At 62.3% G+C, this 45,093-nt stretch carries 38 protein-coding genes, 1 tRNA gene and 2 pseudogenes (1 of these 41 cut by a window edge); 14 read left to right on the top strand and 27 right to left on the bottom strand.

Translation table 11 applies throughout. The annotated features are described in order from the left end of the window. Nucleotides 1-77, bottom strand: a pseudogene (locus tag HUI96_RS12215) (GTP-binding protein); the annotation flags it as partial. A gap of 157 nt (nucleotides 78-234) precedes the next feature. Further along, on the bottom strand, nucleotides 235-660 hold the full coding sequence (locus tag HUI96_RS12210; RefSeq protein WP_188254920.1) for a TerB family tellurite resistance protein: 426 nt from the start codon (nucleotides 658-660) through the stop codon (nucleotides 235-237). A gap of 109 nt (nucleotides 661-769) precedes the next feature. Here HUI96_RS12210 and HUI96_RS12205 point away from each other — a divergent pair, with 109 nt between their 5' ends. From HUI96_RS12205 to HUI96_RS12195, 3 genes are all read left to right on the top strand, one after another. Then, the gene (locus tag HUI96_RS12205) at nucleotides 770-1,555 is read left to right on the top strand and encodes a TSUP family transporter (protein ID WP_188254945.1); all 786 of its coding nucleotides are present in this window, start codon (nucleotides 770-772) and stop codon (nucleotides 1,553-1,555) included. A gap of 63 nt (nucleotides 1,556-1,618) precedes the next feature. Then, complete coding sequence (locus HUI96_RS12200) at nucleotides 1,619-2,452, top strand: helix-turn-helix domain-containing protein (protein WP_237684091.1); 834 nt, start codon at nucleotides 1,619-1,621, stop codon at nucleotides 2,450-2,452. A 74-nt stretch (nucleotides 2,453-2,526) separates the two neighbouring features. Further along, a complete protein-coding gene (locus tag HUI96_RS12195) occupies nucleotides 2,527-2,952 on the top strand; it encodes a VOC family protein (protein WP_188254919.1) in 426 nt (141 codons plus the stop codon). 39 nt (nucleotides 2,953-2,991) lie between these two features. Here the strand turns inward: HUI96_RS12195 and mgtE are convergent, their stop codons facing one another. From mgtE to HUI96_RS12180, 3 genes are all read right to left on the bottom strand, one after another. Continuing rightward, complete coding sequence (gene mgtE, locus HUI96_RS12190; RefSeq protein WP_188254918.1) at nucleotides 2,992-4,410, bottom strand: magnesium transporter; 1,419 nt, start codon at nucleotides 4,408-4,410, stop codon at nucleotides 2,992-2,994. 305 nt (nucleotides 4,411-4,715) lie between these two features. Beyond that, nucleotides 4,716-6,185 carry a cobyric acid synthase gene (locus HUI96_RS12185; protein ID WP_188254917.1) on the bottom strand — a complete coding sequence of 490 codons (1,470 nt, stop codon included), beginning with the start codon at nucleotides 6,183-6,185 and terminating at the stop codon, nucleotides 4,716-4,718. Beyond that, a complete protein-coding gene (locus HUI96_RS12180) occupies nucleotides 6,185-6,796 on the bottom strand; it encodes a dimethylsulfonioproprionate lyase family protein (protein WP_337918265.1) in 612 nt (203 codons plus the stop codon). The genes HUI96_RS12185 and HUI96_RS12180 overlap by 1 nt, the downstream gene beginning before the upstream one ends. Nucleotides 6,797-6,912: 116 nt before the next feature. On the opposite strand from HUI96_RS12180, the gene HUI96_RS12175 reads away from it, so the two are divergent. Together HUI96_RS12175 and mmsB are read left to right on the top strand one after the other, a co-directional pair. Further along, complete coding sequence (locus HUI96_RS12175; protein WP_188254916.1) at nucleotides 6,913-8,085, top strand: isobutyryl-CoA dehydrogenase; 1,173 nt, start codon at nucleotides 6,913-6,915, stop codon at nucleotides 8,083-8,085. A 118-nt stretch (nucleotides 8,086-8,203) separates the two neighbouring features. After that, nucleotides 8,204-9,088 (top strand): 3-hydroxyisobutyrate dehydrogenase, encoded by an 885-nt coding sequence (gene mmsB, locus HUI96_RS12170; RefSeq protein WP_188254915.1) that lies wholly within the window; start codon nucleotides 8,204-8,206, stop codon nucleotides 9,086-9,088. Nucleotides 9,089-9,357: 269 nt separating this feature from the next. On the opposite strand, the gene HUI96_RS12165 is transcribed toward mmsB, so the two are convergent. The 4 genes from HUI96_RS12165 to HUI96_RS12150 form a co-directional block, all read right to left on the bottom strand. Next, entirely contained in the window at nucleotides 9,358-9,717 is a 360-nt protein-coding gene (locus HUI96_RS12165; protein ID WP_188254914.1) for a hypothetical protein, read from the bottom strand. Between the two features lie 67 nt (nucleotides 9,718-9,784). After that, complete coding sequence (locus HUI96_RS12160) at nucleotides 9,785-10,192, bottom strand: carboxymuconolactone decarboxylase family protein (RefSeq protein WP_188254913.1); 408 nt, start codon at nucleotides 10,190-10,192, stop codon at nucleotides 9,785-9,787. Nucleotides 10,193-10,242: 50 nt separating this feature from the next. After that, complete coding sequence (locus HUI96_RS12155) at nucleotides 10,243-11,625, bottom strand: aspartate aminotransferase family protein (RefSeq protein ID WP_188254912.1); 1,383 nt, start codon at nucleotides 11,623-11,625, stop codon at nucleotides 10,243-10,245. A 239-nt stretch (nucleotides 11,626-11,864) separates the two neighbouring features. Next, a complete protein-coding gene (locus HUI96_RS12150) occupies nucleotides 11,865-12,170 on the bottom strand; it encodes a hypothetical protein (RefSeq protein WP_188254942.1) in 306 nt (101 codons plus the stop codon). 185 nt (nucleotides 12,171-12,355) lie between these two features. On the opposite strand from HUI96_RS12150, the gene HUI96_RS12145 reads away from it, so the two are divergent. After that, nucleotides 12,356-12,430 (top strand) — tRNA-Asn (locus tag HUI96_RS12145). 121 nt (nucleotides 12,431-12,551) lie between these two features. Here HUI96_RS12145 and HUI96_RS30260 read toward each other — a convergent pair. The 8 genes and pseudogenes from HUI96_RS30260 to HUI96_RS12105 form a co-directional block, all read right to left on the bottom strand. Continuing rightward, nucleotides 12,552-12,689: an AlpA family phage regulatory protein gene (locus tag HUI96_RS30260; protein WP_188254911.1), complete on the bottom strand. Its 138-nt coding sequence runs from the start codon at nucleotides 12,687-12,689 to the stop codon at nucleotides 12,552-12,554. 190 nt (nucleotides 12,690-12,879) lie between these two features. Beyond that, nucleotides 12,880-14,372, bottom strand: a pseudogene (locus HUI96_RS30255) (AMP-binding protein). A 61-nt stretch (nucleotides 14,373-14,433) separates the two neighbouring features. Next, the gene (locus tag HUI96_RS12130) at nucleotides 14,434-15,846 is read right to left on the bottom strand and encodes an FAD-binding oxidoreductase (protein WP_188254910.1); all 1,413 of its coding nucleotides are present in this window, start codon (nucleotides 15,844-15,846) and stop codon (nucleotides 14,434-14,436) included. Between the two features lie 7 nt (nucleotides 15,847-15,853). Next, nucleotides 15,854-17,005: an ABC transporter ATP-binding protein gene (locus tag HUI96_RS12125; protein ID WP_188254909.1), complete on the bottom strand. Its 1,152-nt coding sequence runs from the start codon at nucleotides 17,003-17,005 to the stop codon at nucleotides 15,854-15,856. 1 nt (nucleotide 17,006) lies between these two features. Continuing rightward, entirely contained in the window at nucleotides 17,007-18,728 is a 1,722-nt protein-coding gene (locus HUI96_RS12120; protein ID WP_188254908.1) for an ABC transporter permease, read from the bottom strand. Nucleotides 18,729-18,774: 46 nt separating this feature from the next. Next, the gene (locus HUI96_RS12115) at nucleotides 18,775-19,809 is read right to left on the bottom strand and encodes an ABC transporter substrate-binding protein (RefSeq protein ID WP_188254907.1); all 1,035 of its coding nucleotides are present in this window, start codon (nucleotides 19,807-19,809) and stop codon (nucleotides 18,775-18,777) included. 94 nt (nucleotides 19,810-19,903) lie between these two features. Further along, nucleotides 19,904-21,157: a CaiB/BaiF CoA transferase family protein gene (locus HUI96_RS12110; protein ID WP_188254906.1), complete on the bottom strand. Its 1,254-nt coding sequence runs from the start codon at nucleotides 21,155-21,157 to the stop codon at nucleotides 19,904-19,906. Nucleotides 21,158-21,159: 2 nt separating this feature from the next. Beyond that, on the bottom strand, nucleotides 21,160-21,939 hold the full coding sequence (locus HUI96_RS12105; protein WP_188254905.1) for an enoyl-CoA hydratase/isomerase family protein: 780 nt from the start codon (nucleotides 21,937-21,939) through the stop codon (nucleotides 21,160-21,162). Between the two features lie 142 nt (nucleotides 21,940-22,081). Here HUI96_RS12105 and HUI96_RS12100 point away from each other — a divergent pair, with 142 nt between their 5' ends. Continuing rightward, nucleotides 22,082-22,810, top strand: a complete 729-nt coding sequence (locus HUI96_RS12100; protein WP_273033171.1) for a GntR family transcriptional regulator — start codon at nucleotides 22,082-22,084, stop codon at nucleotides 22,808-22,810. A 187-nt stretch (nucleotides 22,811-22,997) separates the two neighbouring features. Here the strand turns inward: HUI96_RS12100 and HUI96_RS12095 are convergent, their stop codons facing one another. Then, on the bottom strand, nucleotides 22,998-23,927 hold the full coding sequence (locus HUI96_RS12095) for a LysR substrate-binding domain-containing protein (protein WP_188254903.1): 930 nt from the start codon (nucleotides 23,925-23,927) through the stop codon (nucleotides 22,998-23,000). Nucleotides 23,928-24,071: 144 nt separating this feature from the next. On the opposite strand from HUI96_RS12095, the gene lysA reads away from it, so the two are divergent. From lysA to HUI96_RS12060, 7 genes are all read left to right on the top strand, one after another. Next, nucleotides 24,072-25,364, top strand: coding sequence for a diaminopimelate decarboxylase (lysA, locus tag HUI96_RS12090; protein ID WP_210320130.1), 1,293 nt, complete (start codon nucleotides 24,072-24,074; stop codon nucleotides 25,362-25,364). Continuing rightward, complete coding sequence (gene dapF / locus HUI96_RS12085; RefSeq protein ID WP_188254902.1) at nucleotides 25,364-26,299, top strand: diaminopimelate epimerase; 936 nt, start codon at nucleotides 25,364-25,366, stop codon at nucleotides 26,297-26,299. The genes lysA and dapF overlap by 1 nt, the downstream gene beginning before the upstream one ends. Nucleotides 26,300-26,404: 105 nt before the next feature. After that, entirely contained in the window at nucleotides 26,405-27,970 is a 1,566-nt protein-coding gene (locus HUI96_RS12080; protein WP_188254901.1) for an ABC transporter substrate-binding protein, read from the top strand. A gap of 77 nt (nucleotides 27,971-28,047) precedes the next feature. Beyond that, nucleotides 28,048-29,064, top strand: coding sequence for an ABC transporter permease (locus HUI96_RS12075; RefSeq protein ID WP_188254900.1), 1,017 nt, complete (start codon nucleotides 28,048-28,050; stop codon nucleotides 29,062-29,064). Between the two features lie 11 nt (nucleotides 29,065-29,075). Next, complete coding sequence (gene ddpC / locus HUI96_RS12070; RefSeq protein WP_210320129.1) at nucleotides 29,076-29,933, top strand: D,D-dipeptide ABC transporter permease; 858 nt, start codon at nucleotides 29,076-29,078, stop codon at nucleotides 29,931-29,933. 5 nt (nucleotides 29,934-29,938) lie between these two features. Beyond that, entirely contained in the window at nucleotides 29,939-31,978 is a 2,040-nt protein-coding gene (locus tag HUI96_RS12065; protein ID WP_188254898.1) for an ABC transporter ATP-binding protein, read from the top strand. Beyond that, nucleotides 31,975-33,474: a M81 family metallopeptidase gene (locus HUI96_RS12060; RefSeq protein WP_188254897.1), complete on the top strand. Its 1,500-nt coding sequence runs from the start codon at nucleotides 31,975-31,977 to the stop codon at nucleotides 33,472-33,474. The genes HUI96_RS12065 and HUI96_RS12060 overlap by 4 nt, the downstream gene beginning before the upstream one ends. Here the strand turns inward: HUI96_RS12060 and HUI96_RS12055 are convergent. From HUI96_RS12055 to uidA, 9 genes are all read right to left on the bottom strand, one after another. After that, nucleotides 33,458-33,682, bottom strand: coding sequence for a SulP family inorganic anion transporter (locus HUI96_RS12055; protein ID WP_188254896.1), 225 nt, complete (start codon nucleotides 33,680-33,682; stop codon nucleotides 33,458-33,460). The two genes, HUI96_RS12060 and HUI96_RS12055, sit on opposite strands and share 17 nt — an antisense overlap. 56 nt (nucleotides 33,683-33,738) lie before the next feature. Continuing rightward, on the bottom strand, nucleotides 33,739-35,520 hold the full coding sequence (locus tag HUI96_RS12050) for a SulP family inorganic anion transporter (RefSeq protein ID WP_188254895.1): 1,782 nt from the start codon (nucleotides 35,518-35,520) through the stop codon (nucleotides 33,739-33,741). 61 nt (nucleotides 35,521-35,581) lie between these two features. Next, nucleotides 35,582-36,178 (bottom strand): YetF domain-containing protein, encoded by a 597-nt coding sequence (locus tag HUI96_RS29875; protein WP_188254894.1) that lies wholly within the window; start codon nucleotides 36,176-36,178, stop codon nucleotides 35,582-35,584. 120 nt (nucleotides 36,179-36,298) lie between these two features. Continuing rightward, nucleotides 36,299-37,972, bottom strand: coding sequence for a sulfatase-like hydrolase/transferase (locus HUI96_RS12040; RefSeq protein ID WP_188254893.1), 1,674 nt, complete (start codon nucleotides 37,970-37,972; stop codon nucleotides 36,299-36,301). Between the two features lie 14 nt (nucleotides 37,973-37,986). Next, nucleotides 37,987-38,919, bottom strand: a complete 933-nt coding sequence (locus tag HUI96_RS12035; RefSeq protein WP_188254892.1) for a bile acid:sodium symporter family protein — start codon at nucleotides 38,917-38,919, stop codon at nucleotides 37,987-37,989. A gap of 155 nt (nucleotides 38,920-39,074) precedes the next feature. Continuing rightward, a complete protein-coding gene (locus HUI96_RS12030) occupies nucleotides 39,075-39,872 on the bottom strand; it encodes a DUF1269 domain-containing protein (RefSeq protein ID WP_188254891.1) in 798 nt (265 codons plus the stop codon). Nucleotides 39,873-40,180: 308 nt separating this feature from the next. Then, complete coding sequence (locus tag HUI96_RS12025; protein ID WP_188254890.1) at nucleotides 40,181-40,633, bottom strand: DUF1269 domain-containing protein; 453 nt, start codon at nucleotides 40,631-40,633, stop codon at nucleotides 40,181-40,183. Between the two features lie 93 nt (nucleotides 40,634-40,726). Beyond that, entirely contained in the window at nucleotides 40,727-43,393 is a 2,667-nt protein-coding gene (locus tag HUI96_RS12020; RefSeq protein ID WP_188254889.1) for a glycoside hydrolase family 2 TIM barrel-domain containing protein, read from the bottom strand. 424 nt (nucleotides 43,394-43,817) lie between these two features. Next, nucleotides 43,818-45,093, bottom strand: the 3' portion of a protein-coding gene (uidA, locus tag HUI96_RS12015) for a beta-glucuronidase (protein WP_210320128.1). 587 nt of this gene lie beyond the right edge of the window; 1,276 of the gene's 1,863 nt are visible here — the last part of the coding sequence; its start codon lies beyond the right edge, outside the window; its stop codon occupies nucleotides 43,818-43,820.

The raw sequence follows: 45,093 nt of genomic DNA, 5'->3' as shown, positions 1-45,093 counted from the left end.
GTCTTGCCATGGTCGACATGGCCGATCGTACCAATGTTCACATGCGGCTTCGTACGCTCGAATTTGCTCTTGGCCATTATGCTCCGTCCTTGGCGTCAGCTTATGGGTGCGTCTAGATGCGGGGCCGATTAGCGACAACGCGGCAAAAAGACAAGGGGTTTCGGCTCGCGAGCAGGCTCAAATCCCGCCGTGACGCTCACTTTTGGCGGCGCAGGCGAGCAATCGACGCATCGCCTAGGTGTGCGGCCCAGCGACATCCGACGGCGCGAGGTGCAGCAGGTCGAGCGTGCGCCGGAGCAACCGCATTTCCTTCTCGGCGAGATGGCGGTCTGCCTTGGCGATCTCGGCCATGTGGCGGGCCAGCAGCTTGCGACGCTCGAGGTCGGCATCGCGGAAGATGGAAAGTGCCTGCGCGCCGCTCGTCTCGTAGCCGAAGTCGTTCAGGAACTCGATAACCTCATCGAGGCTGTCCTTGCTGATCCCGAACGCGTCCACGCAGATGCGCCGAAAAGTGTCGAGCTCGCTTGCGCTTACCTCCCCATCCGCTAGGATCATTCGGAAAAGCAGCAGCAGTTCGGCCGACAGCGCAGGGTCCCCGGCGACCTTGCGCACCCCTGGATCGCCTTCGAACAGGGATACCACCCGCGCAAGAAGCCCCATATCGAAATCCCTCCGCTGCACACCTTTGCCTTTCGTAGCTTGAAATCGGCCTTGCGCAAACGGATTCCATGTGGTCGAAACCCGCGCCAACAACGCTGAACCGCCTTCCGTGTTCGAACTCTCACTAGAAATCGTCCTGCTCCTGACTGCGGCGGCCTTCCTGGCCGGCTTTGTCGATTCCATTGCCGGGGGCGGCGGCCTGATCACCGTGCCGGCGCTGCTGATTGCGGGGTTTCCCCCAGTCGAGGCGCTCGGGACCAACAAGCTGCAGGGCCTGTTCGGGTCGGGCTCGGCAACGATCGCCTATGCCAGAGGGGGCCAGGTCGACCTCGCCGCGCAGTTCCCTATTGCCGCGCTGTCGCTCGCCGGCGGGGCTGCCGGAGCGCTGCTGGCCAGCGTGCTTCCGGGCGAGTGGCTGCGCATCGCCCTGCCCTTCGTGCTGGTCGCGATCGCGCTCTACTTCGCGCTGAAGCCCAACATGGACGATGTCGACCGCGCGCGGCGGATGCCGCCCCTGGTTTTCGCGCTGACGATCGTGCCGCTCATCGGCTTCTATGACGGCGTGTTCGGCCCAGGTACGGGGTCGCTCTTCATGCTCGCCTTCGTCAGCCTGGCCGGCTACGGCCTGCTCAAGGCGACGGCGCATACAAAGCTGCTGAACTTCGCCTCCAACGTCGGCGGCTTTGCCGCCTTCTCGCTGGTCGGTGCCGTGTCCTGGAAGATCGGACTGCTGATGGGTGTCGCGCAGTTCGTCGGCGCCCGCGTCGGAGCGGGACTAGCCATCCGCAATGGTGCGAGGATCATAAGGCCGCTTCTGGTCATCACCTGTGTTGCGCTCGCCGCCCGGCTACTCGCCGATCCGACGAATTCGATCAGGACCCATCTCGGCTTTTGAGGCCGCCATCGCGTTTTGACCTCGTCACCACGGCTTGGTAGCTTCGGCCGGTTGGAGAGGCCCATGACAACCTCACTCCCTCTGCCGGCGCCACTTTCGCCCGGCAGCTTCGAAATGTTCGAGTATCATCCGGGTGGCGCCTTGACCGGCGTCGTCAGCCGCATGACCGGCTATCGCGAAAGCTTTCACGGCCACGCTCGGCAAAGGGAGGGCGCTTCCCTCACCATCCCTCTCGTCATCAGCTTCGGCGAGCCGTTCCGGATCGGGCTGGGACGGCACCCGACGATCGAAGACCGGGTAGGCAGCTTCGCCGCCGGGCTGTTCGCCGGGCCGGTGGTGATCGACTCCTTCGGCCAGTCGGATTGCCTTCAGATCGACTTCACGCCGCAGGGCGCGCGGCGCTTCTTCCGCTTTCCCATGCACGAGCTCGCGGGCCGCATGGCGGACCTCGGCGACGTCCTCGGGCCAGAGGGCGCGTCGCTCCGCGAGCGCCTGGCCAACACGGCCAGTTGGAGGAAGCGGTTCGCAATCGCCGAGCACCATGTGGCGCAGCGCATCGCCGAGCCCCTGCCGTCGGGCCTTCGCATTCGCGCCGCCTACGAGCGGATCGAAGGTTCAGGTGGCCGGATTGCCGTGTCGCGCCTAGCCGAGTTCGCTGACTGCAGCCGGAAGCACCTGAACAATGCCTTCCGGGAAGAGATCGGTCTCAGCCCGAAGTCCCTCGCCCGTATCGTCCGATTCCAGCGAACGATGCGGGTCGCAAGATCCACCGATCTCGGCTGGGCGGAGATTGCGGCGGAATGCGGCTATGCCGACCAGGCGCATATGGCCCGCGAATTCCAGGCGCTATCCGACTCGACGCCGTCCGCGTGGCGGAGCAGCTTCAACCTGACGTGAGGTTACATTCCTTCAAGACCGCTCGGATCGCACCTGCCATCCTGCCTCGCATGGAAACCCTGAAGGAGGAACTCATGACACGTCTCGAAAACACCGAAGCACCGCGCATTTTCCCCACCTTCCGTTATCAGGACGCGGCGCGGATGATCGACTGGCTGGTCCAGGCATTCGGGTTCGAGGTCAGGGCCAAGTATATGGACGGCAACAGAGTAGGGCACGCGGAACTCGCCCTCGGTTCGTCGATGATCATGCTCGGTAGCGTACGGGATGATGGCTACGGCCAAATGGTCGGCGAGCCGGGCGCGAATGGCGGCAAGAGCGTCTACATCGCGGTGGACGATGCGGACGTGCTGTGCGAGCGGGCGAGAGCGGCAGGCGCAAGGATCATCGAGGAGCCGGTCGACCGCGACTATGGCAGCCGCGACTTCATCTGCGCAGATCCGGAAGGAAACATCTGGTGCTTCGGTACGTACTGGCCGAAAGCTGGAGAAAGCGCGTAGCTGCGGGTTAAGCGCTCCGGCGGCTGACTGCGGCAGGGCTCAGCCCAGCTTGAGCCACCATGCGGCGAGGCCGAGGAAGGCAAGAAAACCGATCACGTCCGTGATCATCGTCGTGAAAATCGACGATGAGATCGCGGGATCCGCACCAAGCTTGTCAAGCAGCAGCGGGATCAGGATGCCGCCCAGCGCAGCCGCCAGCATGTTGATGATCATGGCCATCGCGATCACGATGCCAAGGTCGAGATTGTGGAACCACACGCCGGCGATCACCCCTATGATCGCGGCGATGACCGCGCCGTTCATCACGCCGACCATGACTTCGCGCCGGATCACGCGGCCGGCATTGTAGATGTCGAGATCGCGCGTCGCGAGCGCGCGGACCGTCACCGTCATGGTCTGCGTGCCGGCATTGCCGCCCAGCGAGGCGACAACCGGCATCAGCGCGGCAAGCGCCACCATCTGCTCGATCGTCGCCCCGAACATGCTGATGATCGAAGCGGAAATGAAGGCAGTGGCGAGGTTGACCAAAAGCCACGGCACGCGCGAGCGCGAGATCGAGGCGACCGTGTCGGAGAGTTCTTCGTCGCCGACGCCGCCCATGCGCAGAAGATCCTCTTCGGCTTCCTCCTGGATGACGTCCACCACGTCGTCGATGGTCAGTACGCCGACAAGGCGGTCGTTTTCGTCGACGACCGCGGCCGACAAGAGGTCGTATTGCTCGAACTCGCGCGCCGCCTCCTCCTGGTCCATCGTGGCGGGGATGGCGTGGCGCGTCTCGTGCATGATGTCTTCGATCTTGACCCCGCGCTTGGTGCGCAGAATCTGGTCGAGGTACACGCTCCCGAGCAGCCTGAAGCTCGGGTCGATGACGAAGATCTGGCTGAACCGGTCAGGCAGGTTCTGGTCTTCACGCATGTAGTCGATGGTCTGTCCGACCGTCCAGAACGGCGGGACCGCGACGAATTCCGTCTGCATGCGCCGCCCGGCCGTCTCTTCCGGGTAGTCCAGCGAACGCCGCAGCCGGATGCGCTCCGTGAACGGCAACTGCGAAAGAATCTCGTCCTGGTCCTCCTGGTCGAGGTCTTCCAGGATGTAGACGGCATCGTCGGAATCGAGTTCCTGCACCGCCTTGGCGATCTCGGCATTGGGCAGGCTCTGGACGATGTCTAGGCGGATTGCCTCATCGACCTCTGTCAACGACGAAAAATCGAAATCCTCGCCGAGCAGCGAGACCAGCAGGCGCCGCTGTTCGGGCAGCAGCGCTTCCAAGAGGTCACCGAGCTCGGACTGGTGGAGGTCGCCGACCTCGCGTCGTAGGGTAAGGACGTCGCGATCGGCGATCGCGGCGGCGACCTGCGCGATGTAGCTCGGGCGAATGACCCCGTCCTCGCCGTAGATGTCGGCCTTGTCGGGCTCATGGCCGGCGCCTTCGGGCGACCTTTTCTCCTGGCCTTCCAATATCCCGCCCTGCGATGTTCGGATTGATCGTGCTGCCCGTTTACGTGCAAGGCACCGGCATTTCAAACGAAATGCTGATGCATGGATGTGGTGCGTCACGCGCCAGCGGCGCGGGGCGATCGCGTTCGGATGCTGTGACGAGCTTGCGTGGCCTGTACCCCCACCCCTCAAGAGAGGGGGACGACTTAACCGCCGTTGCTACCAAAATCGTCAAAGGTTGGCTCAGGCAGCCGTGCCGGCGCGTCCCCTCCTCCTTGAGGGCTTAGGGTGGGGTAATGGCAATTGCGATCTCTGATCCAGTCCCACTAGCGCGCGAGATCGAAGATGGCGTCGCAGTCGAGGTGTTTCTCGAACTGTTCGGCGATCTCGTCCAGTGCGGCCTCGACGTCGGCGCGGTAATTCACCCCGGATCCCTCAATACCCATCGTTTCAAGAAATCTCGCCCGAAAAGCATCCGAACCGAACAGTCCGTGCAGATAGGTCCCAAAAACCTTTCCGTCGGTAGACGTTGCGCCGTCCTCCACCCCGTTGATCATGGCGGCGGGCCGCGCGCAGTCTGGTCCGGTCGTGCGCCCGAGGTGGATTTCATAGCCTGACAGCGGCAGATCGAAGTGCAGCGACCGGGCGTTGACATTGCGCACGGTCTTTTCCGGCGCCATCGTCGTCTCGACTTCGAGAAGCCCCAGCCCTTCGATCTCGCGGACGCTGCCCTCGATCCCATCGGGGTCGCGGATCGTCCGGCCGAGCATCTGGTAGCCGCCGCAGATGCCGACAACGTGCCCTCCCCGCCGGCGATGATCCGCGAGGTCGCGATCCCAGCCGTTCTGGCGCAGCGCGATCAGGTCGCCGATGGTCGACTTCGAACCCGGGATGACGACCAGCCCTGAGTCGGAAGGAATCTTCTCGCCCGGCGGCACGAACACCAGTTCGACCTGAGGCTCGGCCCGGAAGGGGTCGAGGTCGTCGAAATTGGCAATGCGCGGAAGGACCGGCACCGCCACCTTCAGCCGTCCGCCCCGCGCTGCGCTCAGCCGCTCCAGAACGACAGAATCCTCGGCGGGCAGCCTCGCCGCGCCCTTAAGCCAGGGCACCACGCCGAAGCAGCGCCAGCCGGTGAAACGGTTGACGGCCCGGATCCCCTCATCGAAGAGCGTCGCGTCGCCGCGGAACTTGTTGATCAGGAAGCCGGCGATCATGGCGCGGTCCTCATCCGGCAAGATGAGATGCGTGCCGGCGAGCGAGGCGATCACCCCGCCCCTGTCGATGTCGCCCACGAGGATCACCGGCACGTCGGCGCGGGTCGCGAACCCCATATTGGCGATGTCGCGCGGCCTGAGGTTGATCTCGGCCGGCGAGCCCGCGCCTTCGACGATGACGAGATCGGCGTCCTCACCGATCCGCTGCCAGGAGTCGAGAACCGCATCCATCAGTTTCGGTTTCAGCGTCTGATAGTCGCGCGCCTTGGCCTGGCCGTAGAGCCTGCCCTGGACGATGATTTGCGACCCCGTCTCGCTCTGGGGTTTCAGCAGCACCGGGTTCATGTGGACCGACGGCGGCACCCCGCAGGCCAGCGCCTGCAGCCATTGCGCGCGGCCGATCTCCCCGCCGCCCGTCTCGCCTAGCAGGTCCGCCACGGCGGCGTTGTTCGACATGTTCTGCGGCTTGAAGGGGCGTACCTTCATGCCGCGCCGCCGGGCCACCCGGCAGAGGCCTGCGACCAGCACGGTCTTACCAACGTCGGACCCGGTCCCCTGGAGCATCACCGCCCGCGCCATCAGAAGGCCTCCGTCTCTGCCGGTGCGATCACCGAGCGCTGCGCCAACGGTCCGCCGCGCCACAGATAAAGCGCAAGCAGCGGCTCCGAGCCGGTTCGCATGGCGTGGCTGACATTGGAAGGATGATGGATCACCTCACCCGGCTGCCAGCGCAGGAAGGAGCCGTTCCCCTTGCGCCATTCGGCCTCACCGGCGAGCGGGACATAGATCTCCTCCGCGGCATGGTGGTGATCCGGATAGTGGACGCCTGGGCCGAGGATCAGGAAGCCGGCTGCGATCTCTTCGCTTTCGAAGTGGCCGCGCGTCCCGATCAGTTCCAGCCAGCCGTAATTGTCGATGAAATGCTGGCCGAAATCCGCTGCAGTGTAGGTCTGGCCCCACACCAACTGGTCGCGGTGGTCGGCCAGCAGGCGGATCAGGCCGTGCGATTCCGGCGGCGCCGACGCGGCAATCCGGTCGAGATGCGCCAGGCAGTCAAGCGTACGCAGCGCGAGGTCGCGCGCCTGCATAGGCTCGCCGAGCCCTTCGAGGAACCGGCTGGGAACCGGCTCGGAAAGCGCGCCAAGATATTGGCGGAACGCCTGAAGCAGTCTTTCAGGGGCTGTGGTCACTCGGTCCTCTCGCCGATTCTCCCTGCCGCCGGTCGCGGCAAGGCTCGGGTTGCGCGGCGGCATCATTGGTCTAGATTGCCTTCCAAGGCATAGCCAAAAACGTCAGGGAGAACGACATGGACGCCGCAGTCGATCCGGCCGCGACCCAGTTCGACCTCACCGAAGAACAGCGCGCCATCAAGGAGGTCGCGGAGGCTTTCGCGGCCGACCGCGTCGCGCCGCACGCTCTGGAATGGGACCGGACCCGGCATTTCCCGGTGAACGTGATCCGCGAGACCGGGCCTCTCGGCTTCGGCGGCATCTGTGTGCGCGACGATTTCGGCGGCTCCGCATTGAGCCGGCTCGACGCGGTGCTCGTGTTCGAGGCGCTGGCCGGGGCCTGCCCAGGCTTCTCCGCCTTCGTCTCCATCCACAACATGGCGGCATCGATGATCGACCGCTTCGGCAGCGAGGAGCAGCGCCGCCGGTACCTGCCGAATCTCACCTCCATGGAGTGGCTGGCGAGCTACTGCCTCACCGAGCCGGGCTCCGGCTCCGACGCCGCCGCGTTGAAGACGCGGGCCGTGCGCGACGGCGACCATTACGTCGTCAACGGCACAAAACAGTTCATCTCGGGCGCCGGGACCAGCGACCTCTATGTCGTCATGGTGCGCACCGGCGCGGAGGGAGCGAAGGGCATTTCCGCGCTCGTCGTCGAGAAGGACACGCCCGGCCTCTCCTTCGGCGCGCTGGAGGAGAAAATGGGCTGGCACATGCAGCCGACCCGGCAGGTCGTCTTCTCCGACTGCCGCGTGCCTGTCGCGAACCGGCTGGCGGACGAAGGCGCGGGCTTCTCAATCGCCATGGCGGGGCTGGACGGCGGGCGTCTGAACATCGCCGCCTGTTCGCTCGGCGGCGCGCAGGCCGCGCTCGACAAAGCGCTCGGCTACGCCGGCGAGCGGAAGGCGTTCGGCAAGGCCATCCGCGAGTTCCAGGCGCTGCAGTTCAAGTTTGCCGACATGGAGACAGAACTCCAGGCTGCGCGCACCTTCCTCTATGCCGCCGCCGCAAAGCTCGATGCACGCAGCCCGGACGCCGGAAAATGGTCAGCCATGGCGAAGCGCTTCGTCACCGACGTCGGCTTCAACGTCGCCAACGAGGCGCTGCAGATTCATGGCGGCTACGGCTATTTGCACGACTACGGCATCGAGAAGCTGGTGCGGGATCTCAGGGTTCATCAGATCCTCGAGGGCACAAACGAGATCATGCGGCTGATCGTGGCGCGAAGTTTGATAGGCAGTGGGCAGTAGGCAATCGGCAGTCGGGAAGCTTTGGCGTTGCCGCTTCAACAGGGAAACGTCTCCGCCCACCGCATGCCGCTCCCGGAATACCCCTACTGCCTACTGCCGACCCAGGGAGGACCTCACCATGACCACCATCGCATTCATCGGCCTCGGCAACATGGGTAACCCGATGGCCGCGAACCTCGTGAAGGCAGGGCATAGTGTCCATGGCTTCGATCTCCTGCCGGAGAATCTCGCCAAGGCGCGAGACAACGGCGTCACGGTGATGGCCGATGCGGCCGCCGCCGTGCAGGACGCCGAGGTGGTCATCACCATGCTGCCGGCCGGCAAGCATGTGATCTCGGTCTATGAGGATATCGCCCCGAAGGTCGCGCCCGGCGCGCTGATGATCGACAGTTCCACGGTGGACATCGAATCGGCGCGGCGCGCCCATGCGGTCGCCTCGCAACACGGTCTCCCGTCGATCGACGCGCCGGTCTCAGGCGGAACTGCGGGCGCCGCGGCCGGCACGCTGACATTCATGGCCGGCGGCACAAAGGAGGCGTTCGACAGGGCCGAGCCGATCCTGCAGCCCATGGCGGGCCGCATCGTCCATTGCGGCGATGCCGGGGCAGGCCAGGCGGCCAAGATCTGCAACAACATGATCCTCGGCATCTCGATGATCGGTGTCGCCGAAGCGTTCGTGCTCGCGGAAAAGATCGGCCTCTCCCATCAGGCCCTGTTCGACGTCGCCTCCACCTCGTCCGGCCAGTGCTGGTCGCTGACTAGCTACTGCCCGGTTCCGGGGCCGGTCACCGCCTCCCCCGCGAATCGCAACTACAGTCCCGGCTTCGCGGCGGCGCTGATGCTGAAGGATCTCAAGCTGGCGCAGGAGGCGGCGCAAGGATCGGGCGCTTCGACGCCGATGGGGGCGCAGGCCGCGCAGCTCTATTCGCTGTTCGCCGGTCTCGGCCACGCCGGCGACGACTTTTCCGCGATCATCCGCATGCTGCGCGGCGACGTAGGCTGAAGCCCGGAAATCCTCGCGCATTAAGCTTTGGTTAGCCACTCAATAACCGCGCAGTAACAATGTGCAGCTACAAAGGAGCCAGATCGGTCGTCGTAAGCCGCTCTCACGCTCCGGATCAGGTACTTGCGTACCGGAGCAGTCATCTTCGCAGTGTATCGCGTAAGCGAAGTGCCATGCGTATCTTGGCAAGACCGCGTTCCTTCGCGCGAGCGGAGGACGCGGCTTTTGCATTTGCCTGCACGGCTTAAGAACTTGGATGAATTTACCGGCTATTTCGCCCGCAGCCTTCGATAGTTCGCCTTGACCGTGCGGCGGGCCGGCCTCAGCGCCTCATGCATCGCCTTCTCGACAGCAGCACCGCTGAGCAGCGACGGGGTGCGACCCGAAAGCAGTTCGGGCCAGAACATCATGGCCGCGCTGACCATCGATACCTGGGCCGCAAAAACGCCGTCGGCCATCGCCGCGGCTTTCTCGGTAACTGCACGCATTGTCTCCACGCCGAGCGTGCCGTTGCCACTCTGCGCCTCGGCGGCAAGAAGCGGCATGCGCATCCCGATCACCGCCGGAGCCAGCATCAGGTCCGCCGCAACACCTACAGCCCTGCGTGTGCTTTTGCGTGTGCGCGCCATCGGCCCACCCCTCTCCTGCTTCGACTTGCCCAACTAGTGGAGGGTCGCTTCCCTGAAAGCCCGGCCGCTATCGCGGCTCGAACTGCGGATCGACGGGCGGCCGCAACCCATTGGCCAGCCGGTTGGTCTCATTCGCCATGCCGACAACTGCCATCAGTTCCATGAACTGCGCGTCGCTCATGCCCTTGGCCCGTGCCGAGGCCGTATGGGAATAAGTGCAATACTCGCAGCCGTTGGTCGCCGAGACGGCGATGTAGATGAGCTCCTTGGTGAGAGGATCGAGCGCGCCGGGCGCCATCACCTCCCTCACCGATTCCCAGGTGCGCTTGAGCAGGACCGGATCGTGCGCCAGCACCTTCCAGAAATTGTTGATCCAGTCGGTCTTCCGGGTCGCCATGATGTCGTCGTAGACGGCCCGGACTTCGGCGCCTGCGGCTTCGTACTCGACCGGCTCGACCAAAGCTTTGCCTGACATCACGGTCTCCTTGGCAGAATGGGCGGGGCGCAGGGCCCCGCCCCAAAACCTCAGCTTGGCTTGCGCAACTGCGCCTCGGCAAGATCCAGCGCCTTGGCGATCCGCTCGCCGGCGAGATCGATCGTCTCGCGCGTCCACATCAGCGGCGGCGAAAGGATCATCGTGTCGCCGGTGGCGCGCATCATCAGCCCGTTGGCGATCGCATGGTCGCGCACGATCACTGCAGCGCTCCCCGAAGGCAGGAAGCGCTCGCGCGTCTCTCTGTCCTTGACGATCTCGATCGCGCCCATCAGCCCGACGCTGCGGACCTCGCCGACCAGCGGATGGCCGGCAGCCCGCTCGCGCAGCATCTGCGCGAAATAGGGGCCCGTATCCTCGCGCACGCGTTCGACCAGCCCCTCCTTCTCGATGATCTCGAGATTCTTCAGCCCGACCGCGCAGCACACCGGATGTCCCGAATAGGTATAGCCGTGGTGGAACTCGCCACCCTTCTCCTCGAGCGTCTTGGCGATGCGGTCGCTCACCAGCAGGGCCGAGAGCGGCAGGTAGCCCGAGGTCAGCGCCTTGGCGGTCGTAATCGTGTCCGGCTCGATCCCAAAAGTCTCGGCGGCGAACCAGTTGCCGGTACGGCCGTAGCCGGTGATGACCTCGTCCAGCATGAGGAGCACGTCGTACTTGCGGCAGATGCGCTGTACCTCCGGCCAGTAGCTCGCCGGCGGGATTTTTACCCCACCCGCCCCCATCACCGGCTCGCCGATGAAGGCCGCGATCTTGTCCGGGCCAGCTTCGAGGATTGCGTCCTCGACCGCCTTGGCGGCTCTGAGACCGAACTCATGGTCGCTCTCACCCGGCAGCGCCAGTTCGTAGGCATAGGGCATCATCACATGCACGATGTTCGGCACCGCCCCGTGCAACTGGCCGTGCATCGGCTCCATACCGCCCAGCGAGGTGCCGGCGATGGTCGAGCCATGATAGGCGTTCTGGCGCGAGATGATCCGGTTCTTCTCCGGCTTGCCCTCCAGCGCCCAGTAATGCCGAACCAGCCGCAGCGCCGTGTCGTTCGATTCCGAGCCCGACGACCCGAAGAATACCTGGTTGAGGTGCTTTGGAGCGAGCTGCGCGATTTTTTGGGCGAGCAGCCCGGCAGCGGGAGGCGCGCAGCGGAAGAAGGAGTTGTAGTAGGGCAACTCCTTCATCTGCTCGTAGGCGACCTCGGCGAGTTCATTGCGGCCGTAGCCGATGTTCACGCACCAGAGCCCGGCCATACCGTCGAGGATCTGATGGCCCTCGGCGTCGTAGATAAACGGCCCGTCGGCGCGCACGATCATGCGGCTTCCCGCACCGCGAAGGTCCTTGTGGTCTGTGAACGGATGCAGGTGATGTTGCGCATCGATCTGCTGCAACTGCTTCAGCGAATAGTTGTGATAGGTCATGGCTATCCCTCAAAGATCATGGATCGGCCGGCGTGATGGCCGGATACGACTCTGTTCAATGAGGGAGCGTGGGCGGGGAAAAGCCAATGCGTGCGCACAGCCTGAGCATCTCCGTGTGCCGGCTGCGGGGCGACGGCGTCACGGCATGCCAACCATTGGCTGAAGGCATAACACGCATCGTTATTGGATAGCTTAAGCCAGGGAGGGCTTCAACTGCGGCGCCTTAGCGCCTTCAGTCGCTACCGCATCCCCTTCCCGGTCAGGCCGCTCGCCTTCGAACGGCTCCGCCTTCGCCCCCACCAGACGGAGCCGCGCCGCCGCCACCGCCTCATGCGCGAAAACTCATATGAGAGCACGAGCAGGCCGAGAGGAATCATCCAGAAGCCCAGGATCGGCAGGAAGCCAAGCATTCCGCCAATCACCAGCAGGACTCCGATGGTGATGCGCAGACCGCGCGATTCGGGCAGATGGAAGTGCCGCCCCCCCACCCTCACCTTGCGTCGCGGCCTCGGCACCTCGCCCTGCGGCCCTGCCGCTTCCGCCATCGGCAGCTCCGCTGCGAGCGGCTGGGAATGCGGCACGCCCGGGCCGTTTACATGCTTCATTCGTCGATCCGTTTCCATTGCGCCGCACATAGGCATTGGACAGAAGCAAAAAAATGTCTGGCGGCGCTTTGCAAAGCCAAAAGGTGTTTGCTATAGGCAGCCGCGACGCTGATCCGAGCTTCTGTTCCCCGGTAGCTCAGCGGTAGAGCAACCGGCTGTTAACCGGTTGGTCGCTGGTTCGAATCCGGCCCGGGGAGCCACTCTATTTTTCCAAGCTTAGCCAAAGACTTACGATCCTCTCCGGAGATGGCCCCGCGTCGGCGCGCGGGGTCTGGGCAATATCGGGCACGGCTCGCGGATCGGGGCGCATGGCCATTATTCTCAGGCTCCTTGCCTCCGCGCCCGCCTTTCATCCCATGCCCGAATCTTTTCCTCGATCCACGCTTCGATTTCATCCTCGACGAAGGCGACGCGGTTGCCGCCCAGTTTGACGGTCAAGGGGAACTTGCCGACTCTCATTCGTCAGCGAACTCGCTGAGATGGACTCTGCGCGCCCAGTTGAAGATCGACCGTGAGCGCGAAATCAGCGTTCTTGGCGAGCGCGATCGCGCGACTCTCATGCCGGAAAGCTCCATCGACCAGAGATTAACCGGCTGCGGGCTGAGCCCACCCGTCGGTGTGGCGATCCGGGCCACCCTTGCCCACGACTTCAAAAAGCGGAACAGGGCGAATCGCCGGTGCGGCGCTCTTCAGCGACAAATAGATGCGCGAAGCGTGCCGCAAGCGCGGCTTTCTGAATCTTGCCAATCGTGTTTCGCGGCAATTCATCGATGAAGATGACGCGCTTGGGCGTTTTGAATTTTGCGAGTCGAAGCGCAAGACGTGCGATGAGGTCGGATTCGGAGGGCCTGCTTTTTAGCTCGCTCGCGACCACAACTGCCACAACGGCCTCGCCGAAATCCGGGTGTGGAACGCCGATCACCGCGGCTTCCGAGACACTGGGCAGAGCGTTGATCTCGGTCTCGATCTCCTTGGGATAGACATTCAGCCCGCCGGAGATGATCAAATCCTTGCCGCGACCGATGATCGCTACCCGGCCCTCATCGTCCATCGTGGCAAGATCGCCGGTGATGAAGAAGCCATCCTTGCGAAATTCCTCTGCCGTCTTTTCGGGTAGGCGCCAGTAGCCCTTAAACGCGTTCGGCCCACACACTTCGATCGTGCCGATTTCGCCAGAATTTAGCGTTGCGCCCGTCTTGTCAGCGATGCGGAGCGCAACACCCGGCAGGGAGAAGCCCACCGTGCAAGGCACGCGTTCCCGCATCATAAGGGTTGGAGGTGATCATACCGCATTCGGTCATGCCGTAACGCTCGAGGATCTTATGTCCGGCGCCTCCTCGAATTGCACGTGGGTCTGCGGCAGGAGCGGCGCGGAACCTGAAATGAAGACACGGGTGCCGCGGCATAGCTCCGGTGTCAGCAGTCCGGTATCCAGAAGCCGCGTAAAGTATGTCGGGAACCCATCATAACAGTCACGTCGGGGAAGCGCGGCGATCACGTCACCGGCGTTGAAGTTCTCATGCCAAAGGATGCGCGCGGAGGTCAGAAAGGCTGTATTCAGGGCGACGAACAGCCCGTGGGTATGAAAGATGGGAAGAGCGTGCAGCAGAACGTCGCCGTCGTGCATACGCCAGATATCACAAAGGGCGAGTGCATTGGAGCCGAGATTTCGGTGTGTGATCATCGCTCCTTTCGACCGACCTGTTGTGCCCGAGGTGTAAAGAAGGGCGGCGACATCGTCCGGGCCTTGAGCGCAATCTCGCGCAGCGGGGGAGAGCTTGCCGCCATTGCACTCAGCGAGCCGACGCCCTCGGCGTCGAGAGTAGCGACGCTCGCGACGCCGTTCCGGGCGGCAATCGCCTCCGCTATTCCTTGCACCGCAGGATCGGCGACGATCAGCGCCGGCTCCGCATCGGATACGAAGAACTCCAGTTCAGCCGGAGTGTATGCCGTGTTGAGTGGCTGATAGACGACACCCAGTTTCAGGGCACCAAGATAGAGGGCGACATTGGCCAGTGACTTGCTGACCTGGACGGTCACACGGTCGCCTGTGCGTACACCCAAGCCTGCGAGCGCACCGGCATATGCAGAAGAAAGCTCTGCGATTTCTCCATAGCTGACTGTGCTTCCGTCCCCCAATATAAAGGCCGTACGATCGAGCCGAAGCGGGTCTCCAACAGTTTATAGAAATTGTTGTTCTCACTCATTGCGCTACCCGACCTTCGAGTGTGACAGGCCCGGTCACGTCGATAACCTTGCCAGGGTTGAGGATATTCGCGGGGTCAAGCGTCGTCTTCAGCCGCCGCATGAGGGCGAGTTCCTCGGGGCTTCTCGAGTGACGCAGAAACCGCTTCTTGGTAATGCCGATCCCATGTTCAGCTGAAATGGCGCCTCCATGGGCGGCGATCAGCCCATAGACGAGTTCATCGATCAGCGGCTTCATCTCAGGGTCCGGGACGCCTGTTGTCAGATGGAGGTTGCCGTCGCCGAGATGACCCATGATGTGGAGACCGCGATTCTGAGGCGCTTTCGCCTGAAGCTCGCGGCGAACCGCCTCCGCAAAGGACTCCATTGCATCAATAGGTAACGACAGATCGTAATCCACCAGCGTCCCAAAGAGCCGGATCTCTGCGTCAAAGTTCTCCCGGATATTCCAGATTTCCCGCCGCTCCCGTTCCGATTGGGCGACGACCGCATCCCGTGCACCGCCCCTTTCAAATGCGCTCGCGATCAGCGTCTCAAAGCGCTGCCTGTCGAAGGAAGGATCGAATCCCTCCGCTTCGCAGATGACGTAATAGGCGTGACCTCGCGCGAGTGGCGCGGTGCCGACGCCCTGCTCCCCGGTGTTGAAGTCGAAAAACTCCCCCCACATGATCTCGAAGGACGACAGGGTTCCGGCGAGTTGGGCGCGCAGCGCGCCGAGGAGCGCGGCCGCCGCGCCAAAATCATCGAAGGCGAGGAGCGCCGTGTCGGCTCCGGCCGGAAGAGGATGGAGGTGCAGCACGGCTCTCGTGATGACGCCGAGCGTTCCTTCCGAGCCGATGAAGAACTGCTTCAGATCGTAGCCGGTGTTGTCCTTCGTAAAGGGCGTGAGGTGACTGACAACAGTCCCATCAGAGAGCACCGCCTCCAGCCCTGCGACCTGGCTACGCGCCGTCCCGTAGCGGAGAGCCTGCAGGCCCCCAGCGTTCATGGCGAGTGCCCCGCCAAGGCTGGCGCTGCCGCGCGCCCCGAAATCCAGCCCGAAGCGAAGTCCGGCCACTTCCGCGCGCTCCTGTATGCGCTGGATCGTGGCTCCGGCTTCCGCCATCACCGTTGCGGATCTTGCATCTGGATCGGCAATGCCGTTCAGCCGCTCCAGCGAGAGCAGGATCTCGTCGCCGGCGGCCTGGGTGCCCTGGACGAGATTGGTGCGGCCGCCCTCTGGGATCACCTTCTGGCCGCGCGCGTTGCAGAGCGCCAGAACGCGGGAGACCTCGGCGACGTTTCCCGGGCGGACAAGAGCGCGTGCCCGCGTCGGCTCCTTTGTCCAGAAGTCGCGCGGCCTACCTGCGAGTTCGTCTCGCGACAGGACATGCGCGCCGCCGATCAACCCGGCGATCTCCTCGAGCACCATGGCGTTCTTATTCCACCGCCGCCATCTGACGCGGATCGATCCGCAGCCATACAGGAACTCCCACCTCAAGCATCTGCGCAGGGGGCGCACTGATCCGGAGCGCGGCGTCGCCCCCCGCGGGTTGCACCAGATAGTCCCAGGAATCGCCGAGATATGTGCGCTGTATGAGGGCGCCCGTAACGCTCACCTGCCCGTCGGAGGAGTTTGGCGGTGTCGACCTGATCTCGATGCTCTGCGGTCGCAGCGAGAAGGTGATGGTTCCGTTCGTGTTTGTGAGGCGGCCTGCGCCAAAGAGGGCCTTCCTGATCGCGAAGCCGTTGAAGACGATTTCATCCGGTGCAACCGTTCCGGTGATCAGATTGGTGCGGCCGATGAATTCCGCCACGAACCGGGTCTTGGGCTCATTGTAGATCGAATAGGGTCGGTCGATCTGCTCGATCCTGCCGTTCTTCATGACAGCGATCCGGTCTGAGGTGACCATCGCCTCGCTCTGGTCGTGCGTGACATAGACTGTGGTGAAGCGGAAAGCGTCGTGCAGCCGTCTGATCTCGAAGCGCATCTCCTCCCGTAGAGCCGCGTCGAGGTTGGACAGCGGCTCGTCAAGGAGGAGGACGCGCGGCTGGATGACCATGGCGCGCGCGAGGGCGACGCGCTGCTGCTGACCGCCGGAAAGTTCGCCCGGATAGCGGTCGGCGAGTTCGGCGAGCTTGACCAGTTCCAGCATGTCCCGGACCTTCTTGGCGATCGTGGCCCGGGACATGCTCCTGAGCTTCAGGCCAAAGGCCACGTTCTCGGCGACGGTCATATTCGGCCAGACCGCATAACTCTGGAAAATCATCGACATCTGCCGCCGCTCCGGGGGCACCGTCATGCCGGGCGACGAGATCGTCTGGCCGTCCATCTCGATCCGCCCGGCTGTCGGTGGGAGAAAGCCGGCCAGCATGCGCAGCATCGTCGTCTTTCCGCACCCCGATGGGCCAAGGAGCGACACGAGTTCTCCCGGCTGGATGTCAAGAGAGACGCCGTCTACGGCCATCATAGCGCCGAAGCCGCGTCGCACATCGATGAGACGCAACGTGGAGGCGATCGGCCGCTGCGACGAGACATCGTCCCCTGACGCCTCCTGGTTCGTATCGGCTCGGAATGGTCTCGCCGGCATTTCAGGACCTCTTCAGGATGATGTCGCGGCCAAGTAGCCTGTAGCTGATCGCCACGATAAGGACGGTCGTCACGAGCAGAATCACGCCGAGCGCCGCCATTGCCTCGAAATTCCCGTCCTCGCTCAGATCGAGAAGCATGACGGGGAGGACACGCGTATTGGGAGAGACGAGGAAGATCGCCGTGCTTAACTCGCGCATCGCCGGAATAAGCACCAGGATCCAGGATCCCGCGAGGCTTTTCTTGAGCAGTGGCCCCAGCACCTTTGTCAGCGCGGTCACGCGACTGCCCCCGAGGATCCGGACCGCTTCCTCCATTTCCGGGTTGATGCTACGCAGCGCCGCGACCGAGTTGGCGAAGGCGACGGGCAGAAAGCGCGCCGTATAGGCGAGGACGAGGATGGCCGCGGTCCCGTAGAGCGACAGAGGCGGGCTCGTATAGGCGATATAGAAGCCGACCGCGAGGACAATGCCGGGGATGACGAACGGCGTCATGGCGAGCATCGCAAGCGCACCGCCGAAGGGGACAAGCTTCCGGTTCAGGATGTAAGCGATCGTCAGGCCCAGAGCGACGGCGAGCGTGGCTGCCGAGGCGGCGTAGAAGAAGGTGTTCGCTATCGTCTGCGCCGAGCTTGGGTGCTCGAACAGCACATAGGCGAAGTTGTGGAGGGTGAAATTCGTCCAGGACAATCCCTTGCCCCAAGCCGTGCTGAAGGCGGCCTGGCTGAGCGCCGCGAAGGGAAGGAACACAGCAAGCGAGCAGATCAGCAGGCAATAGCCGAGCAGCGCCCATCGCCAGCGCCCGGTTACAATGAGACGACGCTGGCTGGTCTTGCCGGTGAGAGCCACATAGCCGCGGCGTCCAAGGACAAGGCGCTGCAGTCCGAAGAGCAAGCAGGTGATGGCGATCAGCGGGATAGAGTAGGCGGCAGCGGCCTCGACGCGCACCGGAAACTCGAAGAACTGCCAGAGTTGCAGCGTCATCACGTTGATTCGCGCCGGCAGTGCGATGATGGCCGGCGTACCGAAAAGCGCGATCGTATCGAGGAACGTGATGATGGCGCCTGCGGAGATGGCGGGCAAGATCAGTGGCAGGGTCACTTTCAGCGAGGTCCGCAGTGTTCCCGCGCCGAGGATGTTGGCTGCGTCCTCCATCTCTGAGGAGAGGAGGTCGAGCGAGTCGGACGCAAAGACGAAGATGTAGGGAAAGCTGTAGAGCGTGGTGACAAAGACCAGGCCGGAAAAGCTGAAGATGTTGATTATGCCGGAGGAACTGCCGGTCAGGCCCATCCACACCTGGTTCAGCCAGCCGGCGTTCGGCCCGGCGAGGAGTATCCAGCCGACAGCGCCGAGATAGGATGGCGTTATGAAGGCCCCGAGCACGACGCCGCGCACGAGTCCCTTGCACGGCATGTCGGTCCGCGAAACTGCCCAGGCCATCGGCAAGGCGACGATGATCGCAAGAGCGGTGACGCCAACCCCGTAGAGAATGGAGTTGGCGAAGGCGCGCAGGCTTCGAACCGAGCCGAAGGCGATTGCGTAGTTCTCCAGGACAAGGCTGCCGTCCGCTGGATCCTGGAAGCTCGTGATGACGATCCGCAGAATCGGATTCGCCACCAGGAACAGGAGCAGCGCGACAGTGAGAACGGCGAGGGCCTTCCACAACAGGGATCCGCGCAGCCACGCAGCAGTCGAGACCGGACGGATATCATGCGCAGGCATCATGCTGGTTCGGCCCCCAGGTGCAATTCAGGCGAGGTGACGGTCCGACCTACATGCCGAAGGTATCGCGCCACTTTTCCCGATTGCCGGCGACCTTCGCCGCAACGTCTCCCGGCGTCGGCGCGATCACACTGAGGTCATCAAGCGCTTTCGCTCCCGAAGACGGCGGCACGTCGGGCCGGATCGAAGGCAGGAAGCCTTCCACGGCGATTTTCATAACGTCCTCGCTGAGCAGGAACTCCATGAACAGCTTCGCCGCGTTTGGGCTTTTCGCGTTCTTCAGGACGGCGGAGGGAAACTTCACGGCCACGGCGCCGTCGGAAGGATAGATGACGCCGACGGGGTTGCCCTTCGCGGCGCTCTGCAAGGCCGTGCTCGGATCGCCAATCCCGACGAGGCGTTCACCGGAATTCAGAAGCGTCACCGCGTCATCGATTGAGCGTCCGATCTGCGGATCCGTCTTGGCCAGTTTCTCGAAGAAATCCCAGCCGTATTTGTCGGCCATTGCAACGGTCCAGACTCCCATCATGCCGCTATAATTCGGGTCGCCATAGGCACCCTTGCCGGCCCATTCTGCATTCGTCAGGTCGGTCCAGTTCTTCGGCGCATCCGCTTCACCGATCTTGTCGGTGTTGTAGACAATGCCAATCAGGCTCACCAGCGTTGTGGTGTAGTAGCCTTCCGGATCGAGGTTGCGATATTCGGCAACGATCTCGCTCTCGTTCGCCGGCGTGTAGGCTTCGAGAGCTCCCATTTCCTTCAGTTGCGGAAACTGGCTGACATCCGTGGAACTGAACACGTCTGCGAGCGGCTGGCCGGCCTTGATCTCGAGAAGCAGCCGCTGAAACGAAACCTGCGCCGTCGCTTTGATGCCGTTTACCGCGATCCCGGGGTACCTTTCCGAGAAGGCGTTGCTGATGACCGCGGCCATGTTCTGATCGAACTGGGCAGTATACCAGGTTAGGCTGCCCTCTTGCTTGGCTGCCTCGTACAGCGCCTTTTCTTTTTCCGCGTCCATCGCAAGAGCGGCGGTCGATATGCCGAGTGCGGAGATCGCCGCCGCGAGAGCCATTACGATTTTCATGCTGTTTCCTCCCAGAACAAGATGTGACGCGCATTGCGCCCATCGGGTGAATGGACGGTTGTCCCGTCTCTTTTGGCTATTGTGTCAGTCCCCTTCACTCAGCGCCCGTCAGGACGTCGCCGGCTGCAGACAGTCTCGAGATCTCTGCCTCGCTGAACCCATGCTGCAACATCACTTCTATCGTATGCTGGCCGTAGTCCGGTGCGGCTCGACGGATATCTACCGGCGTATCAGAGAACTTGACCGGGAATCCGATCGTCGGAACGGCTCCGCGTCGCGGATGCTCAAGCGTCGGGACCATCTGCCGTGCAATGACCTGTGGATCCCGGTGCATCTCTGGCACGGTCATGATCGGGCCGGCAGGCACCCCGATCGCCTGGAGCGCGGCGAGCCAGTCCGCGGTGGTGCGGGAACGGAAGACCGGCTCCAGGACGGAATCGAGCGCCGCCTTGTTCGCCATCCGGCTTGCATTGTCGGCGAAGCGCGGATCCTCGCCGACACCAGGGCAGCCGCATTCGGCGGCAAGACGGCGCCAGTTCGCCTCGCTCGCTGCACCCAGAGTGATCCACCCGTCGGACGTGCGATATGCCTGATAGGGCGCGCTGAGGGGATGGGCGGAACCGAGCGGGCCCGGGCAGCTTCCGGTCGCAAAGGCCATCGCCGAATGCCAATAGGTGAAGATGACGCCAGCCTCTAGCAGCGAGGTGTCGACGAACTGCCCTCGCCCGGTTCTTTGCCGTGCGAAGAGCGCGGCAGTAACGCCCATCGCCGCCAGCACGCCCGCGGCGATGTCGGTAATGGGTGGCCCGACCTTGACGGGTGCGCGACTGTCCTCAGCCCCGGTAATACTCATCAGGCCGGTCATGCCCTGCGCGACTAGGTCGAAGCCTCCCCGCTCCGCATAAGGGCCGGAACGGCCGAACCCGGACACCGCGCAATAGACAAGCCGCGGAAATTCCGTTTTGAGGTCATCCCATCCGAGGCCTAGCTTGGCCATCGTGTCGTGGCGGTAGTTCTCGATGAGAACATCGGCCGTCTTCAGAAGCCGGCGCAGCACCGCTCGTCCGGCGGGCGTCTTCAGATTGATGGCAACGCCGCGCTTATTGCGGTTCATCATCATGAAGGCATGCGAGGATGGATCGTCTGCTTCGCCCGGTACCGTGTCGCGCCGGATATCATCGCCGCCAGGCACCTTTTCCACCTTGATGACGTCGGCGCCCATGTCGGCAAGCATGCGCGCACATGTCGGGCCAGCCATGACGTGCGCAAGTTCGATCACCTTGACGCCCTGAAGCGGGCCGCCTGTCGCAGCCTCGGACGCCTCGCGCCCTTCCGGGAGATCACTCATGGTCATCGGCCGACGAAGACGGGGCTACGCTTTTCATTGAAGGCGGCCGTCCCTTCCAGGTAATCGTGCGTGTCGTAGCAAAGGTAGGCTTCGCCGAGTTCCTCTTCGGAAAGCGGCGTTGGATCGGCCAGCCGGCGGACGAACGCCTTATGCCAGCGATTCGATAGCGGGGCTGAGGAAAGGATTCGGGCGACCGTCCGGTCGACCTCCTCATCGAATTTGTCGGGTTCCACGACGCGGGTGACGAGACCTAGCCGCAGTGCTTCGTCCGCCCCGAAGATTCGTCCCTCCAGCAGGATCTCAAGCGCCTTGCTTCGACCGACGACTTCGCACAGCACCGACAATTCGGCGAAATCAAGCGTCAGACCAAGCCGGTTGGGCGGTATCCCGAACCGGCTGTCAGGTGAGCAGATCCGGATGTCGCACATGATCGCGAGTTCCAGCCCCCCTCCGATGCAGACGCCCCGGATCGCCGCGACGGTTGGGTGTCGGCAGCCATAGAGGTGACGGAACGGTCCCGATGTCCTTTCCGCATATTCGCGCGCCTGGGCGGAGCCCATGCGGTCAGCGCCGAACTCGCCGATATCGCTGCCGGCGCAGAAGGCACGCTCGCCTGCGCCGCGCAGAAGGACGCAGCGAATGGCGTCATCCTCGGAGAGCCTCCGCATCGTTTCTCCGAGCTCCGCGTACATGCCGAGCGTAAAGGCGTTGTGCTTTTCGGGCCGGTTGAAGGTGACGGTAGCGAGCGGGCCGCGTCGCTCAACCTGGATTTCATCCGTCATACGCCGCTCCCCGCCGCTGTCCCGAACGTTAACCAGTATTCCTGTCGCTAGAAATTACATAATTACAGAATTACGACAAGCGGAAATCGCAGCCCGCGGCGCCCGGTTGCTCCGGGCGAGAATCAGTGCGAGATGAAGGCCTATGCGACAACGCCGGCCAACACTTCTGCGCTTAGACGGGCGGCCGGCCCTGGTGCGCCGCTCGCTGCATGACGAAGTCACTGAGCTCTTGCGAGACCGCATCGTCGGAGGCTCGATGGCTCCAGGCGCATTCATCAACGAGTTGGAACTCGTGGAGCAACTCGGCATTTCGCGGACCCCGATCCGGGAGGCACTGAAGGTCCTCGCAGTCGAAGGGCTGGTGACCATCATCCCGGACCGGGGCAGCTATGTCGCAAGCCTCACCCCCGAGGAGGCACGCGCTCTGATCGAGGTTCTGGCCGAACTGGAGGGATTTGCGGCGGGACTCGCCTGCGAGCGGGCCGACCGCGACGATGTGATCGCCCTGAAGCGCCTGCAGGAGGACGCGGCGACCGCCTTCGCCGCGAGTGATAAGTTGGCCTATTCCAAATTCAATCAGGACCTGCATGCACGAATCGTGGAGAGCGCCCACAATACATTCTTGAGCGACACCCATCGCGCCTATACCGCGCGGCTTCGGCGCGTGCGTTATCTGGGAACGCCGACCCGCCCCGAGTGGGAAGAGGCCGTGCGCGAGCACGCCGAGATCGTGGCGGCGATCGAGGAAGGGAATGCGCCGAGAGCGAGGCAACTCCTCACGGGCCACATCTCGCGAATATGGCCGACGGTGCGGAGTGTGCTCTCGGAGCCGGTCCCGCCTGTATCAGCGCCGCCCCCTGATGGTCCCTGACGAGACTGTCGCCTGACGTCTGTAATTTGCTTGAGGCCCGGGTTTGAATCCCCCCACCCGCAAACCCTTGAACTGACAAAGCAGTGGCGCGTTGCCACCCGTTTTCGACTGAAACCTTGAGAACCTCATGTGAGCAGTCGCCCTTACAGCAGCCGCCACCCTGGTGTAGTTAGAACGAGTCCGGCCCCTATGGTCTGCCGCATAGATTTCGGGCGGAGAGCGAAGCCACGATTGCTTCGGTGCTTTTGACGATTGCCTCAACAAAATGGGCCGCAGGGAGGCCCTTTCTCGTCGGTTGCGGCTGCCAGATCTTGAGATAGTACGGAATTGGCTGGGCCAGGGGACGTACCGCTATTTGCGGCCCCTCGAAAGCCAGAGCCGTCAGCGGATTTACGATGGACACTCCGATATCGGCGGCCACCAGGGTTCCAATCGATGTGGCGGTGGTTGTCTCGATCAGCAGACGCCGGCTGCTTTTCGCGGCTTCGAACTGTTCGTCAACCTGACGCCGATAGGAATCTTCTTCCGAATAATAGATGAAATCATGACCATCGAAATGCTCGGCCTGAAGCACGCTGTGCTTGGCCAAGATATGTGAGCGCGGCATGATGCAGAGAAGATCTCCAGCGTAGAGGCTGAGGATGGAGCTCGAATTCCCGTCAATATTCCCTTCGACGATAGCTAGATCGAAGAATTTGCTGAGCAGATCGCGCGTCAGGGCAGTCTCTTCGAGAGAGTGTATCTTGATCGCCGAGTTCGGAAATCCTTCGCGAAAACGTTTGATCACCGAAGGCAAGAGGGCGTGTGCGAATGCTGGCAAGCAAGCCACGGTGACGCGCTCAAGCCGGTCCCCCTGGATGGTCAGGGCGGCACGCGCAATTTCGTTGATGCTGACAAAGGAGCGTTGGACAATGACATTGAGGGCGACCGCTTGCGGGGTCGCTTCCAGGCGCCGGTTCTCTCGATGGAAGAGGTTGAAGCCAAGCGTCGCCTCGAGGCCCTTCAGTTCCCGGCTTATCGTCGGCTGCGAGGAATAGAGCTGGGCGGCTGTTTCGGTCACATTCAGCGTGTGCATCAAGGATTGAAAAATCTCGAGCTGCCGATGGGTCAGTCGCATGTTCTGCCTGAAGAATGGAACCTGTCGCGACTGACATATCAGAAATGGTTTAACCGCGCATTAGAACGAATTTGACGGCATGCTTCAAAATCGTATTGTCCAGCCTCGCGAAGACCGCAACCAACATCAAATCTCCGAGGAACAATGGACAGCGATATATCGCGCCCGCATGTGGATTGTTTCTCATATGAGGATGGCAAACTCCATGTAGAAGGAGTCGCAATCGAGACGATTGCTCGCGAGTATGGAACTCCTGTCTACATTTATTCTGCAGAATCGGTGCGACGACGGTGGAAATTGCTTTCGGATGCCGTAACGCCACTTGGCGTCCAGATCTGCTATGCCATGAAGGCCAACAACAATCTTTCGTTGTTGCGAATTCTGGCCGGCCTTGGGGCGGGGGTGGATCTGGTCTCGGGTGGGGAACTCGAGCGTGCGCGAGTTGCCGGCATACCAGGCGAGAAGATGGTGTTCTCGGGGGTCGGCAAGACCTCGGAGGAGATACGTGCCGCGCTCGAGGGGGAAGTGCATCAGTTGAACGTCGAATCCGTCGAGGAACTGAAAGTGATCGATGAGGTGGCGGGTGCCCTGGGCAAGATCGCGACCGTCGTGCTGCGGATAAATCCGGATGTCGATGCGGGGACGCATCCCAAGATCACCACCGGCACGCGCAAAAACAAGTTCGGCATCGACTATCACCAGGTCCTCGCCATCTACGAGTTTGCCGCCCGGTTGCCTCACATAAACGTCGTCGGGCTGGCCGTTCATATCGGTTCACAGATCACGGACCTCACACCTTTCCGCCAATCCTTCGAACGCCTTTCGGGTCTGGTGGAGATGGTGCGCCAGCGGGGATACACAGTTGAACGGCTGGATCTGGGCGGAGGGTTGGGCGTTGCCTATGGTGCGGGACAACGAATTGATGTTGAAGCTTACGCCAAGGTCATCGGCGACACCCTCCGCGATTGCGATTGCGCGCTGACAATCGAACCAGGGCGTTTCCTGATTGCCGAAGCGGGGGCGCTTATCACCACGGTGATCTACAACAAGGAGACTGATGGCGAGCGGTTTTCCATCGTCGATGCCGGCATGAACGACCTGATGCGCCCGGCACTCTATGATGCCTTGCATCCCGTGTGGCCGATTATCGAGCCCACGGCAGATCAACGGGCGACCCCGTGTCATCTGGTCGGGCCGGTCTGTGAAAGCTCCGATACGTTCGGCAGGTTCACCTCTTTGCCCCGGCTGAAAAGAGGCGATCGGGTCGCCATTGGTGTGACCGGCGCATACAGCGCGGCCATGGCCTCGACATACAATGCGCGCCCCCTCGTACAGAAGGTGCTGGTGAACGGCGACCGTTATTCCCTCATCCGCCGCAAGCAGACCGTCGCGGATCAACTGCGATATGAACTGGCCGACGCAGGGCATGCATTGTGATGTCACGGAAAGAAGTCGAACGGGAATGGGTGACCGCGAAACCGCAGGGAGCCGCCCATGCCGAGGATGGACTGATCGCATTCACGAAGTGCCACGGCCTGGGCAATGATTTCGTGGTCGTGGACGGGCGCGCAGAGCCTTTCGAGCCATCCGACGCCTGTATCCGGTGGATATGCAATCGCCACCTGGGTATCGGCGGCGACCAGCTTCTGGTTTTCGAAACGCCGCGGAAGCCCGAAACGGCAGCGCGTTTGCGGATATACAATATCGACGGGATGGAAGCGGAAACCTGCCTGAACGCCACGCGCTGTGCCGCCTGGTTGCTGATGGAGGAGGCGAATTCGGACTCCGTCATGATCGAGACAATCGGCGGCCTGATCCGCGGCCAGCGCGCAGGCGATCATCGCGTCAGCTTGACGGTCGGCAGCGCCAAGTGGGACTGGCAGTCGATACCGTTGGCCGGCCCCCTGGACGCGGCAAATGGCCTCCTCGATAGCGGTCCGCTCGCCAACCCGATTGCCGTCAACATGGGAAACCCGCATCTGGTCTACTTCGTGCCGGACCGCGACGCCTTGGACGTACCGGCCCTTGCAGAACCGGTGCAGAAGAGCAGCTATCTGCCCCAACAGGCCAATATCGGAGTGGCCGAGGTCGTGTCCGTGGACCGGATCAAATTGGTTGTCTACGAGCGCCCGGGTATCCTGACCAAGGCTTGTGGTAGCGGCGCTTGTGCCGCGGCGCTGGCAGCCTGGAAGAAAAACCGGATCCTCAGCCGCGACGTCACCGTCGAAATGCCGGGCGGCCTGCTTGAGGTCAGCATCCTCGAGGACGAAGCGCTCGTACTGACCGGGTCGGTGTCCGTCGCGTTCCATGGTTTTTTTCAGAGCAGTGAGGCGAGGCACTTCGGACCTGGCGGGAACACAAGGTTCCCCTAAGAACTAACATATCGGTTTTGAATGAAAATGATTTCCAATTGATATTTTACAATGCGGTTTTAGGCACCGTATCAATAGCGAACAATCAACCGGGGGGAACTCTTGATGAAGTGGAATACCTTTATTCCTGCAATGTCGCGCCGAGCTTTGTTGGTCGGCACGCTGGCGTTGAGCGCCGCCCATCTGCCGCTCCAGACACTGTCGGCAGCGGAACTGGATGTCTTGACACTCGGCAAGGCAGGCGACCCGGACAACATCGATCCCGCCGTCACCGGCACCAACAACAGTTTTACGATCACCTATCCCGCCTATGAGCGGCTGGTGAAGTACAACGGCTCTGCCTCGGACGTGATCGGCGAACTGGCCGAAAGCTGGGAAGCCAGTCCCGATGCCATGGTGTGGACCTTCAAGATCGCCAAGGGCCACACCTTCTCGGACGGCACGCCGGTCACAGCGGAAGCTGTCAAATTCAGCTTCGAACGAGTCGTCAAGGTTGCGAAGAGCCAGGCGAAGCAGTTCACCCAGATCACTAAAATGGAGTTGGTCGACGCGGACACGATCCGCTTCACTCTTGAGAATCCGTCAGCGACTTTCCTGTCGCTGCTTGCCGGTTCGGGCGCCAGCATCGTCAACCCGGCCGTAATGCAGCATGAGGTTGATGGCGACATGGGCCAGGCCTATCTGGCTGACCATACGATGGGTAGCGGCGCTTATCAGGTCGCCAGTTGGGAAAAGGGCCAGCAAATTGTCCTGGAGGCGAACCCGCACTATGCCGGAAAGGCTGATCTGAAAAAGGTCGTGGTCCGTATAATCAAGGATGCATCCGCTCGCCGTCTGCAGCTTGAAAAAGGCGATCTCGATCTGGTCGAAGATCTGCCATCCGACCAACTGGAATCGCTGGCTGGCGCGGAAGGAGTGGCTATTGTCGACGAGCCCGGCTTTTTCGTCACCTATCTTTATCTGAACAACAAAAGCGCTCCGCTCGACAATCTGAAGGTCCGCCAGGCGATTTCTTACGCCATGGACTATCAGGGCATCATCGATGGCGTTCTGCATGGGAAGGCCAAGCAGATGCGCGGCGCGGTTCCCTCGGGCATGTGGTCGCATGACGAAACCGTGAAGCAGTACACCTACGATCCGGAAAAGGCCAAGGCGCTGCTGGCGGAGGCCGGCGTTTCCGATGCCAAGCTTGGCTATCTCTATGCCAAGACCGACCCGAACTGGGAAGTAACGGGCCTCGTTCTGCAACAGGCTCTTGCGCCTCTCGGCATCACGCTGGAAATGCAGGAAAACGACTATCCGACCATGCGTGACAGGATCGACAAGGGCAATTTCGACATCGCTGTCGGTAATTGGTCGCCGGATCTCTCAGATCCGTCGGAGTTCGTGAAATGGTGGTTCGACTCGAAGTACCATGGGCTGCCGGGCAACCGCGCATTCTACTCCAATCCGGAGGTGGACCAGCTGATCCGGGATGCTGACGTGATTTCCGACCAAGCGGCGCGCGAACAAGCCTACAAGAAGGTTCAGGCAATAACTGCCGAAGAGGCGCCTTACGTCATGCTTTTCCAGCGCAACTTCCAGTTTGCCATGCGCAGCAATGTGGAAGGCTATGTCTATAACCCGATGCTGGTGCAGATGTACAACTTCGCTGACATGAAGAAGAACTGATGGCTTGCATGCCCGGGCCATCAGTGTCCCGGGCATCCTTGTCGCGTTTCATACCCGTGTAAGTCAGCGAGCGTTAAATGTCCTTCGCCAACATGATCCGGCGGCGCCTCCTCTTCTTGCTCCTCGTCGTCTTTGGCGTTTCGCTCGTCACGTTCGTGATCTCTCATATGATCCCCGGTAATCCGGCGGAGATGATTGCGGGTGACAAGGCGCCCAGGGAGCTTGTCGAGAAGATCTACAAGGACATGGGCCTCGACCGCCCGGTTCTGGTGCAATATTTCAAATATATTTCGAACCTACTGCAAGGCGATCTCGGCACATCCATCCGGACGCAACGCCCGGTCCTGAACGATATCCTGATCTTTTTTCCGGCGACGCTCGAATTGGCCATTGTCGCCTTGAGCATTTCCATCATCTTCGGCGTGCCGCTTGGCGTCATTTCCGCGCTCCGCAAGGACAAGGTCGTCGATCATATCGGCCACACGGTTTCCGTAACCGGCATTTCGACGCCGGCCTTCTGGCTCGGACTGCTGCTGATCTATTTTTTCTACGGTAAATTGGGCATTCTCCCGGCCTCCGGGCGCATCGACAGCTCCATCGCGCCGCCTGCCCATGTCACGGGCCTGTATCTGGTGGACTCGTTGATCGCCGGCGATTGGCCCGCCTTCAAGAGCACGGTCAACCACTTGATTCTTCCGGCGTTGACCCTCGGCTTCATACATCTAGGCGTTGTGATGCGGCAGATCCGCTCCGCCATGCTGGAGGTTCTACGCGAGGACTACATCCGGACAGCGCGCGCCAGCGGTCTGTCACCGACACGGATTGTGCTCGATCACGCGCTGCGCAATGCTCTGATCCCGTCGGTTACGATCATCGGACTTGCCTTTGGCGACCTCCTCTATGGCGCGGTGCTGACCGAAACGATTTTTGCCTGGCCGGGCATGGGCAACTATGTCGTGCTGTCGATCACAGCGCTCGATTTCCCGGCAATCATGGGTTTCACCATTGTCGCGTCCACCGTCTATGTTCTGGTGAACCTGATGGTTGATCTTCTTTACGCGGCGCTTGATCCGCAAATACGTGCCATCGGCTGATGAACAATAGCGTGACTGAGACCGACCATGTCGATTGGGCCGGGGTCTTCTACCGGATACGCCAGCAGCCGCAGATGATCGTCGGCATGATCATTGTCGCGCTCGTGCTGTGCACCATGGTTTTCGCGCCCTGGATTGCCCCCTATGAGCCGACCAAACTCGATATCCTCAACCGTCTTGCGCCGCCGAGCGGCAATCACTGGTTCGGAACCGATCAGATCGGCCGCGACATTTTTTCAAGGGTCATCTACGGCTCACGGATTTCGGTGACGGTTGGCCTTGGCGTCGTCCTGCTCGCCATGCGGACGGGGGCGGTGATTGGTGCCTTCTCCGGCCTCGCCGGCGGCAAGGTCGATACCGCGATCATGCGCATCATGGACGTGATGCTCTCCTTCCCGTCTTTCGTGATGGCAATAGCGCTGGCTTCTGCCCTTGGCCCGAGCCTGACCAATGCGATGCTCGCCATCGCTGTCCTGCGCATCCCTTTCTATGTGCGTCTCGCGCGCGGCCAGGCGCTCTCCCTGCGTGAACGTTCCTATGTCAAGGCGGCTGAGACGTTCGGGTCGTCCCGCATTCGCATTGTCTGGCGCCATATCGTGCCCAACGCGCTGCCACCGATTCTTGTTCAGGCCATGCTCGATATCGGTGCAGCAATCCTGACGGCCTCGGCACTCAGTTTCATCGGCCTTGGCGCTCAGGAACCGGCAGCGGAATGGGGAGCCATGGTTGCCACGGGCCGCAATTTCCTGCTCGACCAGTGGTGGTTTCCGACTTTCCCAGGACTGGCGATCCTGACGACCGCCATTGGCTTCAACCTCTTTGGCGACGGGCTTCGTGAAATCTTCGATCCGCGCGCGCAGGGACGATAACCTACATGAACCGACCCGTATTGAAGGTCGAGAGCCTTTCGCTGGAATTTCCCCATCGCCTGGGTGGCTTCCCAGCACTCGAGGGAGTGAACTTCCACATTGCGCCGGGCGAGATCGTCGGGCTCGTCGGCGAGTCCGGCTCGGGAAAATCGGTAACCGCCATGTCCGTTCTCCGGCTTCTGCCGGAGGGTGCCACGCATTATCGCCGCGGCAGGATCCTTGTTCTTGATCGCGATGTGCTCACTGCCGATCCTGGCCAACTGCGCAGGATGCGCGGCGCGACGGCTTCGATGATCTTTCAGGAGCCGATGAATGCGCTGAACCCGACCATTCGCATCGGGCGGCAGATAATGCAGGTCATCCGCACCCATGAGAAACGGGTCAGCAAGGCGCAAGCGGAAGTTCGCGCACGCCAGTTGCTTGTCGAAATGCAGGTGCAGGATGTGGACCGCGTCATGCGCTCCTATCCGTTTGAACTTTCTGGTGGTCTGCGCCAGCGCGTGCTGATCGCCATGGCGTTTTCCTGCAATCCCTCGCTCCTTATTGCCGATGAGCCGACCACGGCGCTCGATGTCACGGTGCAGGCACAGGTGCTGGGCCTTCTGCGCGAACGGGCGCGCGAACGGGGCATGTCCGTCCTTTTCATCACGCACGATCTCGCCGTGGTCTCGCAGTTGTGCGACCGGGCTTACGTGATGTACGCGGGCCGCATCATTGAACAGGGCGCGACCCGGGAGGTCCTGCAGAAGCCGCTGCATCCCTACACGCGCGCGCTTCTGCAATCGCTGCCTGAGGCGGCGGAGCCCAAGCACTATCTCGCAGCCATTCCCGGCACGGCCGCGAGTGCTGCCGACCGGATCAGCGGCTGCAGTTTCCGCCCGCGTTGCGCTCTGGCCACGAATAGTTGTTCGCAACTGCCCCCGCTGGCGCCGAGCCGTCGGTCAAGCGAACACGAGGTAGCCTGCTGGCGCTCGGAAGATACAATAGAAACGGATGGAAGTGTCGCGACGGCACCAAAAATGATGGCCGCACCAGGTGGTGATCCGCACGCGCCACCGCTTCTCCGTCTCACCGATGTGTCAGTCCGATTTCCGGTCGGTCACACCTGGCTTGGCCGGCCTCGTTCCCATGTCCACGCGCTGAACGGGGTCAGCCTCGATATCCGGCGCGGCGAGACGCTCGGCATCGTGGGAGAATCCGGGTGCGGCAAGAGCACGCTTTCTCAGGTTGTCATGGGCTTGCAGCCCGTGACAACCGGGGAAGTCATGTTCAACGGTCGCGACATTTTCGGGCAATCGCAGGCGGACTTGAAGAAGCTCCGTCAGAATTTCCAGATCGTCTTCCAGGATCCGCAGGGTTCGCTCGATCCGCGGATGTCGGTCGAGGCGTTGATCAGCGAGCCGCTGGTCGTGGCTGCTGAACTTTCGAAAGTGGAGATCCGCGAACGGGTTCTGGATCTTGCTCAGAGGGTCGGACTTCGCCCGGAGCAGTTGTCTCGTTACCCGCATCAATTCTCCGGCGGACAGCGGCAGCGAATCGCTATCGCCCGTGCGCTGGCGCTTCAGCCCGACCTCGTCGTTCTTGATGAGAACACATCTGCCCTGGACGTGTCGGTCCAGGCGCAGATCCTGAATCTGCTGGCCGATCTGCAGCAGCAGATGAATCTCACCTATCTCTTCATTTCCCACAATGTAGCGGTAGTCCGACACTTTGCCGACCGCGTTGCAGTCATGTATCTCGGCGAGGTCGTGGAACTGGGCAATGCAAGGGACGTGCTGGAGCGTCCGGCCCATCCTTATACGCGCTCGCTGTTGGCAGCCGTTCCCAAGCTGGAGCACGAAGCTGGGCTCAGCCAGCCGTTGCGCAATACCGAGTTACCCAGCAATCGTCGCCTCCCGACAGGGTGCTTCTTCAAGGATCGGTGTATCCACGCCGACCACAACTGCACAACACGGCAGGAACTGCGGGGGCTGAGCGACGGGCGAAAGGTCCGTTGCGTCCAGACGGGCGGGTTTTCGCTTCAACAGGAGGTGGTTTCGGCATGAGGATTGCGCTGGGCGGATTTCAGCACGAGACCAACACATTCGTGCCGGAGACCACGGGCTGGGTGGATTTCAATACGGCAGGCGGCTGGCCGCCGCTGACGCTCGGCGCGGCGATCATCGACACCATGGCAGGACGCAACCTACCGGCGGCGGGCATGATCGACGAAGCCATGGCACAAGGCATTGCCCTGGAGCCTCTCGTGTGGTGCCAGGCCGAGCCCGGTGGCATGGTTGAGCTGGCAGCCTACGAGAGGATCCTTCAGCTCTTTCTGGAGGCTATCGTCGACAAGGGACCATTCGATGCCATTCTCCTCGATCTTCACGGCGCGATGGTCGTCGACGGGATTGGAGATGGAGAGGGCGACTTTCTTCGCCGTTTCCGCGAGGCCGTCGGCCCCGAGGTGATGATCGCGGCCAGTCTCGATCTCCACGCCAATGTCAGTCAAGCCATGGTCGACAACAGCGATTTCATGTCGGCTTACCGCACTTATCCGCATGTCGACATGGCCGAAACGGGCCGTCGCGTGGCGCGTGTCCTGTTTGACATGCTGCGAACGAACAAGCGCCTTGGCAAGGCTCTGGTTCAGTTGCCCTATCTTATTCCCATCCCTGCCCAATGCACGCTTTCCGAGCCGACGAGGACGATCTATGAGCGGCTGGAAGGTCTGGAACGGGACCATGGCGTGCAACTCAGCTTCTCGCCGGGCTTCCCGCCTTCCGATACGGCGGATTGCGGCCCGACGGTGATCGCCTATGGCGCGGGTACGCACCATGATGCCGAACGGCTTGCACATCTGCTGGCAGAGCATGTCCTGCAGGCTGAAAAGGCCTATTCAGACGATGAAGTCCTTGACGATCGCGCAGGTGTGATGCTCGCCATGTCTCTGGCAGAAACCGCAACGCGTCCGATCATTCTGGTCGATACCCAAGACAATCCGGGCGCGGGCGGTTCAGGCGATACGACCGGTTTGGTCAAGCGCCTCCTGGAATGCAAGGCGAAGGGGGCCGTGGTGGCGGTTCTGTTCGATCCGACAGCCGCGATGCTTGCGCACGAGCACGGCATGGGAGCCCGGTTCGATGCCGAAGTTGGTGGTCGAAACGGCCCTGCCGGCGTCGCCCCGCTGAAGGAAACCTTCGAGGTCGTCGCCCTGGCGGACGGGGAGTTCCAGGGAACCGGCGGCTTCTATGCAGGCGCCACGGTCGATTTCGGGCGGCTGGCGCTTTTGCGGATCGTTGACTCCGACGTTGCCATCGTCGTCGGCAGCAGGCGCTCACAGGCGGGAACGCAGGCGATCTTTCGCCATCTGGGGATAGACCCGGGAGCGCAGAAGATCATCGGTTTGAAGAGCTCGGTCCATTTTCGAGCAGACTTCCAGAGCATCGCCGAACGCATACTCGTGGTGAAAAGTCCGGGCTACAACACCGCCGACCCATCTGAACTCCCGTACCGGCGGATTCGCAAAGGAATAAGGTTGCGGCCTACGGCCAGTTTGTGAGGATCGGTGTTGTCCATGAGTTTGGTGGCAGCAAGCGGACGAGAACGCATTCAAAGTTGCCGCTAAGATGCAGAATCAGTTGCGAACTGACCAGCAGGCTGCCACCGATCGGCGCGGCGACGCTGGTGTAGTGTCCATAGACCGGATTGACGCCGGCGAGCGCCGCCGAGGCGAGCCCATCCGGTACGCTGACCACCGCATTGATCAACCCGGCCGGGGACATCCTTTTTCAGGACGCGGCGCCATGATCGTCGGTGGGGCGCATCAGCCATGATGAGGTCTTTCCGCCTCGCCGCCGTCGACGAGCCATGTCCGGGCATCCTCGACCGCCCGCCGGGTCGACTGCCTGCGGATCGACGTGGCATCATAGAGTTGCACCGGCCCGCTCAGGCGAAGCTGGCCCGTCCGGACCATCTGATCGCGCACCCGCTGGCTGATCCCGGTGAGATACAGCCGTCCCTCCGCGTCCGCGAGCTTGTCGGCGTAGTTCGCCAGCACGTCCTGCAACGTAGCGCCCGCGACGCTGAGGTCGCGCAGCCGCAAGACCACGGCCGGCTTGCGCGAGCCTTGAGGCGCCGGCAGCAGCCGCTCCAGGGTGTGGGCGCCGGCGTAGAACAGGTGTCCGTAGACATCGAGCACCGTCACGCTATTGGACGGCAGCCGCTTGGGCGGTTCCTGCTCCTCGATACGGCCGTCGGAACGCTCCACCAGTTCGACCAGGGAGACGTCCGTCGAGGCTCTGCCCACATAGAGCAGCGCCGACAGCAGCACCCCAATACCGACCGCCGCCTGGATCGAGAGGAAGAGCGCGGCGAGGAAAGTACCTCCCGCCGCCAGGTGCGACGGCAAGCCGGTATGCCAGACCGCCCGGATCTCCCGCGGCTTGAGGCTGGTGACCCCGGCCAGGATCAGCAATGCGCCGAGCGCAGGCATCGCGATCGAGGACACCAGACCAGGGAAGATCATAACGATCAAAGCCATCCACACTCCCGCGAACACGACTGCCCAGCGGGACTGCGCGCCGTAGATCACATTGAGTGCCGTGGCGCTAAGCGAGCCGCCGACCGGCAAACCATTGAAGAGACCTGTTGCAGCATTGGCTGCGCCCTGGGCAACGAAGTCCCGCGACGTGTCCCGGTGCGCTCCGTCCGGGTTGGGCACGCTCTGACTCACCCCGGCCCCCTGGACGAGAATGACGATGGCGACCGCCATCGCCCCGGTGATCACGTCGAGCGTGACGCTGGACAGCGCCGGCAGCACCGGCATCGGAATGCCGCGCGGGATCTCGCCGATGTCCCGGACGGTCTCTACGCCGCCAAGGTCGAACAGGGCCACGATCCCGGACGGGATCGCAATTGCCACCAGGCGGCCGAAATTGCTCAACGGCGTGCGCGGCAGCAGCACGGCAAGCACCAGCGTGAGGACAGCCAAGGCCAGCGACACCAGATTGATCTCGCCCAGATTGACGAGCAGGTTAAAAGTCTGTGCGATCCGATTGCCGCCGGCGGCCTCATGGCCGGTGACGACGGGAAGCTGGTTGAGGATCAGCAGCACCGAAACGCCACTCAGGAAGCCGGTCGTGACCGAATAGGACACGAAGCGGATCAGCCTCCCGAACCCCAGAAGTCCGAACGCGATCTGGAAGACTCCCACCAGGATGACCATGGCGGCGAGCGCGGCGGCGCGCTCCTCGCCCTCAAGTCCGCCGAGGGCTTGGCTCGCCGACAGCGACGCCGCGGCGGTGGTGGCGATCATCATGAGCTGGGTGCTGGAGAACAGACCCCCCGCCGCCGGTCCCGCCATGTTGGCGTACAGGCCGTAGATGGGATTGACGCCCATCAGCACACCGTTCGCCATCCCGTCGGACACGTTGCTGACCGCGCTGCTCAATCCGGCGACCCCGTCCCGGCGCAGGGACGCCCAACCCGGCAGCTTCGACCACAGGCGGTTCGCGACTGCATCGTGCAACTCGCTTAAGCCCGGCAGGTTGATCGCGGGCTCCGGCTCGGATGCGTCATCCCTCGGGATTTGCGCTTCTTCCGTCATGCAGGTTTTCCTGACGCTGCGTGGGCCCTGTAGGTAGACATCGACGCGGCCCACGCCGCGATCATTCGAGCTTGATGCGAATGGTCTGAACTCCCCGCTCGGTTGCGACCTCCAGGATGTGGGGTACGTTTTCGAACGGAATGATGCTGATGCTGCCGTTGCGCTCTAGATAGGCGCGCTTGATCCGAGACGGGTCCTGTCGGTTCTGAAGGCGGAGAGCCTGCTCCAGATCGTGCTTGGAGAGCTGTGCCGCCCGCATCTCCTCCTCCTGCACCTGCCCATCCTTGATCAGGAGGCGGGGCTCCCCTTTCACGAGGGGGCCGAAGAACGAGGTGCTCGCGGCGATAGTCGCAAAGACCCAGTGGGCTGCAAGGAGCGCACCGCCCGCCAGGATCGTGGGGACGAATGGAGCCGATCCGTTAATGGCTCGGCTCAGGATGGAGCCAAGCATGATGGCGACGATGACATCGAAAGCAGTGGCTTGGCTCAGGAAGCGTTTGCTGCCGATCCGCACCAGCAGCAATGCGAGCGCGTAGACGAGTATCGCGCGGAGCGCCATCTGGCCGGAATTGACGTTCTCCACATTGCGCTCCAAGCCGAGGAGCAAATGAAACTGCTCCGAGGCGGACTGGAGCACGGCCCTTAAGGACTCGATCACACGACTTCGTCTCCTTTAGCGTGAGTTGGCCCGGGCACGTCGCGCCGAACTATCGGTGCGTGCCCTTGGTCTCTCGTTCCATGGTGAGCGGCTCCCTCTGCGCGAGCTCCATGTCGATCCTCACGAGGCACGATCCTTCTGCTTGCGGTATTTCACCTCGCGCGTTCCGAACATATCGAGATCGAAGGGTGCCCGATCCTCGCCGATTTCGTGCTGCACGAGAGCATGGAGCTTCGCGAGCATGCGTTCGATCAGCGCCTGGTCCCGGCCAGGGTGATCGGGGTGAGCCAGATTCTGGAGCTCGCCGGGATCGTTCACGAGGTCGTAAAGCGCGGCATCGCTGGTTGCGAGGAGTTCGTCGAGCGTGGACGGATTGCCGTATTCCTCCGGGCTGAACCAGCGCACCAGCTTGTAGCGCCCGTCCACGACCGCCCGGAAGAAGTTGCGCTTCTTGAAGTCGGGCGCGCCATATTTCCGCCCGGCGTCTTTCAGTTCTTCCGGTTTGTGGACAGCCTCCTCGGAAAACTCGAGGCTGAAGTCGCTGAGTTCCTTCAGAACGCCGGTCAGGGACCAATCCTTGTCGAGCATGTTGAGCCCGTCCCAGCAGATGAGCGCACCGTCGCCGGGAGCGTGGACGCTGCCGCGCGGACCGTCTTCGCTGGGATTCGTGAGCGGGACCTTGAGGCTGCGCCCCTTGAGATGCGGATAGCGTTTGCGGATCTCCTCATCGTCCAGACCCGAGTAGGCCAGGAGCGTAGGCGCGAGGTCGAGGTGCGAGCCGACGGCGGCGGTGCGCTTTCCCTGAGGCCCGTCGGGCGCGCAGACAGTGAGGTTGACGACGGCCGCCTCCTCGAAGGGGATCGCGCCCTTTTGGGTCATGTGGTGCGCCCCGTTCATCTCGCCGTGGTCGCCCGTGAAGATCACCACCGTGCTCTGCCAAAGGTCCAAACGGTCGAGCGCTGCGACGATCCGGCTGAACTCGGCGTCGACCAGACGCATGCAGTTGACGAGATAGTTCCGGTGCTTCAGCCAAAGGTCGACGCGGTCGTCGGGAATGCGCCCATAGTTCAGGTCCACGTTCTCCTTGTAGTGGCGTACGCCGGGCGGCTGCCGCTCATAGTCGTCGGCGAAATTGTCCGGCATCTGGACATCCCACTCCTGCTCGAACCAGCCGAGCCGCTGCACGGTGGTCTGCATGCCGGCCGCCGCGCCCTTCGGGTGCGGCTCCTGGACAGGATCGGTCTGCAGGAACATGACGTCATGTGGATTGACGAGGCTGCACACCAGCAGCCAGGGCTGTTCGAGCGCCGCCGCCTTGTGCTCCAGCCAGTCCACCGCCTCGAAGGTGGCGGTGTCATCGAGCATGGCTCCCTCCAAGGGCGCGCCGAACATCTCGCCCCATTGCTGGAAGTCGGAGAAGCCATAGCGCTCGAGAGCGTCCTCTCGCGTCGGAACGGCGGAGAGGTGCCACTTGCCCTTGAACGCGGTGTAGTAGCCCTGCTCACGCAGGAGATGTCCGATTGTCGGGATCTCTTGGGACAATTCGCCGATCCACGCGAAGTTGGTATTGTCCCACAGCCCCGTGTGCCTGGCGTGCACGCCGGTCCACATGGTGGCGCGCGAGGGCGTGCAGATGGGCACCGTGCAGTATTGCCGGTCGAAGCTGACGCCCTGGGCCTCGAGGCGGCGCATGGCCGGGAACTGCACCGCTTCCGGCACCTGCATATGGGTCTGCCACTGGTCCATGCAGAGGATCAGGATGTTCGGTTTGCTGGCCTGGTTAGACCGCGTCATCACTGCCTCCTTTGCTATCGTCTCCCATCTGCTTGCCGCGAAGATAGTTCCCCTGCAGGCGCCCCAGTTGCCTGCTTTTCGCGGGCCCGTTCACGCCGCCCGAACTCGCCCGCCGCCAGGAGGACAACGACCATGCTGATCATCGATGCCGTCAGCAGCATCAGGAAGACATCGGGCCGGGTGGCGAAACTGTCCTGCGCAATCACGAAAGCCGCCGCGTAGTTCCGCTGCGCCGAGCCCAGCGCGAGTGACTTGCGCGTCTTTGGATCAGGCCCGCCGAGCAGATAGCCGGCGGCCAAGCCTATGAGGATGATGGTTAGCGCTCCGGCGAGCGCTCCCGTTCCGATGAGACTGAGCACCGCCGGGATGTTGCCAAGGTTGAGGACAAGCATGATCGCCAGGCTGACATTGGCGATGTCCGCCATGATCGGGCGCGTCATCTCCGCCTCTTCGTCATATCTGACATTCATGAGGAGGCCTCCTGCCAGAGGCAGCAGGATTTGCAGGACCAGCGGCATGGCGATCGCCACCGCGTCCACGGCAATGCCGGGGATGAGCAATGGCAGCGTGAAGGGAAGAAGGATGATCGTCGCTATGACCTGAAGCGTCACCAGGCTGCCGGCAAAGGCGATGTCGCCGCGCGCCAGCTGAGCCGCCTTGATCGTGATCGGCGCGCCGGCCACCGTGCTCATCAGGATCAGGCCAACCTTGAGATCTTGCTGGAGCGGCAGCAAATGCGTGAGTAGCCAGACGACCGCGGGCAGAAGCACGAAATTGATCCCCAGCGCGGCCAGGACCAAGGGAACGCTTTTGAGCGGCGCAAGCAGATCACGCAGGGTCAACCCGAGCCCCAGGCCGAACATGCTGGTGGTCACAAAGGCCAGCGTGAAGGTACTGTTGAGGCTGCTGACGATTTCGCTCATCACTTGCCAGCGCTCGGCGTCCATTCCACAGCTTCGATGTTTGCCGGACGTGGATCGAAGCGTGTCCAAGCCTTGTCAGCGTACCGGGCTGCGCCGGTCGATATCAGGACTTCGGAGCGGCTTCGACAGCGCTCGAGATCGCCAACCTCGCTTGGGACATCGAACGATCAGCGCGTCCTTCAGGCCGCAGCCTCACGGGCCATTGCCAATGCCTGCTCCAGCTTGCTCGATCGCCTCTCGTCATCGACGCGAATGTTTGCGATGCGCCTGTCGATGCTCGCCTTGGCGTCGGGTGCGGCGCGGACAGCCTGATGCTCCAGGGCACCGACCTTCGCCTCCGTCTCCTGCCGCAAGCGATCGATGCGCGACTCGGTGCGTTCGGCGGCCCGTCTGAGCTTTGCCCGGACCTCATCGATCCTTGTGGCAAGCCTTGCCTTCGTTTTTTCCGGGGCTTGCGCGAGTTCCGCCTGGTATTCGGAAAGCTCGCGTCGCGCGAGTTCGATCTCGCCGCGCAGCCTGTCATCTTCGAAATCATCGCTCCGCCGGCGCACGACAATCCCGCCGATCGACTCCATCCGGGAATCGAGCGGCGTTATCCATTCTTCATCGATTGTGGCGACCACGGCCCAATGACCTGGCCTCAGTTCGCGAGACACCTCGTCCAGGAAGTCGAAACCGACGCCGAGATCCATGGCGTCATGCCAGCCGCCCATAACCGCTCCGCCAGCGGCGCCGAGTGCCGCCACCGGCGGTCCGCCCAGCATTCCGAGCAATCCTCCGACCAGGGCGCCCAGTACCATCCCTCGTGGACCTCGGGGCCTTGTTTCCTTTTGCGTCACCTCGCCGTCGGAATTCTTGCTGACAATCGCCGTCGCGTAGACGGTGATGGTTCCCTCATTGTCGAGTTCATCGAGGAGGCGTACGCCCTCGTCGGCCTTCTCTTCGTTGGGGAATATGACGACGACGAACCGGCTCACAGGTTTCTCCTCTGGAGAGCTCGCTTGGTCTGGCTTTCCATCGGCGTTTGAGTGGCCCTGCGCTTCGGACCGGCGCTTCAACCTGTGGCTTGCCGGCCGCTGTGGCTCGTTCCGCCTGGCCGGACCTCGATGCGATGCGACCGTTGTGCCGCGAACTCAGATGACAAAATGCGTCTCCGGAAAAGCGACCTAACTGAACTCTGGCGAAGAGCCATCGTTCCGTACTTCTCCGTGCAATCTCGAGACAAAACTTCAGACCGGCGGGATCGTAGAGCGGCGGAAGGCTCTTGCAGCTTGTCGCGAAACTTTCAGCCTGGCGGTTGGTCCTGAATGTGGACGGTGCCTCCGAGCGCGTTCATACGGCTTTCGAGACCTGCCATGTCGTCGGCATCGACATCGGCGACGAGGGCCGACGCGTCTGTGCGCAGGTGACGAGAAACGTCCTCCATGATCTTCCTATCCGCACTGCGGTTGGTTAGCGCGGCCGATGCACCAAACACCGCGCCGCCCGCCGCTAGGATGGCTGCTGCTAGCAACCCCACACCCAATCCTGCCAGGCCACCGACCAGCGTGCCGGCGGCGACAGTCCCCAGCGCGTCGTCGGACGCGACGTGCATCGACAGTTTCCCTTTGGCATTCTTCGTGACAATAGCCGCTCCGTGCAGCACGAGGCTGCTGTCCGAATTGAGATCCTTCAAGGCTCGTATTCCCCGCTGAGCGCTTGCCTCATCCGGAAAGACGACGACGATGAAGGTGCTCATGGATGGTGCTGTCCTTTTGTCCTGATCGCTCGTTGAAGGCAGACAACGGTATGCGCCGGGTCACATCGAATCATGGGCGGAAGATGACGCACTTCATTGTTTCCGGATCCTGATATTCGACACGAGGGCTTCCCCAAGCCTGGGAGTGAAATCGAGCTTGAGAAACCCGTTGGAGACCTTCGTCGTGAAGGACTCATTGACGACGGTGCGATACTTGCCCTTGCCCACTCGCAGGACGTCGAAGTTCTCCAGTTTGGTCTCGCCATTTGCGGCGACGTCGAAGACGCGCTCGCCGATCTCCTTATCCTTATCAGGTTCGAGAAAACCAAGCGTGACCATGTAGTCGCCGTCATCAAGCGGGACGAAATAGCTGAAGCTGCCGCGGCGGAAATTCTTGAACAACTGCGGATCGTCCGTCCCTTGAACAGGGGTCGTATCCGTCGGCGCATCGAGCCCCTTGGAGACGAGCCAATCGCCCGCACCGCCGATGAAGAAGTTGTCGGAGCCAAAGAGCTCGCCTGATCTGGATGCCGACGTGGACGCCGTCACTAGCGGGTCGGTCGCAACATTGATGGAACTTTCGAGGGAGAGTTCGCCGGACATGAATCCGGTCGTCAACTGGCCGGCTGCGATGTTGATGTTCCTTGTGTTCAGCCACCACTCGACCGAATCCCCTATTGTGTCGCCCCCACGATGTCCGACAGCCATCACCTTGTTGGCGCCGTGATCCAATTTGACGTTCTTGAACACGCATGTCTTCAGCAGGCACTGTTCCTGCTTCATCTCGCCGACCGACCTATCATTGATGGAAAGCTCGACCGAATCGGCGTTGCTGTAGATCTTGACGTCGGCGATCGGGTAGGCGCGGTTCGTATAGCGGCGGCTCGTGATGTAGGTCACGAGATCGGGACTCCAGTTCGCCTTGTAGAAGTAGAACGGGTCCTTCCTGGTCTTGCGGTCGAAGCTGACGAGGCCCTTGGTGTTGACGCCTTGGACATCGCCCTCGTTGCGGAGACCGGTGGCGAAGTCGAACATGTTCCAGACATAGGTGGCAAAGAGATAGTCGGTGGGCAGGATCTTGGCATAGACCTGCTCGTGCACGTAGCTGGCGTATTCCTCCGGCTGATAAACCACAGGAACGCCGGGATTTCGGACTTCTGGCGGGCCGCCCATGACATTGTCGGTATGATGGGTAAGCGCCGAGCCAGCGCCGTACTCGCTAATTCCAACGGGCTGGTCGGGATACCGGATGCGCACGGCGTCGAGTATATTGGTGAGCCTCGTGACTGGACCCGAATACCAGAGGGGATATTGGTTACGCGCCCAGACGTCGGTGATACCGCCCAGGTCGATATAGTTACCGTTCACGGGAGGCTGCGCCTGGGTGACGTTATCAGCGTAGGCGGTGACCCGATGGGTGTCCTCGCGCTTGGCCAGCGCCTGCAATTCCCGAAACACCGGCGTGAGATTGTCGTGCCAGGGCCCCAGACAATCCTTGTGCATGTAGGTTGTTTCATTGCCGAGGGACCAGATGGCGACGGCCGCGTGGTTGAACTGCTGGTGGACCATCTCCTGCAACTGCTGCTGAGCATTGGCTCGAAACTCGCTGGTGGCGTCACTGCGGGGGCACACTGATCGGCCAGTCGCCCCGATCGTCACAGGGACTTCCGTGGTGACGCCGATGCCTACGGGGAGTTCCGCCCATGCGACGAGTCCCATGCGATCGAGGCTGTCGAGCGTATATCGGTCGAAGGGATAGTGGCCGAGGCGAATGGAGTTGGCTCCGATCTCCTTCACCAGGGCCAGCTTCTCGTCGATGTCCCTGGGTGTCTCCGCCCAGCCCTTTCCGTAGGATTCCTGATGCATGGCAACCCCATGCAGGGGCACATGCCTGCCATTCAGGAAAAAGCCGTGATGGGGGTCGAAGCGCATCTCGCGGATGCCGAAGTCCTGCACGACCTTGTCGAGAGCCTTGCCGTCCTGCGTCAACAACTCGGCTACAAGCTTGTACTGGTACGGGTCTTCGATGCCCTGCCACAAGTGAGGTCGGCTCACCACAAGGTCCTCGGAGACGGTGAGGCGGCCGCCCGCATTCAGCCTTTGGTTTGCCTCTTTGCTCCGGACCACCTGCGCGGCCCGATCCAGCAGGGAGATGCGAACCAGATAGCTGGCGTCGGTCCTTGCTTCGCTCTTCAGGCTGGCACGTACGTTGATGGTGGCGGTGCCGCCCGCGAGCGATGTGGTGGCCGCATGGACGCCGGGGCCACCCATATCGGAAAGATCGAAGTGCACCGCGTCGGCGGTCGTCACCAGGGACACATAACGATAAAGACCGCCATAAATGACGAAATCGCCGGCCAACGGTGGTATGGCGGTGCGGTCGCTGTCCGAGGTGGGCTGGGTGTTGTCCACCTTGACCAGCAGCACGTTCCTGCCGGTCGGGACAAGTACATCCGTGACATCAAACCGGAAGACCGTGAACCCGCCCTTGTGCTGGCCGAGCTTGTGCCCATTGAGCCAGACGTCCGCGACGATACTCGCCGCGCCGAACTCGAGCCACTTGCGTGCCCCCTTCGTTGGCGTAGCGAATTCCAAATGATACCAGCCGAGGCCGCGCTTGGAAGGTCGACTGTTGCTGGTGCTGGCAGCCTCGGCATTCCAAGTATGTGGAAGATCTACGGTTTCCCAGTGGCTCGCATTCGAGGCAAGCGCCACTTCATCACTGAGATTGTTGTCGAAGGTGAATCTCCATCCCCGCACCAGGGGCATCGTCGTTCGCAATTCCGTCGTAGTGGCGGCTGGATTGCCCGCCGCGGCGACTCTGCCCGAAGTCGAAGTGGCCGACTCTTCCTGCGCCCAAGCCGCGCCGCTTAGAGTCCAAAGGAGCAAAACGCCAGCAACCCGAATGCGTTTCATGGGCCACCCCCTTCCTTACGGAGGCTGGAGAGAGAGCTCTGCTGTGTCGGGAGAACATCCTTGTCTCGGTGGTCAGTTCACTGGACACGGAGCGTAATGCGATGTCTCACGAGGTGTTCGCATGATCTGAGGTCATGGTGCAGAGTTCTCATGCGGGAAATTGTGATCGGGCGCGCAAGCTTGGCGCTCCAACAGCAGACGTCGCAATTCGTTCCGGCATTTTGCAGAAGAGGAACGGCCGCATCTCCCATAGCCACACCGCGAGCCTTCACATCCCTGTCCATTGCTTGCGCAGGAAATGCGCCGCCATCTTGGGCCGGCGGTCACGGGTGAACACGCCCTTGAAGTTCATCCCCCCTGCGCGCCCTACGCCTTGGACGGTTCTGAAATCGGCGAAGGCCCAGACCTGCATTCCGGCCATGAACGGACGCTGCGCCGCAACGTCGAGGTAGCGGCGCAGGAACTCGACCTGATATTCCTCGGTCCACATCTCGGGCGGTAGGCTGTGTGTGCCAGGCAGGGTGTCGGTGCCGAACTCGGTGACGATGATCGGCTTGCCGAATGCTTGATGCAACTCGTCCAGTTCGCGTGCCAGCACCTGCGCCGCCTGATCGAGCCGCCCGCCGAGGGCATACCACCCGTAGTAGCGGTTTATGCAGATCACATCGAACCGCTCGTGCCATTCCCGCGGCCCGCCACCGACTCCGACGAGCGTGACTGGCCGTGTTCCGTCGAGCCGGTTTACCTCGTCATAGACGTGCTGGAAGAATCGCGTGCCGGCCTCGATGGCCTTCTGTTCCTGCGGTTGGGATAGGGGCGCATCCTTGTCGGGCGGGCGTACCAGCGGCTCGTTGGCCACGCACCACATGATCGTGCTGGGATGGTTCTTGTCGCGCGCGATCAGTTCGCGGAACTGCGACCGCGTCTCTGCAAGGCGCAGTCGTGTGAGGTCCTCCGTATCCGCGAAGTTCAGGCCGACGGCGGGGATCTCGTTGATCACCAGCACGCCACGCTGGTCGGCCAGTTGCATCACCTCTTCCGGATAGGGGTAGTGCGACGTGCGGTATGAGTTGGCGCCGATCCAGCGCAGCAGTTCGTAGTCGCGGATCCACATCGGCAGGTTCAGGCCACGGCCGGTGAGAGCAAAATCCTCGTGCTTGCCAAAACCGGTGAGCTTTATCGGCTGGCCGTTGAGCAGGATCTGGTCGCCCCGGACCGCGATCGTGCGGATGCCGATGTCGAGGCTGTAGGTGTCGGAGATCTGCACCCCATCGGTGAGCGTGACCGTCAAGGTATAGAGATGCGGGTCCCGCGGGCTCCAGAACCGTGCCCCCGGCACGCGCAGGATGGCCTCGGCCGTGCCAGCGCGGAACCCGAGGTCGGCCTCGATGTCGTCCAGGCGCGCCTTTCCCGTGCCTGCATAGCCGCCAACGGTCGCGACCTTCAGACTGACGATCCCATCACCGCCCTCGATCGTCGTCACGACCGTGATGTCGTCGATGTGCACAGTTGGGACTGCGCAGAGCCACACCTGGCGGTGCAGC

Source organism: Pseudaminobacter soli (ex Zhang et al. 2022) (assembly GCF_014595955.1).
Lineage (GTDB): Bacteria > Pseudomonadota > Alphaproteobacteria > Rhizobiales > Rhizobiaceae > Kumtagia > Kumtagia pseudosoli.
The sequence above is the reverse complement of the archived record's forward strand: the minus strand, read 5'-3'. Positions and strand labels throughout refer to the sequence as shown.

Excerpts from the sequence above, each read along its gene's own strand:
- lysA (WP_210320130.1), top strand. The coding sequence starts at position 24,072 with ATGGACAGCGATATATCGCGCCCGCATGTGGATTGTTTCTCATATGAG.
- HUI96_RS12130 (WP_188254910.1), bottom strand. The coding sequence starts at position 15,846 with ATGGTGCTCGAGGAGATCGCCGGGTTGATCGGCGGCGCGCATGTCCTG.
- HUI96_RS12040 (WP_188254893.1), bottom strand. The coding sequence starts at position 37,972 with ATGACGCGGTCTAACCAGGCCAGCAAACCGAACATCCTGATCCTCTGC.
- HUI96_RS12160 (WP_188254913.1), bottom strand. The coding sequence starts at position 10,192 with ATGTCAGGCAAAGCTTTGGTCGAGCCGGTCGAGTACGAAGCCGCAGGC.
- HUI96_RS12025 (WP_188254890.1), bottom strand. The coding sequence starts at position 40,633 with ATGAGCACCTTCATCGTCGTCGTCTTTCCGGATGAGGCAAGCGCTCAG.
- HUI96_RS12210 (WP_188254920.1), bottom strand. The coding sequence starts at position 660 with ATGGGGCTTCTTGCGCGGGTGGTATCCCTGTTCGAAGGCGATCCAGGG.
- HUI96_RS12185 (WP_188254917.1), bottom strand. The coding sequence starts at position 6,185 with ATGGCGCGGGCGGTGATGCTCCAGGGGACCGGGTCCGACGTTGGTAAG.
- HUI96_RS12150 (WP_188254942.1), bottom strand. The coding sequence starts at position 12,170 with ATGGCGGAAGCGGCAGGGCCGCAGGGCGAGGTGCCGAGGCCGCGACGC.
- HUI96_RS12155 (WP_188254912.1), bottom strand. The coding sequence starts at position 11,625 with ATGACCTATCACAACTATTCGCTGAAGCAGTTGCAGCAGATCGATGCG.
- HUI96_RS12115 (WP_188254907.1), bottom strand. The coding sequence starts at position 19,809 with ATGAAAATCGTAATGGCTCTCGCGGCGGCGATCTCCGCACTCGGCATA.
- HUI96_RS12075 (WP_188254900.1), top strand. The coding sequence starts at position 28,048 with ATGTCCTTCGCCAACATGATCCGGCGGCGCCTCCTCTTCTTGCTCCTC.
- HUI96_RS12035 (WP_188254892.1), bottom strand. The coding sequence starts at position 38,919 with ATGGACGCCGAGCGCTGGCAAGTGATGAGCGAAATCGTCAGCAGCCTC.
- HUI96_RS12060 (WP_188254897.1), top strand. The coding sequence starts at position 31,975 with ATGAGGATTGCGCTGGGCGGATTTCAGCACGAGACCAACACATTCGTG.
- HUI96_RS12120 (WP_188254908.1), bottom strand. The coding sequence starts at position 18,728 with ATGATGCCTGCGCATGATATCCGTCCGGTCTCGACTGCTGCGTGGCTG.
- HUI96_RS12065 (WP_188254898.1), top strand. The coding sequence starts at position 29,939 with ATGAACCGACCCGTATTGAAGGTCGAGAGCCTTTCGCTGGAATTTCCC.
- HUI96_RS12105 (WP_188254905.1), bottom strand. The coding sequence starts at position 21,939 with ATGACGGATGAAATCCAGGTTGAGCGACGCGGCCCGCTCGCTACCGTC.
- HUI96_RS12050 (WP_188254895.1), bottom strand. The coding sequence starts at position 35,520 with ATGACGGAAGAAGCGCAAATCCCGAGGGATGACGCATCCGAGCCGGAG.
- dapF (WP_188254902.1), top strand. The coding sequence starts at position 25,364 with ATGTCACGGAAAGAAGTCGAACGGGAATGGGTGACCGCGAAACCGCAG.
- HUI96_RS12195 (WP_188254919.1), top strand. The coding sequence starts at position 2,527 with ATGACACGTCTCGAAAACACCGAAGCACCGCGCATTTTCCCCACCTTC.
- HUI96_RS30260 (WP_188254911.1), bottom strand. The coding sequence starts at position 12,689 with ATGAGAGTCGGCAAGTTCCCCTTGACCGTCAAACTGGGCGGCAACCGC.
- HUI96_RS12100 (WP_273033171.1), top strand. The coding sequence starts at position 22,082 with ATGCGACAACGCCGGCCAACACTTCTGCGCTTAGACGGGCGGCCGGCC.
- HUI96_RS12080 (WP_188254901.1), top strand. The coding sequence starts at position 26,405 with ATGAAGTGGAATACCTTTATTCCTGCAATGTCGCGCCGAGCTTTGTTG.
- HUI96_RS12165 (WP_188254914.1), bottom strand. The coding sequence starts at position 9,717 with ATGGCGCGCACACGCAAAAGCACACGCAGGGCTGTAGGTGTTGCGGCG.
- mmsB (WP_188254915.1), top strand. The coding sequence starts at position 8,204 with ATGACCACCATCGCATTCATCGGCCTCGGCAACATGGGTAACCCGATG.
- HUI96_RS12110 (WP_188254906.1), bottom strand. The coding sequence starts at position 21,157 with ATGAGTGATCTCCCGGAAGGGCGCGAGGCGTCCGAGGCTGCGACAGGC.
- HUI96_RS12095 (WP_188254903.1), bottom strand. The coding sequence starts at position 23,927 with ATGCGACTGACCCATCGGCAGCTCGAGATTTTTCAATCCTTGATGCAC.
- HUI96_RS12200 (WP_237684091.1), top strand. The coding sequence starts at position 1,619 with ATGACAACCTCACTCCCTCTGCCGGCGCCACTTTCGCCCGGCAGCTTC.
- HUI96_RS12125 (WP_188254909.1), bottom strand. The coding sequence starts at position 17,005 with ATGCCGGCGAGACCATTCCGAGCCGATACGAACCAGGAGGCGTCAGGG.
- HUI96_RS12175 (WP_188254916.1), top strand. The coding sequence starts at position 6,913 with ATGGACGCCGCAGTCGATCCGGCCGCGACCCAGTTCGACCTCACCGAA.